The organism is Microbacterium sp. ZXX196 (assembly GCF_009709595.1).
In the GTDB taxonomy this organism is placed as follows: domain Bacteria; phylum Actinomycetota; class Actinomycetes; order Actinomycetales; family Microbacteriaceae; genus Microbacterium; species Microbacterium excoecariae.
This window is the reverse complement of sequence record NZ_WMEE01000003.1, coordinates 279014-336488: the sequence shown is the minus strand read 5'-3', so window position 1 is coordinate 336488 and position 57475 is coordinate 279014. Positions and strand designations below refer to the sequence as shown.

General features: G+C 72.1%; 45 protein-coding genes (2 of these 45 cut by a window edge). 29 read left to right on the top strand and 16 right to left on the bottom strand.

Features of this window, described 5'->3' with window-relative positions; genetic code table 11:
• A protein-coding gene (locus tag GJQ66_RS04990) for a DapH/DapD/GlmU-related protein (RefSeq protein ID WP_166314222.1) crosses the window boundary here: on the bottom strand, positions 1-361 show its 5' portion. It extends 47 nt beyond the left edge of the window; only the first 361 of its 408 coding nucleotides appear in the window; its start codon is at positions 359-361; the stop codon falls past the left edge of the window.
• A 227-nt stretch (positions 362-588) separates the two neighbouring features.
• Here GJQ66_RS04990 and GJQ66_RS04985 point away from each other — a divergent pair, with 227 nt between their 5' ends.
• Complete coding sequence (locus tag GJQ66_RS04985) at positions 589-1863, top strand: winged helix-turn-helix domain-containing protein (protein WP_368732676.1); 1275 nt, start codon at positions 589-591, stop codon at positions 1861-1863.
• 7 nt (positions 1864-1870) lie between these two features.
• Here GJQ66_RS04985 and GJQ66_RS04980 read toward each other — a convergent pair whose 3' ends face one another.
• The 4 genes from GJQ66_RS04980 to GJQ66_RS04965 all read right to left on the bottom strand — a co-directional run bounded on the left by GJQ66_RS04980 (position 1871) and on the right by GJQ66_RS04965 (position 9709).
• Entirely contained in the window at positions 1871-2275 is a 405-nt protein-coding gene (locus GJQ66_RS04980; RefSeq protein ID WP_155048209.1) for a rhodanese-like domain-containing protein, read from the bottom strand.
• Positions 2276-2316: 41 nt separating this feature from the next.
• Complete coding sequence (locus GJQ66_RS04975) at positions 2317-3096, bottom strand: DNA-formamidopyrimidine glycosylase family protein (RefSeq protein ID WP_368732675.1); 780 nt, start codon at positions 3094-3096, stop codon at positions 2317-2319.
• Between the two features lie 2 nt (positions 3097-3098).
• On the bottom strand, positions 3099-7925 hold the full coding sequence (locus tag GJQ66_RS04970; protein WP_155048208.1) for a DEAD/DEAH box helicase: 4827 nt from the start codon (positions 7923-7925) through the stop codon (positions 3099-3101).
• A gap of 206 nt (positions 7926-8131) precedes the next feature.
• Positions 8132-9709, bottom strand: a complete 1578-nt coding sequence (locus GJQ66_RS04965; RefSeq protein ID WP_155048207.1) for an ABC-F family ATP-binding cassette domain-containing protein — start codon at positions 9707-9709, stop codon at positions 8132-8134.
• A 512-nt stretch (positions 9710-10221) separates the two neighbouring features.
• Here GJQ66_RS04965 and GJQ66_RS04960 point away from each other — a divergent pair.
• The gene (locus GJQ66_RS04960; RefSeq protein ID WP_155048206.1) at positions 10222-14898 is read left to right on the top strand and encodes a fibronectin type III domain-containing protein; all 4677 of its coding nucleotides are present in this window, start codon (positions 10222-10224) and stop codon (positions 14896-14898) included.
• 51 nt (positions 14899-14949) lie between these two features.
• Here GJQ66_RS04960 and GJQ66_RS04955 read toward each other — a convergent pair whose 3' ends face one another.
• Positions 14950-15594 carry an alpha/beta hydrolase gene (locus GJQ66_RS04955; protein WP_155048205.1) on the bottom strand — a complete coding sequence of 215 codons (645 nt, stop codon included), beginning with the start codon at positions 15592-15594 and terminating at the stop codon, positions 14950-14952.
• A 68-nt stretch (positions 15595-15662) separates the two neighbouring features.
• On the opposite strand from GJQ66_RS04955, the gene GJQ66_RS04950 reads away from it, so the two are divergent.
• The 4 genes from GJQ66_RS04950 to GJQ66_RS04935 all read left to right on the top strand — a co-directional run bounded on the left by GJQ66_RS04950 (position 15663) and on the right by GJQ66_RS04935 (position 19166).
• Complete coding sequence (locus tag GJQ66_RS04950; RefSeq protein WP_306461796.1) at positions 15663-15992, top strand: metal-sensitive transcriptional regulator; 330 nt, start codon at positions 15663-15665, stop codon at positions 15990-15992.
• 15 nt (positions 15993-16007) lie between these two features.
• On the top strand, positions 16008-16235 hold the full coding sequence (locus GJQ66_RS04945) for a heavy-metal-associated domain-containing protein (protein ID WP_155048204.1): 228 nt from the start codon (positions 16008-16010) through the stop codon (positions 16233-16235).
• A 23-nt stretch (positions 16236-16258) separates the two neighbouring features.
• Complete coding sequence (locus tag GJQ66_RS04940) at positions 16259-18454, top strand: cation-translocating P-type ATPase (RefSeq protein WP_155048203.1); 2196 nt, start codon at positions 16259-16261, stop codon at positions 18452-18454.
• Positions 18455-18542: 88 nt separating this feature from the next.
• On the top strand, positions 18543-19166 hold the full coding sequence (locus GJQ66_RS04935; RefSeq protein WP_155048202.1) for an NUDIX hydrolase family protein: 624 nt from the start codon (positions 18543-18545) through the stop codon (positions 19164-19166).
• A gap of 95 nt (positions 19167-19261) precedes the next feature.
• Here GJQ66_RS04935 and GJQ66_RS04930 read toward each other — a convergent pair whose 3' ends face one another.
• Entirely contained in the window at positions 19262-20194 is a 933-nt protein-coding gene (locus GJQ66_RS04930) for a LysR family transcriptional regulator (protein ID WP_230379264.1), read from the bottom strand.
• A gap of 249 nt (positions 20195-20443) precedes the next feature.
• Between GJQ66_RS04930 and GJQ66_RS04925 the strand changes: the two genes are divergently transcribed.
• The 6 genes from GJQ66_RS04925 to GJQ66_RS04900 all read left to right on the top strand — a co-directional run bounded on the left by GJQ66_RS04925 (position 20444) and on the right by GJQ66_RS04900 (position 28131).
• Positions 20444-23944 (top strand): bifunctional proline dehydrogenase/L-glutamate gamma-semialdehyde dehydrogenase, encoded by a 3501-nt coding sequence (locus tag GJQ66_RS04925; protein ID WP_155048201.1) that lies wholly within the window; start codon positions 20444-20446, stop codon positions 23942-23944.
• An 85-nt stretch (positions 23945-24029) separates the two neighbouring features.
• On the top strand, positions 24030-24998 hold the full coding sequence (locus tag GJQ66_RS04920) for an arsenic resistance protein (protein WP_155048200.1): 969 nt from the start codon (positions 24030-24032) through the stop codon (positions 24996-24998).
• On the top strand, positions 24995-25600 hold the full coding sequence (locus GJQ66_RS04915) for a hypothetical protein (RefSeq protein ID WP_155048199.1): 606 nt from the start codon (positions 24995-24997) through the stop codon (positions 25598-25600). Before GJQ66_RS04920 ends, GJQ66_RS04915 begins: the two co-directional genes overlap by 4 nt.
• A gap of 119 nt (positions 25601-25719) precedes the next feature.
• The gene (locus GJQ66_RS04910) at positions 25720-26322 is read left to right on the top strand and encodes a copper resistance protein CopC (RefSeq protein WP_155048198.1); all 603 of its coding nucleotides are present in this window, start codon (positions 25720-25722) and stop codon (positions 26320-26322) included.
• A 13-nt stretch (positions 26323-26335) separates the two neighbouring features.
• A complete protein-coding gene (locus tag GJQ66_RS04905; RefSeq protein ID WP_155048197.1) occupies positions 26336-26902 on the top strand; it encodes a copper chaperone PCu(A)C in 567 nt (188 codons plus the stop codon).
• On the top strand, positions 26902-28131 hold the full coding sequence (locus tag GJQ66_RS04900; protein ID WP_155048196.1) for a Dyp-type peroxidase: 1230 nt from the start codon (positions 26902-26904) through the stop codon (positions 28129-28131). The genes GJQ66_RS04905 and GJQ66_RS04900 overlap by 1 nt, the downstream gene beginning before the upstream one ends.
• 13 nt (positions 28132-28144) lie before the next feature.
• Here the strand turns inward: GJQ66_RS04900 and GJQ66_RS04895 are convergent, their stop codons facing one another.
• Positions 28145-29206 (bottom strand): low specificity L-threonine aldolase, encoded by a 1062-nt coding sequence (locus tag GJQ66_RS04895; protein WP_368732674.1) that lies wholly within the window; start codon positions 29204-29206, stop codon positions 28145-28147.
• A 53-nt stretch (positions 29207-29259) separates the two neighbouring features.
• Here GJQ66_RS04895 and GJQ66_RS04890 point away from each other — a divergent pair, with 53 nt between their 5' ends.
• Positions 29260-29793, top strand: coding sequence for a 2-phosphosulfolactate phosphatase (locus GJQ66_RS04890; protein ID WP_155048195.1), 534 nt, complete (start codon positions 29260-29262; stop codon positions 29791-29793).
• Between the two features lie 9 nt (positions 29794-29802).
• Here GJQ66_RS04890 and GJQ66_RS04885 read toward each other — a convergent pair whose 3' ends face one another.
• A complete protein-coding gene (locus tag GJQ66_RS04885) occupies positions 29803-31224 on the bottom strand; it encodes a cation:dicarboxylase symporter family transporter (RefSeq protein ID WP_155048194.1) in 1422 nt (473 codons plus the stop codon).
• 125 nt (positions 31225-31349) lie between these two features.
• On the opposite strand from GJQ66_RS04885, the gene GJQ66_RS04880 reads away from it, so the two are divergent.
• Both GJQ66_RS04880 and GJQ66_RS15360 read left to right on the top strand, forming a co-directional pair.
• Positions 31350-32702, top strand: coding sequence for an ATP-binding protein (locus GJQ66_RS04880; RefSeq protein ID WP_196215814.1), 1353 nt, complete (start codon positions 31350-31352; stop codon positions 32700-32702).
• A complete protein-coding gene (locus GJQ66_RS15360) occupies positions 32699-33391 on the top strand; it encodes a response regulator (protein WP_368732673.1) in 693 nt (230 codons plus the stop codon). Before GJQ66_RS04880 ends, GJQ66_RS15360 begins: the two co-directional genes overlap by 4 nt.
• Before the next feature lie 28 nt (positions 33392-33419).
• Here GJQ66_RS15360 and GJQ66_RS04870 read toward each other — a convergent pair whose 3' ends face one another.
• The 3 genes from GJQ66_RS04870 to GJQ66_RS04860 all read right to left on the bottom strand — a co-directional run bounded on the left by GJQ66_RS04870 (position 33420) and on the right by GJQ66_RS04860 (position 35424).
• Entirely contained in the window at positions 33420-33911 is a 492-nt protein-coding gene (locus GJQ66_RS04870) for a SprT-like domain-containing protein (RefSeq protein WP_368732672.1), read from the bottom strand.
• Positions 33912-33949: 38 nt separating this feature from the next.
• On the bottom strand, positions 33950-34483 hold the full coding sequence (locus GJQ66_RS04865; RefSeq protein WP_166314164.1) for a hypothetical protein: 534 nt from the start codon (positions 34481-34483) through the stop codon (positions 33950-33952).
• 83 nt (positions 34484-34566) lie between these two features.
• The gene (locus tag GJQ66_RS04860; protein ID WP_155048192.1) at positions 34567-35424 is read right to left on the bottom strand and encodes a spermidine synthase; all 858 of its coding nucleotides are present in this window, start codon (positions 35422-35424) and stop codon (positions 34567-34569) included.
• 32 nt (positions 35425-35456) lie between these two features.
• Between GJQ66_RS04860 and GJQ66_RS04855 the strand changes: the two genes are divergently transcribed.
• Positions 35457-36617: a benzoate/H(+) symporter BenE family transporter gene (locus GJQ66_RS04855; RefSeq protein WP_155048191.1), complete on the top strand. Its 1161-nt coding sequence runs from the start codon at positions 35457-35459 to the stop codon at positions 36615-36617.
• A gap of 3 nt (positions 36618-36620) precedes the next feature.
• On the opposite strand, the gene GJQ66_RS04850 is transcribed toward GJQ66_RS04855, so the two are convergent.
• On the bottom strand, positions 36621-37511 hold the full coding sequence (locus GJQ66_RS04850; RefSeq protein WP_155048190.1) for a hypothetical protein: 891 nt from the start codon (positions 37509-37511) through the stop codon (positions 36621-36623).
• Between the two features lie 288 nt (positions 37512-37799).
• Between GJQ66_RS04850 and GJQ66_RS04845 the strand changes: the two genes are divergently transcribed.
• The 5 genes from GJQ66_RS04845 (at position 37800) to GJQ66_RS04825 (ending at position 47199) form a co-directional block, all read left to right on the top strand.
• Complete coding sequence (locus GJQ66_RS04845) at positions 37800-41291, top strand: DNA-directed RNA polymerase subunit beta (RefSeq protein ID WP_155048189.1); 3492 nt, start codon at positions 37800-37802, stop codon at positions 41289-41291.
• A gap of 42 nt (positions 41292-41333) precedes the next feature.
• Positions 41334-45209 carry a DNA-directed RNA polymerase subunit beta' gene (locus GJQ66_RS04840; protein WP_155048188.1) on the top strand — a complete coding sequence of 1292 codons (3876 nt, stop codon included), beginning with the start codon at positions 41334-41336 and terminating at the stop codon, positions 45207-45209.
• Between the two features lie 86 nt (positions 45210-45295).
• Positions 45296-45466 (top strand): hypothetical protein, encoded by a 171-nt coding sequence (locus GJQ66_RS04835; protein WP_155048187.1) that lies wholly within the window; start codon positions 45296-45298, stop codon positions 45464-45466.
• 103 nt (positions 45467-45569) lie between these two features.
• A complete protein-coding gene (locus GJQ66_RS04830; RefSeq protein ID WP_155048186.1) occupies positions 45570-46649 on the top strand; it encodes a hypothetical protein in 1080 nt (359 codons plus the stop codon).
• Positions 46650-46731: 82 nt separating this feature from the next.
• Complete coding sequence (locus GJQ66_RS04825; RefSeq protein WP_155048185.1) at positions 46732-47199, top strand: hypothetical protein; 468 nt, start codon at positions 46732-46734, stop codon at positions 47197-47199.
• Positions 47200-47203: 4 nt separating this feature from the next.
• Here the strand turns inward: GJQ66_RS04825 and GJQ66_RS04820 are convergent, their stop codons facing one another.
• On the bottom strand, positions 47204-47857 hold the full coding sequence (locus tag GJQ66_RS04820) for a spermidine/putrescine ABC transporter substrate-binding protein (protein ID WP_155048184.1): 654 nt from the start codon (positions 47855-47857) through the stop codon (positions 47204-47206).
• 232 nt (positions 47858-48089) lie between these two features.
• Here GJQ66_RS04820 and rpsL point away from each other — a divergent pair, with 232 nt between their 5' ends.
• From rpsL to GJQ66_RS04785, 7 genes are all read left to right on the top strand, one after another.
• Positions 48090-48458 carry a 30S ribosomal protein S12 gene (gene rpsL / locus GJQ66_RS04815; protein WP_166314140.1) on the top strand — a complete coding sequence of 123 codons (369 nt, stop codon included), beginning with the start codon at positions 48090-48092 and terminating at the stop codon, positions 48456-48458.
• 5 nt (positions 48459-48463) lie between these two features.
• Entirely contained in the window at positions 48464-48934 is a 471-nt protein-coding gene (rpsG, locus tag GJQ66_RS04810; RefSeq protein ID WP_155048183.1) for a 30S ribosomal protein S7, read from the top strand.
• Positions 48935-49028: 94 nt separating this feature from the next.
• The gene (fusA, locus tag GJQ66_RS04805; protein WP_368732671.1) at positions 49029-51143 is read left to right on the top strand and encodes an elongation factor G; all 2115 of its coding nucleotides are present in this window, start codon (positions 49029-49031) and stop codon (positions 51141-51143) included.
• Positions 51144-51306: 163 nt separating this feature from the next.
• On the top strand, positions 51307-52500 hold the full coding sequence (tuf, locus tag GJQ66_RS04800) for an elongation factor Tu (RefSeq protein ID WP_368732670.1): 1194 nt from the start codon (positions 51307-51309) through the stop codon (positions 52498-52500).
• Between the two features lie 106 nt (positions 52501-52606).
• Complete coding sequence (locus GJQ66_RS04795; RefSeq protein WP_155048181.1) at positions 52607-53164, top strand: VanZ family protein; 558 nt, start codon at positions 52607-52609, stop codon at positions 53162-53164.
• A 42-nt stretch (positions 53165-53206) separates the two neighbouring features.
• Positions 53207-53665, top strand: coding sequence for an Rrf2 family transcriptional regulator (locus tag GJQ66_RS04790; protein WP_155048180.1), 459 nt, complete (start codon positions 53207-53209; stop codon positions 53663-53665).
• An 81-nt stretch (positions 53666-53746) separates the two neighbouring features.
• Positions 53747-54637 carry a sulfite exporter TauE/SafE family protein gene (locus GJQ66_RS04785; protein ID WP_155048179.1) on the top strand — a complete coding sequence of 297 codons (891 nt, stop codon included), beginning with the start codon at positions 53747-53749 and terminating at the stop codon, positions 54635-54637.
• Between the two features lie 5 nt (positions 54638-54642).
• Here the strand turns inward: GJQ66_RS04785 and cysC are convergent, their stop codons facing one another.
• Together cysC and GJQ66_RS04775 are read right to left on the bottom strand one after the other, a co-directional pair.
• Positions 54643-55767: an adenylyl-sulfate kinase gene (cysC, locus tag GJQ66_RS04780; RefSeq protein WP_368732669.1), complete on the bottom strand. Its 1125-nt coding sequence runs from the start codon at positions 55765-55767 to the stop codon at positions 54643-54645.
• Between the two features lie 20 nt (positions 55768-55787).
• Complete coding sequence (locus GJQ66_RS04775; RefSeq protein WP_368732668.1) at positions 55788-56732, bottom strand: sulfite exporter TauE/SafE family protein; 945 nt, start codon at positions 56730-56732, stop codon at positions 55788-55790.
• A gap of 114 nt (positions 56733-56846) precedes the next feature.
• On the opposite strand from GJQ66_RS04775, the gene GJQ66_RS04770 reads away from it, so the two are divergent.
• On the top strand, positions 56847-57475 hold the 5' portion of the coding sequence (locus tag GJQ66_RS04770) for a 3'(2'),5'-bisphosphate nucleotidase CysQ (RefSeq protein WP_368732667.1). The gene runs 139 nt beyond the window's last position; only the first 629 of its 768 coding nucleotides appear in the window; it begins with the start codon at positions 56847-56849; its stop codon lies beyond the right edge, outside the window.

The following is a 57475-nucleotide window of genomic DNA, read 5'->3' as shown; positions in this document are numbered from 1 at the left end:
CATCGCGAATGCTCTCGTCGTCCCCGATGAGGGATCCGCCCGCGATCTGGGCCCCGGACCCGACGTGCACGCGCACGCCGATCTTGGCCTTCGCGCCGATGGCCGCGTCGGGGCCGATGTGCGCGTTCGCGTCGATGACGGCGCCCTGGCCGATCACGGCGCCCGGTTCGATCCAGGCCCCGGCGCCGATGCGCGCGCCGTCGAGCACCCGTGCGCGGGGCTCGATGTACGCCCCCGCCTCGACGCGCGCCGTCGCGGCGACCTTCGCGCCGTGCGCGACGAGCCCGCGGCCGTTCGCGTGCTTGCGGTAACGCAGCACGTCTCCGTCATCGCTTTCAATGTCGACGTAGTTCTTACCCACAGTGCCCTTCCGCGTTGTTCGGTTTCTGGTCGGACATCGGGGACAACCGCGATGTTTCTGCAGTTATTCCCGCGAATGGAATACGGCCATCGTGCGCGCGTCGATGAGGCGCCGGCTGGAGGGAACCTATGCCCCGCCTGTGAGCGGAGGACCCGCGCGCGGCGCGGCGGCGGCGGCGCACGTCGCGGGGGGCCGCGAATGTCGGGGGCCCGCGCTACCGTCGGCGTGTGCCCAGGACATCGCTCTCCGCCCCCGAGGCCCGCCGGATCGCGCTCGCCGCGCAGGGTCTCGGATCCGCGCGCGCGACGGATCCGGGGCCGCGGTCGATCGCCGCGACCATTCGCCGAATGGGCGTGCTCCAGATCGACTCGGTTAACGTGTTCGCCCGCTCGCACTATCTGCCGCTCTACTCGCGTCTCGGCGCGTACGAGCCGGCCGCGCTGGACCGCCTCGTGATGCGGCGCGCGACGCCCGCGCGCCCGGCGCGCTTTGTCGAGTACCTCGCGCACGAGGCCGCGTTCATGCCGGTCGAGGACTGGCCGCTCTGGGGGTTTCGGCGACGCGAGGTGCGCGATCGCGCGGGGCGCTGGGGCGGCTGGGCGGCCGATCCGGGCAACGCGAGCGTCGTCGACCGCGTCCGGGCCGAGCTCGCCGACCGCGGCCCGCTGCGGCCCGCCGAGGTCGAATCGGTCGGCCGCGCGGCGCGTGGCGGTCCGTGGTGGGACTGGGATCACGTCAAGCGCGCGTTGGAGTTCCTCTGGGCATCGGGCGAGGTGGCGATCGCGGGAAGGCAGGGCTTCGAGCGCGTGTACGCGCTCGCCGAGCAGGTGCTACCGAGCGAGGTCATCGGGCGCGACGCACCGTACGACGTGTCCGTGCGCGAGCTGGTGCTCCGCGCGGCCCGGGCCTCGGGCGTCGCGACGATCGCCGACCTGAACGACTACTTCCGCCTTCGCGACCAGCGCGCCGTGAAGGTCGCGGTCGCCGAGCTCGTCGACGCCGGCGAGCTGTCGCCCGTGGCGGTCGAGGGGTGGGCCGATCAGGCGGGGCGGCCGCTTCCGGCATGGATCCACCGCTCGGCGCGCCTGCCCCGGGCGATCGACCGCGCGGTCGTCCTCACTCCCTTCGATCCCGTCGTGTGGTTCCGCGACCGGGCGGAGCGCCTCTTCGACTTCCACTATCGGATCGAGATCTACGTGCCGCAGGCGCAGCGGCGCTTCGGGTATTACTCGCTGCCGGTGCTCGTCGATGACCGGGTGGTGGGGCGCGTCGACCTGAAGGCTGACCGCGCGGCCTCGGCCCTCCGCGTCCAGTCCGCGTGGTGGGAGCCGCACGCGGCGGGCGGCCACGCCGCCGAGCGGATCGCCGACGAGCTCCGCCGCGCGGCCGACTGGCAGGGCCTCGAGCGGGTCACCGTCTCGCGGTGGGGCGACGCGACCGACCACCTCGCGGCCGCGCTCGCCGCCGAGCGCCACGCCCACCCCCGGGAGAGCGGGCGGTGACGCGGGGTCAGCCCGCGACGCCCGTGAGCGGATCCACGGGCCCGGCGCTCACGCCGTGGGCCGTGGCGACCGGGTAGCCCTCGCGCTTCCAGTACTCGAAGCCCCCGATCATGAGCTTGACGGGGTACCCGAGCTCCGCGAACGCGAGCGCGGCTTTGTCGCCGCCGTTGCACCCCGGGCTCCAGCAGTAGACGACGACCGCCGTCCCCGCAGGAATCTCGCTCGTGGCGCGCTCCGCGATCTCGCGCGTCGGAAGGTGGACGGCGCCCTCGGCGTGGCCCTGATCCCAGGCGGCGCGGGAGCGCGTGTCGACGAGGACGAACGCCTCGCCCGCGCGCTGTGCCGCGTAGGTGTCGGCGGGGTCGGTCTCGACCTCGAGCTTGGCGCGGAAGTGGGCGGCGGCATCGATCATGGCGCGAGCATATCGAGACCGTGCCCGTCTGGACGACGGGTTCAGGGGACGGGCTGGCACACGGGGCACCAGAACGCGCGGCGCTCCTCGCCGGGCCGTGCGCCGAGATCCGTGCGCCGGACCAGGGCGCCGCAGCGCCGGCACGGCTGCCCCTCGCGCCCGTACACCCAGTGCCGTTCGCCCTGCCGGTTCGCTCCCGTGAACGTGCGACGCGTGCGGCCGACGTTCGCGCGCAGAGCCCGCGCGCCGAGGTCGACGAGGGCCGCCGCGTCGACGTCGACCATCGGCGTGGTCGGCGAGACGCCGCGGAGAAAGAGAAGCTCGCTCGCGTACACGTTGCCGAAACCCGCGACGTTGCGCTGGTCGAGGAGGGCGACGTGCGCGGCCCGCTCGTCGCGCTCGAGCCGGCGGATGGCCTCCCCGGGATCCCAGGCGGGACCGAGCGGATCCGGCCCGAGGTGGCCGATCGCGTCGTCCTCGCGCGCGGTCTCGAGGAGCTCGACGATGCCGAGCTCGAAGCCGACGGCCTCCTGAGACGCGGTCGCCAGGATCGCCCGCGCCTGGAACGCGGGGCGGCGCCACCGGGACCCTGCGGGGTGCACGTGCCACTCGCCCTCCATCTTCAGGTGCGTGTGCAGGGTGACGTCGCCGAGCGTGTGGAGGAGGTGCTTGCCGACCGCGCGCACGCGCTCGACCGTGCGGCCGGAGAGGTCGGCCGTCGCGGCGCGGGGGACGCGCACCTCGCCGCGCACGAGCACGTCGCCCGCGAGCGCGTCGTGCAGGCGCCGAGCGGCGCGGTGGGCGGTGTCTCCCTCGGGCACGCCTACCTCCGCGTCTCGCGCCGGAGGGACAGCCCCTTGGTCGCCTCCACGAATCCCGCGGCGCGCAGGTGGTGCGCGAGGGGGGAGCCGTAGACGAACTCGCCGTTGACCTTTTCGACGGTCAGGGTCTCGAACGCGTGCCGGCGCGCGGCTTCCGCGAGCCCGGCGGTGGCCGCCTGGCGGGCGTCCTCGTCCGCCGTGAACGCCAGGACGGTGCGCCCGCCGCGCTCGAGGTAGAGCGTGAGAGCGCCGTCGACGAGCACGACGAGGCCGCCGGGCTTGCGCCCGGGCCGGTGGGTGACCTCGTCGAGCGCGGGCCACGGCAGCGCGGCGCCGTAGGGATTGGCGGGGTCGGTCGCGGCGAGGACGCGCGCCGCCCGCGGCGCAGGATCGGGCAGCCCGCCGAAGGTGCGCAGTCGGTCGATCGTGGCGGACGCGGCGAACTGCGCCGCGCCGAGCCCCTCGATGACGTAGCCGCGGCGGCAGTGCCCCGCGTCCTCGAACTGCGCGAGCGTGCGGTACACCTGCGCGAAGCCGCCCGGGGCGCCCTCGTTCTGCACGGATCCGCGCGTGACGACGCCGTAGCGATCGAGCAGGAGCGACGCGCGTGCGGCCGCGCGCACGGTGTCGTCTGCGTCGGGCGAGGCGAGGAGGGACCAGCGCCCGCCGAGCGACGCGGGGCGGGGCGCGGATCCGCCGGGGCGCGAGAAGGACACGCCCCGGAACGTGCGGGTGCGCGGGGCGCGCCGGGCGACCTTGTGGCTCTGGGAACCGCCGGACAGCAACGCGCGGACGGGGGCGAAGGTGTCGTTCGTGACGCGCGACGCCCACACGAGCCGCCAGAGCGCCTCCGTCACGGCGGCCTCCGAGACCCCCGCGGCCTCGGGAGGCGCGACGCCCTCGCGCACCATGTCGGCCACCTGTGCGGCGAAGTAGGCCCCGCCGCGGGCGAGGGCGGCGAGGATTCGCGCGTCGAGACCGTCGGTGCTCGCGAGGTCGGCGGGCGCCTGCAGAGTGACGGGCACGAGGTCGGCGGGGTGGAGGGCGATCCAGCCGTCCCGGCCGGAGATCGCGCCGTGGCCCGACCAGACCACCTCGCCCGTCGCGGTGAGCTCGTCGAGCAGCCCCGGCGCGTAGTCGCGTACGCGGCTTGGGAGCACGAGCGACTCCCAGGCGCTCGCGGGGATCGGCACGCCCGCGAGCTGCTCGACCACCTGGAGCACGCCGTCGATGCCCTCGAGCGGGCGGTCGAGGTGGTGCCACGACGGGAGGAATCGGGCGAAGGCGTCGGGGGGAACGGGCTCGACGGATCCGCGCAGCGCGGCGAGCGAGCGGATCCGGATCCGCCGCAGCGCGCCGCTGTCGCACCACTCCGGTTCGTCGCCGAGCGACGCCCCCGCGCCGTCGGGCAGGAAGAACCCGCTGACGGCGCGGCCCGCGGTCTCCAGACGCTGCAACGCGTGCCGGGCGACCGCCTGACCGACGCCGAGGCGGGTCGCGAGGGCGGCGGCGGGGAAGGGGCCGTGCGTGCGGGCGTAGCGGCTGACGAGGTCGCCGAGCGGGTCGGCCACCGGCTCCGTGAACGCGGTCGGAACGCCCACGGGCAGGGCTGTCCCGAGGGCGTCGCGCAGGCGGCCCGCGTCCTCGATCGCGGCGACGCGCTCCTCGCCGCCCATGTGGACGCGAATCGCGCGCCGCGCGCGAACCAGCTCGTCGAGGTGCGCCGCGGCGACCTCGGGCGAGGCGGCCCCGGGGTCGTCGGGCTGCGTCTCCCCGTCGTCGGCCTCCGCCGAGGCCGGTCTGGGGTCGGCGCGCGCCGCCTCGTCGCCGTCGGTGCCCGCGCGGGGACCGGTCGCGGACGGTTGCCGCGGGGCGTCGAGCCGCTCCGCCACCTCCGACGCGGTCAGTGGGCCGAGCAGGCGCAGCAGGTCGGCGACGCCCTCGATGCCGCGCGCCCGTCGCCCCGGCGCGAGGCGTTGCACCTCGCGCTCGAACTGCGCGATCACGGCCGGGTCGAGCAGCTCGCGCATCTCGACGCGGCCCAGGAGCTCGCCCAGGAGAGCCGGGTCCACGGAGAGCGCGGCGGCCCGGCGTTCGGCAAGGGGCGAGTCGCCCTCGTACATGAACGCGCCGACGTATCCGAAGAGCAGGTCGCGGGCGTAGGGCGACGGCTGGGCGGGCTCGCTCTCGACGAGGCGGATGCCGCGGCCCGCGATGCCGCGCGCGACGCGCAGGAGCGCGGGCAGGTCGTAGACGTCCTGCAGGACCTCGCGCAGCGTCTCGAGGATGACGGGGAACGTCGGGTGGCTGCGGGCCACCTCGAGGAGGGCGGCCGAGCGCTGGCGCTGCTGCCACAGGGGCATGCGCTTGCCGGGGTTGAGGCGCGGCATGAGGAGGGCGCGCGCGGCGCACTCGCGGAATCGGGAGGCGAACAGCGCGGATCCGCCGACCTCGTCTGTGACGATTTGCTCGAGCTCGTCGGGGTCGAAGGCGAACAGCTCGGCGCCCGGCGGGTCGGTCTCGGCGTCCGGGATCCGTGCGACGATGCCGTCGTCGCTCGCCACGGCGGATCCGTCCACGCCGAGGCGCTCGCGGATGCGCGCGTTCACGGCGAGCGCCCACGGCGCGTGCACGTGCATGCCGTAGGGGGAATGGAGGATGATCCGCCAGTCGCCCACCTCGTCGCGGCCCCGCTCGACCGTCAGGGTCGTGTCGGTGGGGAGGGATCCGGTGGCCTCGCGCTGCTCGGCGAGGAGGGCGAGGAGATTCGCGCGCGCGTTCTCGTCGAGGCCCGCGCTCGCGAGGCGGGCATGCGCCTCGGCGGCCGGCGCGGCCGCGACCTCGCGGACCATGCGCCCGAGCGCCTCGCCCAGCTCGGCGGGCCGCCCGAGACCGTCGCCGGTCCAGAACGGCACGCGCCCGGGCTGGCCGAAGGCGGGAGCGACATTGACGCGATCGTGGGTGATCTCGACGATCCGCCAGCTCGTCGTGCCGAGCGTGAACACGTCGCCCACGCGCGATTCGTAGACCATCTCCTCGTCGAGCTCGCCGACGCGCGCGTTCTGCGTCTCGCCCGCGACGAAGACGCCGAACAGCCCTCGATCGGGGATTGTGCCCCCGCTGGTGACCGCCAGTCGCTGCGTCCCCGGGCGCCCCTCGAAGACGCCGCGGTCGCGGTCCCACACGATCCGGGGGCGCAGCTCCGCGAATTCGTCGGACGGGTACCGCCCGGCCAGGAGATCGAGGGTCGCCTCGAAGGCGCTGCGGGGGAGGGCGCGAAACGGCGCGCTCCGCCGGACTAACGCGAACCAGTCCTCGACGTCGACCGCGTCGAGGGCGGACGCCGCGACGGTCTGCTGGGCGAGGATGTCGAGGGGGTTTTGCGGGACGGCGATCGCCTCGATCTGGCCCGCGAGCATGCGCTCGGTCACGATGGCCGTGTGGAGCACGTCGCCGCGATGCTTGGGGAAGAGGTCGGCGCGGCTGATCTCGCCGACCTGGTGGCCCGCGCGCCCGACGCGCTGGAGCCCGCTCGCGGCGCTCGGCGGCGCCTCGACCTGGATGACGAGGTCGACGGCGCCCATGTCGATGCCGAGCTCGAGGCTGCTCGTCGCGACGACGCAGCGCAGCGCGCCCGACTTCAGTTCCTCCTCGACGATGGCCCGCTGATCCTTCGACACGGATCCGTGGTGCGCCTTGGCGAGCACGGGCGCGACGCCGGAGGCCTGGCCCGACTGCGCGATCATCTGCGCGGGCATCGTGGGCTCGGGGGTGGCGAGCCCGAGCCGCTCGGCGTGGATTTCGTTCAGGCGCCCCGTGAGGCGCTCGGCGAGGCGGCGAGAGTTCGCGAACACGATGGTCGATCGGTGCGCGAGCACGCGGTCGACGATCGCCTCCTCGACGTGCGGCCACACGGATCCCGTGACCTCGACGTTCTCGGCGGGAGGCATGTCGTCCGCTCCCGGCGTGCCCTCCCAGAAGCGGTCGTCGGCGGGGGAGACGGGATCGTCGGAGGGGCCCGGTGCGTTCGACGTGCGCGCCTCGGGCGCGGGCGGGTTTTGCATGTCCTCGATCGGGACGCGCACGCGGAGGTCGAAGGTCTTCGCGGCGGGCGGCGCGACGATGTCGACCGGCGCGGATCCGCCGAGGAACCGCGCGACCTCGTCGATCGGGCGCACGGTCGCGGACAGGCCGATGCGCTGCGCGGGGCGCTCCAGCAGGGCGTCGAGGCGCTCGAGGGAGACCGCGAGGTGCGCGCCCCGCTTGGACGCGGCGACCGCGTGCACCTCGTCCACGATGACGGTGTGCACCTCGCGCAGAGTCTCGCGGGCGTTCGAGGTGAGCATGAGGTAGAGCGACTCGGGCGTGGTGATGAGCACGTCGGGCGGCTGTCGCACGAGACGCTGGCGGGCCGACGAGGGGGTGTCGCCCGATCGCACGCCGACCTGCACGGCGGGCGGCTCGACGCCGAGCCGGCGCGCGGCCTGCGAGATCCCCACGAGGGGCGACTGTAGGTTGCGCTCGACATCGACCCCGAGCGCCTTCAGCGGCGAGACGTAGAGGATCTTCGTCCGGGTCTTCGCCGAACGCGGGCGCTCCCGCGCTTCGAGCCCCGGGAGGGGCCCGCCCGACGTGCCCTCGCGGAACAGGCGGTCGATCGCCCAGAGGAAGGCGGACAGCGTCTTGCCGGACCCCGTGGGCGCCACGACGAGCGCGTGCCGCCCCTGCGAGATGGCGTTCCACGCGCCCTCCTGCGCGGGCGTCGGGGCGCGGAAGGCAGCCCGGAACCACTCGCGCGTCGGGGCGCTGAAGCGGTCGAGGACGTCCATGGATCCATCCTGCCCGTCCCCACCGACATCGGGCCCGCCCCGGCCCGGCTCCCGACACAACGCAGTCAATCCGACGCCGGCGTCCCGAGCGCGGCCCTTTCTCGCCCCGCTCCCGACACAACGCAGTCAATCCTTCGGTCGTGGGAGCCCGTCATGCGGATCCGCCCGCCTCGCCCTGAATTTTGACTGCGTTGTGTTGGGGGTCGTCATTCGAGCGTCGTCTCCGTGAGGGATCCGTGAGAGACCGCGAGCACGAGGTCGGGCGCGAGGCGACGGAGAAACACGTCGTCGTGGCTGACGATCACGAGCGCGCCGCCGTACGCCTCGAGTGCGCCGACGAGCTGGTCGACGGTCTCGACGTCGAGGTCGTTGGTCGGCTCGTCGAGGAGCAGGACGTCGGGGGCGGGATCCGCGAGCAGGAGCACGGCGAGCTGGGCGCGGAAGCGCTCCCCGCCGGAGAGCGAACGGACGGGCCGGTCGGCCGCGGCTCCCCGCAGGAGAAACTGCGCGAGCCGGTTGCGAAGATCTCGTTCGGGGAGATTCGGGGCGACCGCGCGCACGGCTTCCGCCGCGGAGGCGTCGCCGTTCATGCCGTCGCGACGCTGCGGCAGGTAGCCGACGCGATCGGAGTGCAAGGATCCACGAGGGCTTGCGCCTTCCCCGCCGCGGCGCATCGTCTCCAGCAGCGTCGATTTTCCCGCGCCGTTCGCGCCGACGAGCGCGACGCGCTCCGGGCCTTCGACGACCCACGACCGTTGCGCGTCGGCGAGTGTCGCGATCCGACGCCCGCGGGGAAGCTGGGGGTCGGGGAGGTCGAACACGGCGACGGCATCGTCGCGCACGCGACGTCCGGCGACGTCGGCGGCTTCCCGCGCGGCGTCCTCCGCCGCCCGGGCCTCGGTGCGCTGGCGTCCCGCTGTGACTTCCGCCGCCCGGCGGCGCGCGCCGGCGAGGATCTTCGGCATCGAGTCGGCGGCTGCGCGCCCGGATCGCGCGCGCCGAGCGATCCGCGTCTCCGCCTCGCGCCGTTCCCGCTTCTCGCGTGCCAGCTCCTTGCGCGCGTGGGTCTCGGCCTTCACGGCCGCGCGCTGGTGCTCCGCGAGGTGAGACAGCCACGCCGAGTAAGGGCCACCGAAGACGGTGAGGACGCCGTCGCGCAGCTCGGCGGTGTGGTCCATGATCTCGAGCAGCTCGAGGTCGTGCGACACGACGAGGAGCGTGCCCGGCCACGTGCGCACGAGCGCGTGCACGCGCTGCCGCGCCGAGCGGTCGAGGTTATTCGTGGGCTCGTCGAGAAGCGTCACGGCGGGGCGCTGGATCCGGACGCCCGCGAGCGCCGCGAGGACCGCCTCGCCCCCCGAGAGCTCCCCGACGGTGCGATCGAGCGTCGAGGCATCGAGCCCCGCCTCCGCGAGCGCGGCGCGCGCCCGGGCCTCGATGTCCCAGTCCTCGCCCACCTGGTCGAATCGCTCGGTCGCGACATCGCCGCGTTCGATGGCGCGGACCGCGTCCAGGGCTCGGGCGACGCCCAGAACGTCGGCGACGCGGCGTTGCGTATCGAGGCCAATCCCCTGTGGCAGGCCCGCGACCGCGCCGTCGGCGACGATCCGACCCGATGTGGGGGAGAGCTCGCCGGACGCGAGGCGCAGCAGCGTCGTCTTGCCGGTCCCGTTGCGGCCGACGAGACCGGTTCGCCCGTCGCCGAACGCCCCGGAGATGTTCGAGAGCGCGACGGATCCGTCCGGCCAGGAGTACGAAAGATGCTCGAAAACGAGCGAGGACATGGGGACTCCGATGATCAAGGCACGAGTGCGCTGATCACCGGGACCGTTGTCCCCGGGACGCTCGATGTGCGGCGAGCATCGACGAATCAGCGCGGGAAGGCGCTGCGCGATGCACGAAAGGCGTCGGTTCAGCGCGTTAGGCGTTGCCGAGGGTCCGCACGGTTTCGTTCCGATCGTCGGGGACAGGACCCGGCCATTGTACGCGGGGCCCGCCCGGCTCCCGACACAACGCAGTCAATCCGACGCCCGCCGTCGTCGTTTCCGCGGATCCGCCCGCTTCGCGCTGAATTTTGACTGCATTGTGTTCCGCAGGCGCCGCCGAATGATACGAATGCCGGTATATCTGAACGCGGTCTGTGTGGATCCCTTGACGCGCCTGAAACGTCTTACTACCGTCCCGGATAGCGCTTTCCATCGCGTGCGGGCCGCCGGCCCGCGCGGCGATTGAGCGCGCCCCGAGCGGGGCTCCGCGCCGGCGACGACGCCGGTGCGACGCGATCAGAGAGGATCGAATGTCCAGCGCATTTTGGCGCGCCGACGGCTCCCCCGGGGGCAGGCGCCGCACGATACGCACGATCAGCCAGGTGACCGCCGTCGCCCTCGTGGCCTCGGGGTCGGTCGCCATGGCGCCCGCCGCCGTGGCCGCCGTCCCGGCGGCCGAGGCCGCGGATCTCACGCCCGTCCGATTCGATTTCGGGCCCGGCGCCGTCCAGGCGGGCTATGAGCAGGTCACCGCCGACACGGCCTACTCGCCAGAGCGAGGCTACGGCTTCGTCGAGGGCGGATCCGTGACCGACGCGGACCGCGGCGGCGACGACGCGCTGCGCGGCGACTTCGTGACGCCCGCGGGGGCGACGTTCGTCGTCGACCTCGACAACGTCGACTACACCGTCTCGCTGATCGCGGGCGACGCCGAGGGCGCGACCGATATCGCGATCACGAGCGAGTTCATGCAGAAGGTGCAACCGACAAGCCGCGCGACGGGCGAGTACCTCGAGATGAGCTACGACATCGCGCTGGTCGATGGGCAGCTGTCGTTCACCTTCTCCGGCGAGACGCCAAACATCGCCGCTCTCGAGATCACCCCGCACCCGGCGCGCGAGGCGGCCGCGGTGCCGACCGCGTATCTGACCGGCGACTCGACGATGCAGACCTACGACCCCTACTGGGAGCCGCAGGCCGGCTGGGGCCAGATGTTCGAGCGCTTCCTGTCGGACGACGTCGCCGTCGACAACCAGTCGATCGGCGGCCGCAGCTCCCGGTCGTTCCTCGAGCAGGGGCGCCTCGACACGGTGCTCCGCAGCGTCCGGCCGGGCGACTACGTCTTCACGCAGTTCGGCCACAACGACGCCACGGAGTCCGTCCCCGAGCGCTACACGAGCCCCGAGGACTTCCGCGAGTACCTGAAGATCTACGTCGAGGGCACGCGCCAGCGGGGCGGGATCCCCGTGCTCGTGACCCCCGTGAACCGCCTCGACGTGAACACCGAGACGGGGCTGTTCAACGAGAGCTTTCCCGAGTACGTTCAGGCCGTGAAGGACGTCTCGGCCGAGCTCGACGTCGACATGGTCGACCTCTCCGCCTCAAGTCGCGCCTACCTCGACGCGATCGGGGTCGAGAACGCGAAATCCGTGTTCCTCCACGTCCCCGCCGGGGTGTATCCGAACCGCCCGGACGGCACGACCGACAACACGCACTTCCAGGAGTACGGCGCGATCCAGATGGCGCGGCTCGTCGCCACCGACGTCGCCGAGCTGGGGCTGCCGATCTCGGACGCCGTCGAGGTAACGACGCCGGACGCCGTGCCGGCCGCACCCGCCGGCGTGAGCGTGACGGGCACGACGGGCGCCTCCGTGTCCCTCGCCTGGGACGAGACGGAGGGCGCCGACATCTACCGGATCTACCGCGCGCCGTCCGGGTCCGACGACTTCGCCCTCGCGGGCACGTCGACGATCCCGCAGGCGTCGATCTCGGGCCTCGAGGAGGGCGCGGCGTACGACTTCCGCGTCGCCGCCGCGAACGGCCTGGGCGAGGGCGAGCGCAGCGCGGTCGTCTCCGCCACCACGCGGGTCGCCGAGTATCGATACGACTTCGGCCCGGTCGGATCCGTCGTCGCCGAAGGCTTCGACGAGGTCACGCGCGACACGATCTACGACGAGGAGACGGGCTTCGGGCTCGTGGACGCGAGCGGCATGATCGATCGCGACCGCGGATCCGACCTCGACGATGTCGCCCGCGACTTCGTCGCGGAGTTCGGTGGCGAGTACGAGTTCGTGACCGACGTGCCGAACGGCGAGTACTCCGCCGCCGTGACGGTCGGCGACCTGCTCGGAACCGTGCGCACCAACGTTGAGATGGAGGGGCGCGACCTCGGCGGCGTCTCCGCCAGCCGCGGCGCGAGCGAGAAGGTCTTCGAGGACATCGTGGTCCGCGACGGACAGCTGTCCGTGACGATCACGGGGCAGACGGGGCACCTCAACGGGCTGGAGATCACGCCGATCCTCGTCGCGCCGACGGGCCTGGCGCTCGACGGCGTCGAGATCTCGGGGCAGACGGGCACGGTCGCCCTGAGCTGGCAGGCCGCGCCGGAGGCCGAGTCGTACCGCGTGTATCGCACCGCGCCCGACGGCGCGGCCGAGCTCGTCGCCGAGACCGAGGGCACGAGCGCGACCGACGACACGGCGGCCGCCGGAAGCTCCTACAGCTACGCGGTCGCGGCCGTGACGCCGGGCGGCGAGTCCGTGCCGTCCGAAGAGGTCGCCGTCGACGTCATCGACCCCGACGTGGCGGCCCCCGCCGCACCCACGGGCCTCGCGGCGGTCGACGTTCAGGCGCGCGAGATCTCGCTCTCCTGGGACGAGACCGACACCGCGCTGTTCTACCTCGTGAGCCGCGCGGAGTCGGCGGACGGCGACTTCGAGGTCGTCGGCCGCACCGACGAGGCCGCGTTCACCGACACGGACGTCCTCACGACCGTGCCGTTCTTCTACCGGGTCCAGGCGGTGAACGCCGGCGGCGCGGGCGCGGCGTCCGACGTCCTCGAGACCCCGGCCGAGACGGTCCTGGCGCGCGACGCCGAGCGGATCGGGCGGCAGCCCGTCGCCGTCGCGCAGGACGGGGGCGTGTACCTCGGGTGGCGCATGAACGGTGACGACGCGGTCGACGTGGCGTTCCACGTCTATCGCGACGGCGAGCGGATCACCGCGGAGCCGGTCACGGGATCCACGAACCTCCTCGATGCCGACGGATCCGCCGACGCGACCTACCGCGTCTCGGAGGTGACGGACGACGGCGAGGTCTGGGCGACCGACGAGTTCGGCGTCTGGGGCGACCAGTTCCTTGACGTGCCGCTCGACAAGCCCGAGGGCGGGTACACGCCCGACGGGCAGCCCTACGAGTACACGGCGAACGACGCGACGGTCGGCGATGTCGACGGCGACGGGCAGTACGAGGTCGTGCTCCTGTGGAACCCGACCAACGCGAAGGACAACTCGCAGTCGGGGTACACCGGGAACGTGTTCCTCGACGCCTACGAGCTCGACGGCCAGAAGCTCTGGCGCATCGACCTCGGGCGCAACATCCGGGCGGGCGCGCACTACTCGCAGCCGATGCTCGCCGACGTCGACGGGAACGGATCCGCGGAGCTGTTCGTGAAGACGGCCGACGGCACGGTCGACGGCGAGGGGACTGTGATCGGCGACGCCGACGCGGACTGGCGGAACTCGTCCGGCTACGTGCTGCAGGGGCCGGAGTTCCTCACGGTCTTCGAGGGGGCGACGGGGCGCGCGGTCGACACGATCGACTTCATCCCGGAGCGCGGCGACGTCTCCTCGTGGGGCGATGGCTACGGCAACCGCGTCGACCGCTTCCTCGCCTCGGTGGCCTACCTCGACGGCGAGCATCCCAGCGTCGTCCTCAGCCGCGGCTACTACACCCGTGCGGTCATCTCGGCGTTCGACTTCGACGGCGAGAAGATCTCCACGCGGTGGACGTTCGACTCCTCCGAGCCGGGCAACGGTGACTACTACGGCCAGGGCAACCACAACATGAACGTGGCGGACATCGACGGCGACCAGAAGGACGAGATCGTCTACGGATCCGCCGCGATCGACGACGACGGCGAGGGGCTCTACTCGACGGGCCTGGGCCACGGCGACGCGCTCCACGTCAGCGACTTCGACCCGTCGCGCCCCGGCCTCGAGGTCTTCGCGGCGCAGGAGGACATGGGCCGCTCGGGCAACCGCGGCGCGACCTTCCGAGACGCGGCCACGGGTGAGATCCTCTGGGACATCCCGGCGGAGCGCGACACGGGGCGTGCGGCGATGGCCGACATCGATCCGCGCTACGAGGGCGCCGAGGGTTGGGCCGTCGGCGGCGACGCCGCGTGGAACTCGCGCGTCGGGCAGATGAAGAGCGCATCGGGAGAGCTCGTCTCGGAGACGATCCCGGCCGCGAACTTCGTGGGCCTGTGGGACGGCGACCTCCTCAGCGAGATCGTCGACCACGACTACAACGCGGAGACGGGATCCGGATCGCCCGTGATCTCGAAGTGGGACTACGAGGCGGGCGAGCAGGTCGCGATCTTCTCGCCCGAGGGCGTTCTCACGAACAACAGCACGAAGGGCAACCCGGCGCTCCAGGCGGACGTCTTCGGCGACTGGCGCGAGGAGGTCATGTATCGCACGACCGACTCGAGCGCGCTGCGCATCTTCACGACGGTCGACGTGACCGAGCACAAGCTGCGCACCCTGATGTCGGATCCCGCGTATCGCGTGGCCGTGCAGACGCAGCTGTCCGCCTACAACCAGCCCCCGCACACGAGCTACTTCCTCGGTGAGGGCATGGCGACACCGGCGGCACCGTCGCTGCACTACACGACGCCGGCGCCCGAGGCGGAGCCTGTCGCCGCCTCGCCCGTGTCCGTCGACGTATCGGCGCGCACGGTGGGCAAGAGCGTGATGCTCGAGGTCTCGGCGACGAACACCGGCGAGGGCGCCGTCCGCGTCGAGGTCTCCTCGGCCTTCGGCGACCGGAAGATCCCGCGCCTCGGCGCGGGGGCGGAGCGCACCGTGCGGATCCACACCCACGAGCGGGACGTCGCGGCCGGCACGATCGAGGTCACCGTCACGGACGCCGCGGGGGAGGTGACGACGACGACCGTCGCGTACGACGCGCAGGCCGCCCGATAGGGGCGACCACACACGGGGCGGGCGGTGCTGACGGGCACCGCCCGCCCTCGTTCATGCGCGGGGCGCGAGGCGGCCGCGGAGGAAGACGGCGAGGTCGTCGAGCTCCGCGGCGGAGACCGCGTGTGCGAGCCCCGGGTAGATCCGCCCCACCAGCTCGCTGTGGCCGGGCAGCCAGTCGGTCGTGTGCGCGATCGCGGCCGCGGGGATTACCTCGTCGGCGGATCCGCGCCCCCAGAACACGGGCGGCCTCCGCTCGGCGAGCGCCGCGTCGCCCGGCAGGTCGCCGCCCGCGGCGTACCCGGAGAGGTTCACGACGGCGTCGAACCGCTCGGGCGCGAGCCGCATCGCCTGGAGCGCGACCGCCCCGCCCTGCGAGAACCCGACGAGCACGACCGCGGGCGCGCTCGCCGCGGCGTCGTCGAGCCACTCGATCAGGCGGACGGCGGCGGCCGTGACGAGCTCCGGGTCGCGCGACTTAAGGCCCTCGATCGGGTACCAGGAATACCCGTCGAGAGGGAACGGCGGCGCGAGTGGAGCGCGCACGGAGGCGATCGCGTACGGATCCGGCATCCGCTCGCGGAGCGCGAAGAGGTCGCGCTCGTCGGATCCGTAACCGTGCAGCATCACGATCAGCGGGCGCGCTTCGGGGTCGGCGGACCAGAGGACGGCGTCGGAATCGAGGGGCGGCGTCTGCATGGATCCATTCTGGCCCGCACCCCCGACAGGGAAGATTCGCGGCGTGCGGGAATACCCTAGGGGGGTATATGGTTGTGATCCGTGACGAGAGGAACACCATGACCGACGCGCCGCACACACACGGCTATATCGAGGGCAAGGACCGCGTGCTCGCGCGGCTGCGCCGCATTGAGGGGCAGGTGCGCGGGATCCATCGCATGGTCGACGAGGAGAAGTACTGCATCGACATCCTGACGCAGGTCTCCGCGACGACGAAGGCGCTGGAGTCCGTGGCGCTGGGCCTGCTCGACGACCACCTCTCCCACTGCGTCGCCGACGCCGTTCGCGAGGGCGGACAGGTCGCCGACGAGAAGCTCACGGAGGCGTCCGATGCCATCGCGCGCCTCGTTCGTTCCTAGCCCCAGGAGGAAACCATGAACAAGACCTACACCGTCCAGGGCATGACCTGCCAGCACTGCGTCATGAGCGTCACCGAGGAGGTCTCGGACATCGCGGGCGTCGAGAAGGTCGACGTCGATCTCGCGACCGGACGCCTCAACGTCACGGCGTCCGAGATCGACGACGCGGCCGTCGCCGCCGCCGTCTCCGAGGCCGGGTACGCGCTCGCCGCGCCCGGTGACCTGGGGATCCGCCCCGCCTGACCGCGGGATCGCGAGGAGGAGAGATGAGCACCACCGAGCTGGATCTCGAGATCCAGGGAATGACCTGTGCCTCGTGCGCGGGTCGGATCGAGCGCAGACTGAACAAGCTCGACGGCGTGACGGCCGAGGTCAACTACGCCACCGAGAAGGCGCACGTGTCGTGGGAGGGGGATCTCACCCCCGACGACCTCGTGGGCGCCGTCGAGGCGGCCGGCTATGCCGCGACCCTGCCACGGCCCGACGAGGCCGACGCGCGGGGGCGTCACGTCCGCGCCCTCGGGCTGCGGCTCGCGGTGGTCGTCGCGCTGACGGTTCCCGTCGTCCTCCTCGCGATGGTCCCGCCGCTGCAGTTCCCCGGGTGGCAATGGGTCTCGCTGGCCCTCGCCCTGCCCGTCGTGCTCTGGGGCGGATCCGGGTTCCACCGCGCCGCGTGGACGAACCTGCGCCACGGCGCCGCCACGATGGACACGCTCGTGTCCGTCGGCACGCTCGCGGCGCTTGGCTGGAGCCTGTATGCGCTCGTCTTCGGCACCGCGGGAGAGATCGGGATGAGCCACGGCTGGTCCCTCCTCGCGACGCACGCGGACGGATCCGGCTCCATCTATCTCGAGGCGGCCGCGGGCGTGACCGCGTTCATCCTCGCCGGCCGGTACATCGAGGCCCGTTCCAAGCTCCGCGCGGGCGATGCGCTGCGCGCCCTGCTCGACCTCGGGGCCAAGGACGTCGCGGTGCGGCAGGCCGGCGGAACCGAGGTGCGCATTCCCGCCGACCGGCTCGCCGTGGGCGACGTGTTCGTCGTGCGCCCGGGCGAGAAGGTCGCGACCGACGGAGAAATTCTCGAGGGAGCGAGCGCCATCGACGCCTCGATGGTGACGGGCGAACCCGTTCCCGTCGAGGTGGGCCTCGGCGACCGCGTCGTCGGCGGCACGATCAACGCGAGCGGCGTGCTCGCGGTGCGGGCGACGCGGGTTGGATCCGACACCCAGCTCGCGCAGATGGCGCACCTCGTCGAACAGGCGCAGGCGTCGAAGGCCGACGCGCAGCGCATCGCCGACAAGATCGCGGGCGTCTTCGTCCCCATCGTCATCGTCGTCGCGCTCGGCACGCTCGCGGCGTGGCTCGTCCTCGGGCAGCCGGTCGCGGCGGCGTTCACGGCGGCCGTCGCGGTGCTCATCATCGCGTGCCCGTGCGCGCTCGGTCTCGCCACGCCGCTGGCCCTCATGATCGGCACCGGCACGGGCGCGCAGCACGGGATCCTCATCCGCGACGCGCAGGCGCTGGAACGCGCCCGCGCGATCGACACGATCGTGCTCGACAAGACGGGCACCGTCACGGCGGGCGCGATGAGCGTGCGCGGCGTGGAGGCCGCGGCGGGGGAGGACGCGGACGAGGTGTTGCGCATCGCCGCCGCCGTCGAGTCCGGTTCCGAGCACCCCATCGCCCGCGCGATCGTCGCGGCCGCGGAGGGCGCGCCCGCCGTGTCCGACTTCCGCGCGCTCGCGGGGCTCGGCGCCCAGGGCGTCGTCGAGGGCCGCGGCGCGGTCGTGGGCCGTCCCGCGCTGCTCGAGCAGTGGGCCGCGGAGCTCGACGCGGACCTGGCGCGGCGGTTCGCGGAGGCCGAGGCGTCGGGCGCGACGGTGGTCGCGGTCGCGTGGGACGGGCGCGCGCGCGGCGTCATCGCGATCGCCGACGCCGTCAAGCCCACGAGCCGCCAGGCGGTCGCGGAGCTGCGGGCGCTGGGCCTCGAGCCGGTGCTCGTCACGGGGGACGCCGAGGCGCCCGCGCGCGCCGTCGCGGACGAGGTCGGCATCGAGCGCGTCATCGCGGGGGTCCTCCCCGCCGAGAAGGTCGAGGTCGTCCGGCGCCTGCAGGCCGAGGGGCGCCAGGTGGCGATGGTCGGTGACGGCGTCAACGACGCCGCGGCCCTCGCGCAGGCGGATCTCGGCATGGCGATGGGCACGGGCACGGACGTGGCGATCGAGGCGAGCGACCTCACGCTCGTGCGCGGCGACCTGCGCGTCGCGGCCCAGGCCGTGCGGCTCTCGCGCCGCACGATCGCCATCATCCGCGGCAACCTGTTCTGGGCGTTCGCCTACAACGTCGCCGCGATCCCCGTCGCCGCGCTCGGCCTGCTCGCGCCCATGCTGGCGGGAGCCGCGATGGCGTTCAGCTCGGTGTTCGTCGTCCTGAACAGCCTCCGCCTGCGCCGCCTCCCCTAAGTCCACATTTCTCCGGTACGTCTCCGCGGAATCCGCGGAGACGTACCGGAGAAATGTGGATCTGGGCGGGGCGCGGTACCGTGTCCGCATGGCCGTGCGCACCCCCGATCCGGATCCCGAAGACCTCCCCGAGGACCCCCGCTTCTCGAGCGATCTCGGCATGAGCGGACTCGGCGCTGTGCCGGGCGGATCCGCCAATCCCGCCTGGCTCAGCGACGTCGAACTCGCCGAGATCCGCCGGCGCCTGCCGATCCTGTACGTCGAGGCGGTGCCGGTGCGCACCGACGGCACGGGGCAGGTGACCGAGGTTGGCATCCTGCTGCGCTCGACGAGCGTCGGATCGCTCACCCGCACGATCGTGTCGGGGCGCGTCCGCCACGGCGAGACCGTGCGCGACGCGCTGTTCCGCCACCTCGAGAACGACCTCGGCCCGATGGCGTTCCCGCAGGTGCCGCCGTCGCCCGCGCCCTTCACGGTGGCCGAGTACTTCCCGCTCCCGGGGGTGTCCGCGTTCCACGACGACCGCCAGCACGCGGTGTCGCTCGCGTACGTCGTGCCGGTCACGGGCACGTGCGAGCCGCGCCAGGACGCGCTCGAGGTGACCTGGATGTCGCCGGAGGAGGCGGCATCCGACGCGCTCGCGGCCGAGATGGAGGGCGGCCGCGGCACCCTGATCCGCCAGGCGCTCGCGAGCGTCGGCGCGCTGCGTTAGGCCCCCACAAGTCCACATTTCTCCGGCAAGTCTCCGCGGAATCCGCGGAGACTTGCCGGAGAAATGTGGACATAGGGCCGAAGCGCCTACGGGCCTCAGCCGATGTGGGGCATGGCGTGCGGATCCTCGAACACGGCGGTCGCATCGCCGAACGCCTGGCGGAGCGCCTGGCGCACCGCGACGATGCCCGGTGACTCGCGCGAGGACTCCCGCGCCGCGGTGAAGAGCTCGCGGTGCGGGTTCCCCGGGAGGTCGATGAGCCGCACCGGGCTCTCGTCGCCCGCGAGCAGCTGCTCGGGGAGAAGCCCCACGGCGTGCCCCGCGGAGATGAGGCGGACCTGGGCGAGGAGGTCCGCGGCGCTGTAGCGCACGTCCGGCTCGAAGCCGGCGGCGCGGCACTGCTGCACCGACCACGTCCGCACGGCCGTGCCCACCGGCTCCATGATCCACGGCGCCTCGGCCGCCTCCTCGAGCGAGCGGATCGGCGAATCGGGGCTGACGGCGAGGCGGATGGGGTCGCGCCCGAGCGTGACTCGGTCGAGGCCCGGCCGCCGCTCGCGGGTGTGGCCGGGGTACTGCTCGGCGATCACGAGGTCGAAACCGCGCGCCTCGACCTCGAACAATCCCTCCTCGGGCGGCACCACCCACGCCTCGATCCGCAGGCCGGGGTGGCTCACCCCCAGCATGTCGAGCATGCGCGGCAGCAGCGCGCGCGCCGAGGTCTGCAGCGCGGAAATGCGCACGGGCGCCGGGATCGGGTTGTCGAGATCGAGGTCCTCGCGCACGCGTTCCTCGAGCGCGAGGACGCGCGCCGCGTGTTCCGCGACCGCCTCGCCCTGCGCTGTCAGCCGCACGCGCCGCCCGTCGGCCTGGAGCAGGGAGACCCCCACCTCCTGCTCGAGCTGCGCGAGCTGCTGCGAGACCGTCGACGGCGAATAGTTCAGCGCGGCCGCGACCGCCGTGATCGTGCCGCGCAGCTGCAGCTCGCGCAGGAGCAGCAGGCGGTGCGTGCTCCATCCCATACTCATCGTTCGACAGTACCGAACGGATCCGTTCGGGCACCCGGGGTGGATCGGGGCGGATCCGGGGCGCACCATGGGGGAACGCGGTCGCGAGGAGGCGGCCGCGGACCGGGCGTGGGGTAGGCCGCGCGCCCGGGAGGGCGCCGCCGCAAATTGCTCGAAGAAATCGAATAAAGATCTTCGAAACTGTGAGCTTTACCTGACGGTTTTTCCCGCGCACGATGGGGTGACCGTTCTTGGAAAGAGGTGAACTTCATGACCATCGAGCCGCGCAACCACGCGCCGTTCCAGGCCCCAGACACGACAGGAGCCGCCGTGCATGCGACCATCGACGCCGCGCTCGCCGACGAGGCGATCGCGCAGGTGCGCGCGTGGCTCGTCGCCGCGCGCGAGGAGAAGGTCGACGCGGCCGCGAAGAACCTCGCGGGCGTGCTCAGCGACCCGAAGGGCCTCGACTTCGCCGTCGGGTTCGTCGACGGCGTCGTGCGGCCCGAGGACCTCCGCGTCGCCGCCCGGAACTTCCAGCTCGTCTCGCGCGGCGTGCCCGCCTTCCTCCCCGCGCCGCTGCGCGGCCTCGTGCGCCTGGGCGGCGCCGTCGCGCCGGCGTTTCCCGCCATCGTCGTGCCGATCGCGCGCAAGGTGCTGCGCGAGATGGTCCGCCACCTCATCGTCGACGCGACCGAGTCGAAGCTCGGCCCCGCGCTGCGAAAGATCGGCGGCGAGGGGATCCGCCTGAACGTCAACCTCCTCGGCGAGGCGATCCTCGGCCAGCGCGAGGCCGACCGGCGCGTCGCCGGCACGATGCGCCTGATCGAGCGCCCCGATGTCGACTACGTCTCGATCAAGGTCTCCTCGACCGTAGCCCCGCACAGCCTGTGGGCGCACGACCAGGCCGTGGCGCACGCCGTCGAGGCCCTCGCCCCCGTGTACCGCGCCGCGCTCGCGCACGATACGTTCCTCAACCTCGACATGGAGGAGTACAAGGACCTCGACCTCACCCTCGACGTCTTCCAGACCCTCCTCGACCGCGACGAGTTCCAGGCGAGCCGCGCGGGCATCGTCCTCCAGGCGTACCTGCCCGACGCGCTGTCGGCCATGATCCGCCTCCAGGAGTGGGCGTCGCGGCGCGTGGCCGCCGGCGGCGCGCCCATCAAGGTGCGCGTCGTGAAGGGCGCGAACCTCCCCATGGAGCAGGTCGACGCCGAGACGCACGAGTGGCCGCTCGCGACCTGGCCGTCCAAGCAGCACACGGACGCGGGATACAAGCAGGTTCTCGACTACGCCCTCACGCCCGAGCGCGTCGCGAACGTCGGCCTCGGCATCGCGGGGCACAACCTGTTCGACGTCGCTCTCGCGAAGCTCCTCGCCGAGCGCCGCGGGATCCGCATCGAGCCCGGCTCGCCCGTCGAGTTCGAGATGCTGCTCGGCATGGCGACCCAGCAGGCGGCGGTCGTGCGCCGCGACGTCGGCGAGCTGCTGCTCTACACGCCCGTCGTCCAGCCCGCCGAGTTCGACGTCGCGATCGCCTACCTCATCCGCCGCCTCGAGGAGGGCGCGAGCCCCGACAACTTCATGTCGGCCGTGTTCGACCTCGACCGCAACGAGGTCCTGTTCGCGCGGGAGAGGGATCGCTTCCTCACCTCGATCGACATGATGCCGACCGAGGTGCCCGCCCCGAACCGCGTGATGGACCGCCGCGAGGAGCAGCCCGCCGGTCCACGCGGCGCCTTCCGCGGCACCCCGGACACGGATCCGGCCGTCGCGGCCAACCGGGAGTGGGCGGCGGGGATTCGCTCCCGCATGCAGGACTCGCAGCTCGGCGTCGCCGCGCTCGAGGCGAACACGATCCGCGAGGCCGCGGATCTCGACGCCCTCGTGGCGGGCGCGCTGACGGCCGCCGAAGAGTGGGCCGCGCGTCCGCTCGCGGAGCGCGTGGAGATCCTGCACCGCGCCGGCGACGCGCTCGAGGCGCGCCGGGCCGACCTCCTCGAGGTCATGGGATCCGAGTGCGGCAAGGTCGTCGAGCAGGGCGACCCCGAGGTGAGCGAGGCGATCGACTTCGCCCACTTCTACGCCGCGAGCGCCGAGAAGGTCGCCGCCGTCGACGGGGCGACCTACGCGCCCGCGAAGGTCACGGCCGTGATCCCGCCGTGGAACTTCCCCGCCGCGATCCCCGCGGGCGGCGTCCTGGCGGCGCTTGCCGCCGGATCCGCCGTCGTGTTCAAGCCCGCGCGACAGGCGGCGCGCACGGGCGCCGTCGTGGCCGAGGCGCTCTGGGAGGCCGGCGTGCCGCGCGAGGTGCTGCGCCTCGTGCGCCTCGAGGGCCGCGAGCTCGGATCCCGTCTCCTCGCCCACGAGAGCGTCGACCAGGCGATCCTCACGGGCGCATACGAGACGGCCGAGCTGTTCCGCTCCTTCCGCGCCGACCTGCCGCTGCTCGCCGAGACGAGCGGCAAGAACGCCATCATCGTGACCCCGAGCGCCGATCTCGACCTCGCGGCGAAGGACATCGCGTACTCGGCGTTCGGCCACGCGGGCCAGAAGTGCTCGGCGGCGTCGCTCGTCGTGCTCGTCGGATCCGTCGCCACGAGCGAGCGCTTCCGCCGCCAGCTTCTCGACGCCGTCGACGGCTACGAGGTCGGTCTGCCGTGGACGGAGGGCGCCCGCATCGGACCGGTCATCGCGCCCGCCGAGGGCAAGCTCCTGCGCGGCCTCACGACGCTCGAGCCCGGCCAGTCGTGGCTGCGCCAGCCGAAGCAGCTCGACGAGGAGGGCGCGCTCTGGACGCCCGGGATCCGCGCCGGCGTGAAGCCGGGCTCCGAGTTCCACCTGACGGAGTACTTCGGTCCCGTCACGGGGATCATCGAGGCGGCGACGCTGGAGGAGGCGATCGAGATCGTCAACGCGGTCGACTACGGGCTCACCTCGGGCCTGCACTCCCTCGACGTCGACGAGATCCAGACGTGGCTCGGATCCATCCAGGCGGGCAACGCGTACATCAACCGGGTCATCACGGGCGCGATCGTTGAGCGTCAGCCGTTCGGCGGCTGGAAGAAGTCGGCGGTCGGTCCGGGCACGAAGGCCGGCGGGCCGAGCTACCTGTTCGGGCTCGGGGCGTGGGCGGACGCGCCGGTCCGGGGCGAGGGGCGACAGGATGCCGCCACGCGCCGCGCGCTCAAGGCCGTCCCCGCCGAGGAGCGGGCCTGGCTGGCCGCGGCCCTCTCGACGGACATCGCCGCGTGGGAGGACGAGTTCGGGCTCGCGCGCGACGTGCAGGGCCTCGAGCTCGAGCAGAACGTCCTGCGCTACGTCCCGACCGCCGTGACGGTGCGGTTCGAGGGCGGCCGCGAGGCGGAGCTCGTGCGGGTCGTCGCCGCCGGCGCCCGCATCGGCGCCCCTGTCGCCGTGTCGGCCGCGGCGCGCCCCACGCGCGCCGTCCGGGACTACCTCGCGGAGGTCGGCGCGCCGCTCCACGTCGACGACGGCGCGGCCTGGGCCGAACGCGCCGCGCGGTTTGCGGACCAGGGGGCCCGGATCCGGCTCATCGGCGGATCCGCGGATCCGATCGTGCGCGCCACGTCCGGCGAGCCGAACGTCGCGATCTACGCGGGCGAGGTCACGTCGGCCGGACGCGTCGAGATGCTGCCGTTCGTGCGCGAGCAGGCCGTGTCGATCACGGCGCACCGGTTCGGGAACCCCCGCCGGTACGAGGTGCCGGTGGTCGCCGGCGGCGGATCGGACCTCGTCGCGCGCTGATCCGCGCATCGCGGCGCCGCCCTCCCCGCACGCGGAGGGCGGCGCCGCTGATAGCGTTCGCACGGTCGGCGAAAGGGGCGGGCGCATGGGCGTCGTGGGATGGGCCGAGCGGCACCAGGTCGCGCTGTATCTGGGCGCGCTCGCGGCCGGCGCGGCCGGCGGGCTCCTCGTCCCGGCGGCGGGCCGCGCGCTCGCGCCCGCCATCGAGCCCGTCCTCGGCACGCTCCTGTTCGCGACCTTCCTGCAGGTCCCGCTCGCGCGGCTCGGCCGGGCGTGGCGGGACGGGCGCTTCCTCGCGGCGCTCGGCGTCGCAAACTTCGTCGTCGTGCCCCTCCTCGCGGGGGCCCTGTCGCGCCTCGTCGCCGACGACCGCGGGCTCCTCCTCGGTCTCCTCCTCGTCCTGCTCACGCCGTGCGTCGACTACGTCGTCGTCTTCACGGGCGCCGCGGGCGGCGATCGCGCGCGGCTGATCGCCGCCACGCCGCTGCTCATGCTCGCGCAGATAGCGCTCCTGCCCGCCTACCTCGCGCTGTTCGCGGGCGGCGAGCTCGTCGTGGATCCGGCGCCCTTCGCGCGCGCATTCCTCCTTCTCATCGCGCTCCCCCTCGCGCTCGCGGCCGCTGTCCAAGCCCTCGCCCGACGCCTCCCCGCCGTCCGCCGCGTTCCGCGCGCCGGCGAGGCCGCCATGGTGCCGCTCATGATGGTCACGCTCGTCGTCGTCGTCGCCTCGCAGATCGGGGAGGTCGGCCAGGCCGCCGCCGCCCTCGCGCGCCTCGTCCCGATCTACGCGGTGTTCGCGCTCGCGGCGGCCGCCCTCGGCGCGCTCGTCGCGCGCGCGTTCCGGCTGGATCCGCCCGCCTCCCGCGCCGTCGCCTTCTCGAGCGCGACCCGGAACTCGCTCGTCGTCCTTCCCCTCGCGCTCGCGACGCCCGACGCCCTCGCGCCGCTCGCCGTGGTCACGCAGACGCTGGTCGAGCTCGTCGCTCTCGTCGCGCTCGTGCGCGTCGTCCCGTGGGCGATTCCCGGCCGCCGGGTGGCACAATCGGAATCATGACCCGGTCCCGCAGCGCGCACGTGATGCGTGGCGCCGCGGCCTCCGCGGTCGCGACCTTCACGGCGCTCCTGTCGCACGTGACCGCCGGCGGCTTCCTGCCGACCCCCGTCGGGATCGCCGTCCCGCTGCTGCTCTCGCTCCCCGTGTGCGTCCTGCTCGCGGGGCGACGGCTGTCGCTCGCGCGGCTCGCGATCTCCGTCGTCGCCAGCCAGCTGCTGTTCCACGCGCTGTTCGTGCTGGGCGCGGACGGCGGATCCGTGGCCAGTGGCCACCACCATCACGCGGCCCCCGCGCTCGCTGCCGCCTCGCCGGAGGTCGCGGCCGCGCTCGCGGGCAACGCCGGCATGTGGCTGGGGCACGCCGCGGCCGCCCTCGCGACGATCGTGCTGCTGCACCGCGGCGAGCGCGAGATCCAGCGCGCGTTCGCCGTCCTCGCCGACGCCCTGGCGGCGCTCGCCCGGCGCCTGGCGGATCCCGCGCCCCTCGTCCCCGCCGAGCGCCCCCGCGCGCCGCGGATCGACGGCGCACCGGACGCGCGCCCCGGCGTGCTCCTCGCCTCCTGCCTGCTGCGCCGCGGGCCGCCCGCGCTCCTCGTTCGCTGACACCGCCGCCCGGCCCGCGCTCGCGCGCCGCGGGCGGCTTCATCGCGCGCCCCGACCGGAGCGCGACGCGAACGTGCGGGGCGCGAGGCGCCCCGCTGTAAGAGAGGCAGACCACCCCTATGCGATGGCGCACCCCATCGTTCGTGGGCGTGGCCGCGGCCGCCCTCGCCGTCCTCGTGACGGCGGCGCCCGCGCACGCGCACGATCAACTCATCGACAGCACCCCCGCCGCGGGCGACGCCCTCGCGGCGGCCCCCACCGAGATCGAGCTCGCCTACTCGGGCGACCTGCTCACCCTCGGCGACGGCACGAGCGGCGCCGACGTCCTCGTCGTCGACGAATCCGGCCACGACTGGGCCGACGGCGCCGTCGAGATCGACGGCAACACCGCGACCGTCCCCCTCGAGGAGGGGATGCCCGACGCCGGCTACCAGATCCGCTGGCAGGTCGTGTCCGAGGACGGCCACCCCATCACGGGCGTCGTCCCGTTCACCGTCGGGGACGCGGACCCCTACGAGGCGCCCGCGGCGGACGACGAGGAATCCGCGGACGCGGCGACGGCACCGGACGCCGCGGAGGCGGAGGAGTCCTCCGCGCCGCGCGTCGTGGTGGTCGCGCTCGCCGGGGCACTCGTCGCCGCCGGCGCGTTCGCCGTCATCACTTTTCTGCGCCGCCGGGCGGCGCGCGCCGCGTCGGACGACGCGCACGAGAACACGAATTGAGAAGGACATTCCCATGCACACGACCACGACAGCACACCGCCTCGGCCGCACGGCCTTCGGCCTCCTCCTGCTGACGGGCGCGTCCGCGCTCGCGGGCTGCGCCGCCGGCGGATCCGCCGATCAGACCGCCGACGAGACGGCCGCCGAGGCCGTCACGATCGAGGACGCTTGGGTCAAGGCCGCGGACTCCGGGATGTCGGCGGCCTTCGGCGTTCTGACCAACGACTCCTCCGCCGACGTCACGGTCGTCTCGGCCGAGACCGAGGCCAGCGCGATGATCGAGCTGCACGAAACCGTCGAGTCCGAGACGGGCGAGACGATCATGCGCGAGATCGACGGCGGGTTCGTCGTCCCCGCCGACGGTACGTACGGGCTCGAGCCCGGCGGCAGCCACCTCATGCTCATGGAGCTGACGGATCCGCTCGAGGCGGGCGAGGAGGTCGAGTTCACGCTCACCTTCGGCGACGGATCCACGGCGACGTTCGAGGCCCCGGTCAAGGACTACTCGGGCGCGAACGAGAACTACGGCGGCGCGTCGGACATGGACATGGACGAGTCTGACATGGACATGGACCACTGATGGCGGCGCCCGATTCGGGCGCGCAGGGTCGGCGGGGCGGGCCGAGCCGGCGGCAGTTCCTCCTCGGGGGAGCGGTCGCCGGCCTCGGCGCGACCCTGGCGGTCGGCCTCGATGCCGCGCTGCGCCCCGGCGACGAGCCCGCGTCCGCGCCCGCGGATCCGCCCCATGGGGAGGACACGATCCCGTTTCACGGCGCCCACCAGGCGGGCATCGCGGCGGGCGACCAGGCCCACGGCGTGTTCGTGGCGCTCGACCTCGCGGGAGGCGCGGGGCGCGACGACCTCCGCCGCCTCATGCGGATCCTCACCGACGACGCCGCCCGGCTCACGCGCGGCGAGGCCGCCCTGGCGGACTCGGAGCCAGAGCTCGCCGCGAGCCCCGCGCGCCTGACCGTCACGTTCGCGTTCGGCCCGGGCTTCGTGGCCGCCGCGGGCGGGACGGCACCGGCCTGGCTCGCGCCGCTCCCTGCCTTCTCGGTGGACCGCCTGCGCCCCGAGTTCACGGGCGGCGACCTCCTGATCCACGTCGCGAGCGACGACCCGATCACCCTCGCGCACGCCGCGCGCATGCTCCTGAAGGACGCCCGGTCGTTCGCGTCGGTGCGCTGGACGCAGCGCGGCTTCCGCCGGGCCCACGGATCCGTCCCCGACGGCACCACGCAGCGAAACCTCTTCGGGCAGGTCGACGGCACCGTCAACCCGCGCCCCGGGACGGAGGACTTCGACGCGGTCGTGTGGAGCACAGGCGGCTGGATGGCCGGCGGCACCGGCATGGTGGTGCGTCGCATCGCGATGAACCTGGACACGTGGGACGAGCTCGACCGGCCCGGCCGCGAGTCCGCCGTGGGCCGCCGCCTCGACACGGGCGCCCCGCTCACGGGCACGGACGAGTTCGACGAGCCGGACTTCGCGGCCACGAGCGCGATCGGCTTCCCCGTCATCCCGACGTTCTCGCACATGGCGCGGGCCCGAGGGGACGGATCCGAGCGGATCTTCCGCAAGGCGTACAACTACGACGAGCGGCCCTCGGGCACGGACGTGTCGAACGCGGGGCTGGTCTTCGTCTCGTACCAGGCCGACGTGGCGGCGCAGTTCGTCCCGATCCAGCGCCGCCTGGACGAGGTGGACCTGCTCAACGAGTGGACGACGCCCATCGGATCCGCCGTCTTCGCCGTGCCGCCCGGGTGCGCCGAGGGCGGATACATCGGCGAGACGCTGCTGGGGGAGTGAGGCGCCCCGCGCCTCAGCCGCAGACGCGGGCGACGAGGCCGACGAACCGGTCGACGTCGCCCGCCTCGGTGTCCCAGCTCGTCAGCCACCGCACCTCGCGCGTGACCGCGTTCCAGTCGTAGAACGCGGCCTGCTGCCGCAGCGCGTCGGCGGCGCCCTCGGGCAGCGTCGCGAAGACGCCGTTGACCTCGGTCGGCTGGGTGAACGCCACGCCGGAGACGGATCCGTCCGCGATCCGCTCCTCGATGCCGCGGCGCAGGCGCTGGGCCATGGCGTTGGCCTGCGCGCCCGCGCGGATCCAAAGGTCGTCGGTGAGGAGGGCGAGCAGCTGGGCGGAGACGAAGCGCATCTTGCTCGCGAGCTGCATGGTGTTCTTGCGGAGGAACTCGATCCCCGTGACGGCCGCCGGGTTCAGCACGACGACGGCCTCGGCGCCCATCGCGCCGATTTTCGTGCCGCCGAAGCTCAGCACGTCCACCCCCGCGTCGCGGGTGAACGCGCCCAGCGGGGCGCCGAGCGCGGCCGCCGCGTTCGCGATGCGCGCGCCGTCCATGTGCACCGCGAGCCCGAGGGAGTGGGCCGCCTCCGCGACCGCCGCCACCTCGTCCGGCGTGTAGAGCGTGCCCAGCTCGGTCGACTGGGTGAGGGAGACCGCCTGCGGCACGATCGTGTGCACGCCGCGGGAGCCCGCGTGCGCGCGGACGGCCTCCGGGGTCAGCTTCGCGTCGGGCGTCGGCACCGGGAGAATCTTGAAGGCTCCCACCTTCTCCGGCGCCCCGCCCTCGTCGGTGTTGATGTGCGCGATCGCGGGCGCGACGACCCCGCCCCACCGCGTGAGGAGGCTCTGCAGGCCCACGACGTTCGCGCCCGTGCCGTTGAAGACGGGGAAGACCTCCGTCTCGGGTCCGAGCAGGTCGCGAAAGCGCGCGCGGAGCGCGGCCGTGTAGGGGTCCTCCCCGTAGGCCGGGGCGTGCCCGCCGTTCGCCGCGGCGACCGCCGCGATCACCTCGGGATGCGCGCCCGCGTAGTTGTCGGAGGCGAAGCCACGGATCCCGGTGTCGTGCAGTCGTTCCACCCGATCAGGCTACGCCGCGCGGGTCAGCCGGGCGGATTCCGTAGGCTGGACGCATGACGGATCCGCGCTCACAGTCCACGTATCAGGTGCGCCTCGGATGGGGCGAGCGGGGGCTCGACGAGCTCGCGCCGGCCGGCGTCGTCATCGTTGTCGACGTGCTCGGCTCGGCGGATCCGCTCGCCGCGCGGGCCATCGCCATGGGGCACGGGCCGACGGTCCTGATCGGGACGCTCCGCAACGCGACGGCGACCGCGCAGGCCGCCTACGACGAGCAGCTCGCGCGCGGCGGCCGGACCGCGATCGCGCTCGTGCTCGCGGGCGACGACGGCGCGTTCGCGGTCGAGGACTACCTCGCGGCCGGCGCGATCGGCGACGCGCTGACCGCGCGGGGCATCGACCACTCGGCCCCCGACGTCGCCGTCGCGACCGAGGGCTTCCGCGCGCTGGGCCGCGCCGTGAAGCACCTCGTGTCCGCGAGCGCATCGGGGCTCGCGCTCGCCGCGGAGGGGCGCCGCGACGAGGTCCGCGCCGCCGCGGAGGTCGACGCCGACGCCGAGTCCACGCTCGTCGTCGGCCCCGGCGCGTAGCGCCGCGCGTCAGCGGCGCGCGGCCTCCGTGCGCACGGTCGTGGACAGGGGCGCAGGGCCCTGCCCGTCGGCGGGCAGCTCGGGGAGGTCCCGCGGCATCTCGTCCTCGTACTCGTCGAGCCCGCCGCCGTGGCCGTCGTCGACCATGGAGCGCTCGTCGAACGGCACCTTTCCCGAGAGGACGTCGAGCGCGCGCTCGCGGTCAAACTCGCGGGTCCACGTGCCGATGATGATGGACGCGACCGCGTTGCCCGTGAAGTTCGTCAGAGCGCGCGCCTCCGACATGAAGCGGTCGATGCCCGTGATCATGCCGACGCCGTCGACCATGTCGGGGCGGTAGGTCTGCAGGCCGCCCGCGAGGGTCGCGAGCCCGGCCCCGGAGACGCCCGCGGCGCCCTTCGAGGCGATGATCATGAACGCGAGCAGGCCGATCTGCTCGGGGATCGACAGCGGGGTACCCATGGCGCTCGCGATGAACAGCGAGGCCATCGTGAGGTAGATCGCGGTGCCGTCGAGGTTGAACGAGTAGCCCGTCGGGATCGTGATGCCCGCGACGGGCTTCGAGACGCCGACGTGCTCCATCTTCGCGATCAGGCGCGGCAGCGCCGACTCGCTCGAGGAGGTCGAGACGATGAGCAGGTACTCGCGCCCGAGGTACTTCATGAGGCGGAAGATGTTGATGCGCGCGACGAACCACAGCACCGCCGCGAGGACGACGCCGATGAAGATCACGCAGGTCGCGTAGAAGGCCACCATGAGGACGGCGAGCGCGCCGACGGCCTCCCAGCCCGTCTGCCCGACGACGCCCGCGATCGCGCCGAACGCACCGATGGGCGCGACCCACAGCACCATCGTCAGGACGCGGAACACGACCGCCTGGACGTTCCGGATCGCCTCGAGGATCGGTTCGCCCCGCGCGCCCATCTGCTGAATCGCGAATCCGACGAGCAGAGCGACGAACAGCACCTGCAGGACCGACTCGCCCGTGAGCGGGGAGAACAGCGTGGTGGGGATGATGCCGAGGAGGAAGTGCTCGGTGCTCGAGTCCTCGCCCGTGGCCTCGTAGGAGGAGCCGGAGATGTCGAGGCCCGCGCCGGGGTGGATGAAGTTGCCCACGACGAGGCCGAGGAACAGTGCGAAGGTCGACATCACGAGGAAGTACGCCAGCGCGAGGCCGCCGACCTTGCCGACCGTTGCGGCCTTCGCGATCGACCCGATCCCCAGCACGATCGTGCAGAAGATGACCGGGGCGATCATCATCTTGATGAGCGCGACGAAGCCGGATCCGATCCACGCGAGCGAGGCTCCGAAGTCGGGCGCCAGGAGGCCGACGGCGACGCCCGAGACGACGGCGACGATGACGGCGATGTAGAGCCAGTGCTCCTTGCCGACGCCCTTCTTGCGGGCGGTGGGTGACGGCGTCTTTGCCATGGGTGTTCCTCTCGACGGGCACAGTCGTTGTGCGCGATGTTGTGCTCTCAATCTGGGGCGGACCCCGGGCCTCGCCGGACTTGCGTGCATATTGGTCGCGGGCCGGGGACGGCACAATGGAGCGCATGCCCTGCCCCTCCCGGCGCCGCGCGATGAGCGTGGCGCGTGCCTATCTCGTCGTGCACACGGCGGTGATTCTCGTGGCGGGCCTCGTCGTCTTCGGCCTGCTCGCGGTGGACGCGCGGCTCACGGCCCGCCACGAGGGGGAGGAGACGAGCCGCGTGCTGGCCGAGGCCCTGGCCAGCGACCCGTTCGTCGCGGACGTGGTGAGCGAGGCATACGCGGCTCGCGCCACGGGCGTGGAGGAGGAGGCGGTCGTAGCGAGCGCGTCCGACGCCCTCCAGCCCTACGCGTCGGACATCATGAGCGAGACGGGCGTCGACTACGTCACGATCATGCACCCGGACCGGACCCGCTATACGCACCCGGATCCGGAGCGCGTCGGCGGCGAATTCGTCGGGACGATCGGGCCCGCGCTCGCCGGGGACACCCTCACGGAGGTGTACGACGGGACACTCGGCCCCTCCGTGCGCGCCACCGCGGCGATCGAGGTCGACGGGGACGTCGTGGGCCTCGTCTCCGTCGGGGTGCTCCTGCGCGACATCTCCGCCGCGGAGCTGTCGCGGCTCGCGGCCGTGGGCGGGATCGCGGCGGCGTTCGTCGTGTTGGGATCCCTCGCCACGCTCGTGATGTTTCGCCGGATCGACCGGGCCACGGACAGCCGGGGTCCGGTCGAGCTCCGGCTCGCCTTCGACGCGCAGCGCGAGCTGTCGGACGTGCGGACGATCGCGGACGCGCTGCGCGCCCAGGTGCACGAGTTCGACAATCGGCTCCACACGATCGCGTCGCTCATCGAGCTGGGGCGCGCCGACGAGGCGCTCGACCTGGCGACGGGGCGCGCGGGGGACGGCCAGCGCCTCACGGATCGCGTCGTCGGGGCGCCGGACCAGCCCGTCATCGCCGCGCTGATGCTGGGAAAGGCCGCCCAGGCGCACGAGCTGGGGGTCGAGCTCCACGTCGAGACGCACCTGGAGCCGGGCACCCAGGGGCTCGACGCGGGCGACGTCGTCACCATCCTCGGGAACCTCCTCGACAACGCGATCGAGGCCGCCGTGGCGCGCCGCGTGCGATCCGGGGAGGCGGACGCGTGGGTCGAGGCCTACCTCGCGAGCGACGAGTCGGGATCCCTCACCTTCCAGATCTCCGACAGCGGGGACGGCGTGCCCGTCGCCGACCGCGCCCGGATCTTCCGGCGCGGGGTGACGACGAAGGCGGACGGCGAGAGGCGGCACGGCTACGGCCTCGCCCTCGTGGCCCGGACGGTCGCGCGCCTCGGCGGCCAGATCGAGGTGGGCGAGGCGGCGACGGGCGGCGCGGAGGTCACCGTGACGCTGCCGCGGCCGGGGGAGGCATCGTGAGCGACATTCGCGTGCTCGTCGTCGAGGACGACCCGCGCACCGCCCAGGCGCACGGCGCCTACGTCGGGCGGCTGGACGGCTTCGTGCTCGCCGGCGTCGCGGGCACGGCCGCCGAGGCGCGCCGGCGCCTGCGGGAGGCGGCCCGCGCGGGGGAGCGGATCCACCTGGTTCTGATGGACTTCTCCCTCCCGGACGGTGACGGCCTCAGCCTGTGCGGCGAGCTGCGCGCGTCCGGGCTCGTCGTCGACGTCATCGCCGTGACGGCCGAGCGCGGGCTCGACGCCGTGCGCCGGGCGGTCGCGGTGGGCGTCGTCCAGTACCTCATCAAGCCGTTCGGATTCCCCGCCTTCGCGGACAAGCTCGAGGCCTACGCCGCCTACGTCGAGCGCATGAGCCGGCCCGTGTCCGCGCTCAGCCAGGCCGAGGTCGACACGGCGTTCTCGGCCCTGCGCACCTCGAACGCTGCGGGGCTGCCGAAGGGGCTCGCGCCGCAGACCCTCGCGGCCGTGGAGGCGCTCCTCGCGGCGGCGCCCGCGGCCCTGTCCGCGTCGGAGGTCGCGGCCGAGATCGGGCTCTCGCGGGTCACGGCCCGGCGCTACCTGGAGTTTCTCGCGGAGGGCGGGGTCGCCCGGCGCGGTCAGCGCCACGGCGGCAAGGGGCGGCCCGAGACGGAGTACGCGCGCGAATAAGGCCCGGCGGCGCGGGCCGGCGCTGTCGTCAGTTTCGCGGCGCCTGCGCGGCGAGCCGCTCGGCTCGGGTGATCTCGCGGTGGCGCCACGCGAAGGCGAACCGCGGGTCGAAGCCCCGCGCGCAGCGCACGCACGAGGACGGGCGCGAGGGGCGGCGGTGGCGGAACACGACGTGTCCGCGCGGGCACGTCCCGATCCACGGGGCGAGCTCGGTCGCCGTCTCGCCCGTGTGCGTCGTGCCGCCGACGTAGCCGAGCTCGCGCGCGATCCTCTTCCACTCGCTCCCGTGCCCGGCGGCGGGGCCGGCGAGGGCGTGGGCGACCTCGTGGAGGAGCGTCTGGTGATTCTCATCGTCGGAGAACCGCGCGGCGAGGTAGCGCGAGACCGAGATGCGGCGGGCCGTGAAGTTGCAGAGCCCGGCGCGCCGCTTGGCGTTGTCGAAGCCGAACGACCAGCTGTCGTCGAGGTGCAGGCGGATCAGGGCGTTCGCCCACACCGTGACTCGCTTCAGATCCGACACGGATCCAGGCTAATCCGGGCCACCGACATCGGCGCGGATCAGCTCGCGAACAGGCCCCGGCTCTGGCTACGCCGGCGTTCCGCCGTCTCGACGAAGGTCAGGGTCGTCTCGAGCTCGTCGTCGTCCGCCCCGAGCTCCTGGCGCAGGAACAGCTCGCGCTTGAAGTCCGCGCGCGCGCCGTCGTAGTCGCCGGCGTCGAGGCGCACCTTGCCGCGGTGCGTGTGCGCGAGCGCGCCGATCCGCGCCCAGCGCTGCCCCTCGGCCTCCTCGATGCAGGCGGTCAGCTCCGCCTCGGCGCGCGTGAACGCGCCGCGCATCTGGTTGACGGTCGCGTGCAGGATCCGCGCGTGGAGCAAATCCTTGCGGGTGCCCGACATCCGCGCGAGGCGCACGGCGTGCTCGGCGACCTGCAGCGCCTCGTCCAGCTCCCCGAGGACCTTGAGGAGCCACACCTGTTCGAGCTGCGCGGGGAAGCTGCGCTGGCGGCGCACTTCGATGAGCCGCTCGTAGACGGCGGACCGGTCGACGATCTCCTGGAGGGTGTCCGCGTCGTATCCCTGGATGAAGCCCACGCCGAATCCCTTCCTTCTGGCCGCTCGTGCGGACTCCTATCCTGCCCGGTCACATCCTGGTAACGAACCCGGCGCGCGGGGTGTCACTCAAACAGGCGCTCGGACGGCTTCGGTGAGGCCGTCGCGTCCGCGTCCGTCGCCGGCGCCGCATCGCCCGCGAACGCGCGCACCTCGGCCCCTTCGGCCACCTTCGCGGGGTGGGGGCCGGCGGCCATGAGCCGCGGTAGCCACTCCGTCGGGAGCTCGCGCGCCGAGGCCGCGAGCACGAGGTTGCCGAAGCGCCGGCCCTTGAGCACCTGCACCTCGGCGAGGATCGCGACGTGCGGGAGGACGTCCCGGACCGTCGCGACCTGGCGCCTCGCGAACGCGAGCCCCGCCCCGTCGGCGACGTTGACGAGCAGGACGCCGCCCGGCGCGAGGAGCGCGGCCGCCTCGCGGTAGAACTCGACCGTCGTCAGGTGCGCCGGGGTCTGCGCGCCCGAATACACGTCGCTCACCACGAGGTCGACGGATCCGCGCATCGCGGGCGGCACGCGGCCGAGGCCGGCGCGTGCGTCCCCGACGCGGATCCGCACCTGCGCGTCGCGGGGCAGCGGCAGCTCCGCCCGCACGAGATCCACGAGCGGCTGTTCGAGCTCGACGACCTGCTGCCGGGAGCCGGGGCGCGTGTGCGCCACGTAGCGGGGGAGCGTGAGCCCGCCCGCGCCGAGGTGCACCGCCGAGATCGGCCCCGCGGGGAGCTGATCGATCACGGCCCCCATGCGCGCGACGTATTCGAACGCGAGGTGGGTCGGATCCGCCGGGTCCACGTGGGACTGGGGCGTGCCGTCGACGATCACCTCGTAGCCGGATCCGAACTCGCTCGGCCGCACCTCGGCGATCGCGCCGGAGCCCAGCCGCGCGCGAGGGAAGTCGGTGTCCTTGCGGCGCTGTCGTCCCATGCGACCATTCTCTCGCCCCTACGCTGGCGAGCATGCTCGCGCACTCGACGACCCTGGCGGGCCTCACGGCCGCGCTCGCGGGATTCGCGAGCACCTCCGCCGTCGTCCTGGCGGGGCTGACCGCCGTGGGCGCGACGCCCGCGCAGGCCGCGTCCGGCCTCGTGGCGGTGTGCATCGGCCAGGCGCTCGCGATGCTGTGGCTCGCGCCGCGCACGCGGATCCCCGTCCTCGTGGCGTGGTCGACGCCGGGCGCCGCCCTGCTCGCGTCGGGGGCCGAGCCCGCTGGCGGTTTCGCCGTCGCCGTCGGCGCGTTCCTCCTCGTGGCCGCGCTCATCGTGCTCACGGGCGTCTGGCCGCTCCTCGCGCGCGCCGTCGCCGCGATTCCCGCGACGATCGCGCAGGCGATGCTCGCGGGCGTGCTGGTCGGGCTCTGCCTGGAACCCGTCCGCGGCGTGCTCGAGGACCCCTGGCGCGTCGTGCCGATCGTCGCGGTCTGGCTCGTCCTCTCGCGCGTCGCGCCCACGTGGGCGGCTCCCGCCGCGTTCGCCGTGGCCGTCGCGATCCTCGGGGTCCAGGCGGCGATGGACGGCGGGGTGTCGGGCCCCGTCCTGCCCGCGCTCGAGCTGGTCGCGCCCCGGCTGAGCGCGGAGGCCGTCGTCGGCATCGCCCTCCCGGTCTACATCGTGACGATGGCCTCGCAGAACGTTCCCGGATCCGCCATCCTCGCGTCCTACGGCTACCGCGTGCCGTGGCGCGAGGCGATGACGGTGACGGGCATCGGCACCGCGCTCGTGGCGCCCCTCGGCGGCGTCGCCCTGAACCTCGGCGCGATCACGGCGGCGATCACGGCGTCGCCCGACGCGCACCCGGACCCCGCCGAGCGCTGGAAGGGCGTGCGCACGACGGGGTTCGCCTACCTCGTGCTCGCCCTCGGCGCGACGGCCCTGACGGCCCTCGCGCACGTGGCGCCCACCGTGCTCGGCGCCGTCGCCGGCCTCGCGCTCATCCCGACCCTCGCGTCATCCCTCGCGGGCGCGATGGGATCCGGGGCGCCGGGCCACCGCACGGCCGCGGGCGTGACGTTCGTCGTCGGCGCGAGCGGCGTCACGATCGCGGGGATCGGGGCCGCGTTCTGGGCGCTCGCCGCGGGGCTCGTGGTGTACGCGGCGCTCGCGTGGCGCCGCGACGCGTAGCCCCTATCGCGAGGCGAGCTCGCCCGAGACCGCGATCCGCTCGTCGCCCGCGTCGATGCGCAGGTTCGTCACGGCGATCGCGTCGGTGCCGAGCGGCACCCGTCGCCCCGCGACGCCGCGCAGCTGCGGGCGGAGCGGCAGCAGCGCGAGCTTCGACAGGAGGCTCCGGCTCGCGGCCGTGGCGCGGTGGATCGTCACGGATCCGTCGTCGTGCGCCTCGAGATCCACGCCGAATCGCGCCGAGAACGGCACGAAGAACAGCCGCACGGCAATCCCGGCGGTCGCGGTGATGCGGCCCGGCGCGGCCTCGCGCGCGGCGAAGCGCAGCTTCGTGAGCGACATCCGCCAGCCACCGGCCCGCGAGACCGCCGGGCCGATGATCGACGCGGCGAGGTCCGCGACGTCCTCCTGCTCCATGGAGACGCGGAAGTCTCCCCGGGCGGATCCGCCCGCGCGTTCCCGAATCGTGCCGACGAGCCCGTCGTCCGTGCGCAGGACGACCCAGTCGACCGGGGCGTCGCGGAGGGTCGCGGAGGCGCGCACCTCGATGTCGTTGACGGTCGCCGGATCCGCCCGCAGCGCGAACTCGCGGATCGTTCCGGGGGTGCTCTGCACGGTCTCGCCGTCGGTGGCGGGAGGCCACGCGTCCTCGGCCGCCGCCGCGGCGCCGTCGACGGCGATCGTCGCTCCGCTCAGGTCGAGGGCGAGGGCCTCGACGTCGGCGCGCCCCGTGAACGGCGACGAGTGCACGGTGACGCCCGGCGCGTGACGGGTGTCGATCGTCACGCCCGCGTCCGCGGCACGCGCGATCCACCGCGTGATTCCGGTCTTGATGGTCGTGCCGGACGCGGGCCAGGCCTTCGCGCTCGACAGGGGCCAGGGATGGCGCTTCATGGCCCCAGGGTAGGCGACGCGGCGGGGGCGGCGCGCGGGGAGCTCGCGTGGTTATACCTGAGAGGAAAATCCGAGTCAACTACCGGGGTGGACAGCGCGTGTCTTACTGGGGTAGCGTGGGGATTTGCGCTCGCCTTCGTCTTCCGTGCCTTCATATGGTGGTCGGCTGGATATGCGCGCGATCCCCGCAGATAGCGGCGCGGGTCGCGCGAGTGGACGTTCGAGTGCGCCTCACACCCTGTCGGCAAGGAATCTAGGGCCCTTCTCGGGTCCACGGAGGTCATCCCCTTGGCTGCTTCGCGCAACGCATCCAACCCCACCACCAAGAACGGACGCGACGCACAGCGTCTGTCGTTCGCAAAAGTCACCGACGCCCTGACGGTCCCGGACCTTCTGGCGCTGCAGACCGAATCCTTCGACTGGCTCGTCGGAAACGACGCGTGGAAGGCACGCGTCGCGGAGCGTACGGCCTCCGGTCAGCACGCCTCCGACCAGAGCGGCCTGGAGGAGATCTTCGAGGAGATCTCGCCGATCGAGGACCTCGCGGAGACGATGCAGCTGTCGTTCGCGAACCCCTACCTCGAGCCCGAGAAGTACTCGATCGAAGAGTGCAAGGACCGCGGCAAGACGTACGCGGCCCCGCTCTACGTCGAGGCCGAGTTCATGAACCACCAGACCGGTGAGATCAAGACGCAGACGGTCTTCATGGGCGACTTCCCGCTGCAGACGCGCGAGGGCACGTTCATCATCAACGGCACCGAGCGCGTCGTCGTCTCGCAGCTCGTGCGTTCGCCCGGCGTGTACTTCGACAAGACGCCCGACAAGACGTCCGACAAGGACATCGTCTCGGCGCGCGTGATCCCGAGCCGCGGTGCGTGGCTCGAGTTCGAGATCGATAAGCGCGACCAGGTCGGCGTCCGCATTGACCGCAAGCGCAAGCAGCCCGTCACGGTCTTCCTCAAGGCGCTCGGTCTCACGAGCGAGCAGATCCTCGAGGAGTTCGCCGGCATCGCGTCGATCGAGGACACACTCGCGAAGGACACGATCCTCACGCAGGAGGATGCGCTCCGCGACATCTACCGCAAGCTGCGCCCGGGCGAGCAGGTGGCCGCCGAGGCCGCGCGCTCGCTGCTCGACAACTTCTACTTCAACCCGAAGCGCTACGACCTCGCGAAGGTCGGCCGCTACAAGCTGAACCAGAAGCTCGGCATCGACCAGCCGCTGTCGGCCTCGGTCCTCACGGTCGAGGACATCGTCGCGGCCATCAAGTACATGGTCCGCCTGCACCGCGGCGACACGTCCTTCGAGGGCGTCGCTAAGGGCGGTGAGATCGTCGAGAAGCGCATCGTCGTCGACGACATCGACAACTTCGGCAACCGCCGTATCCGCGCGGTCGGCGAGCTCATCCAGAACCAGGTCCGCACGGGCCTGTCGCGCATGGAGCGCGTCGTGCGCGAGCGCATGACGACGCAGGACATCGAGGCGATCACGCCGCAGACCCTGATCAACGTCCGCCCCGTCGTGGCCGCGATCAAGGAGTTCTTCGGAACGAGCCAGCTGTCGCAGTTCATGGACCAGAACAACCCGCTCGCGGGTATCACCCACAAGCGGACGCTGTCGGCGCTCGGCCCGGGTGGTCTGTCGCGTGAGCGCGCGGGCGTCGAGGTCCGCGACGTGCACCCGTCGCACTACGGCCGCATGTGCCCCATCGAGACGCCGGAAGGCCCGAACATCGGCCTCATCGGCCGTCTCGCGACCTACGGCCGGATCAACTCGTTCGGCTTCATCGAGACCCCGTACCGCCGCGTCGTTGACGGCAAGGTCACGACGCAGATCGACTACCTCTCGGCCGCCGAGGAGCAGTCCTTCAACGTCGCGCCGGCCAACACCGTGCTCAACGACGACGGATCCTTCGCGCAGGACCGCGTCCTCGCCCGCCAGCACGGCGACGAGGTCGACCTCATCCCCTCGGAGGAGGTCGGCTACATGGACGTCTCGCCGCGCCAGATGGTGTCGGTGGGTACGGCGCTGATCCCGTTCCTCGAGCACGACGACGCGAACCGCGCGCTCATGGGCGCGAACATGCAGCGTCAGGCGGTGCCGCTGCTCGAGTCGGAGGCCCCGCTCGTCGGAACCGGCATGGAGAAGTTCGCCGCCATCGACTCGGGCGACTCGATCATCACCGACGTCGCGGGCGTCGTGACCGACGTCACGGCAGACTACGTCTCGCTGCAGCTCGATGAGGGCGGCACGCGCGACTACTTCCTCCGGAAGTTCGACCGTTCGAACCAGGGCAACACCTACAACCAGAAGGCCGTCGTGCGCGTGGGCGACCGCGTCGAGGTCGGCGAGGTTATCGCCGACGGTCCCTCGACGGACAACGGCGAGCTGGCGCTCGGCAAAAACCTCCTCATCGGCTTCATGTCGTGGGAGGGCTACAACTTCGAGGACGCGATCATCCTCAGCCAGCGTCTCGTGAAGGACGACACCCTCACCTCGATCCACATCGAGGAGTACGAGGTCGACGCGCGCGACACGAAGCTCGGCAAGGAGGAGATCACCCGCGATCTCCCGAACGTGAGCCCGGAGCTGCTGAAGGACCTCGACGAGCGCGGCATCATCCGCATCGGCGCCGAGGTGCGCCCCGGCGACATCCTCGTTGGCAAGGTCACGCCGAAGGGCGAGACCGAGCTCAGCGCCGAGGAGCGCCTGCTCCGCGCGATCTTCAACGAGAAGAGCCGCGAGGTCCGCGACACGTCGCTGAAGGTGCCCCACGGTGAGCAGGGAACCGTCATCGCGGTCAAGGAGTTCGACGCCGAGGAGGGCGACGACGAGCTCGGCTCGGGCGTCAACCGCCGCGTCGTGGTCTACATCGCCCAGAAGCGCAAGATCACGGAGGGCGACAAGCTCGCCGGCCGTCACGGCAACAAGGGCGTCATCGCGCGCATCATGCCGGAGGAGGACATGCCGTTCCTCCCCGACGGCACGCCGCTCGACGTGCTCCTCAACCCGATGGGTATCCCGGGCCGCATGAACTTCGGCCAGGTCCTCGAGGTGCACCTCGGCTGGATCGCGCAGCAGGGCTGGAAGATCGAGGGCACCCCGGAGTGGGCCGTGAGCCTGCCCGAGGAGTTCCGCGAGGTGGCCCCCGGCACCCCCGTCGCCACGCCCGTCTTCGACGGCGCGCACGAGGCGGAGGTCCGCGGCCTGCTCGAGTCCACGACGCCGACGCGCGATGGCGACCGTCTCGTCGACGGCACGGGCAAGGCCCGGCTGTTCGACGGCCGCACGGGCGAGCCGTACCCGTACCCGATCTCGGTCGGCTACATGTACATCCTCAAGCTCCACCACCTCGTCGACGACAAGATCCACGCGCGCTCGACGGGCCCGTACTCGATGATCACTCAGCAGCCGCTCGGTGGTAAGGCGCAGTTCGGTGGTCAGCGCTTCGGTGAGATGGAGGTGTGGGCCCTCGAGGCCTACGGCGCCGCGTACGCCCTCCAGGAGCTGCTCACGGTCAAGTCGGACGACATCCTGGGCCGCGTGAAGGTCTACGAGTCGATCGTCAAGGGCGAGAACATCCCGGAGCCCGGCATCCCCGAGTCCTTCAAGGTGCTCATGAAGGAGATGCAGTCGCTCTGCCTGAACGTCGAGGTGCTCGGCGCTGACGGCCGGGCCGTTAGCCTCCGCGACACCGACGACGAGGCCTTCCGCGCAGCGGAGGAGCTCGGCATCAACATCTCCAGTCGCTTCGAGTCCGCCTCGATCGACGAGATCTGATCCGCCCGGCCGATTTAGAGATTTCCCACACAGGAGAGTCAATTGCTCGACGCAACAACTTTCGATGAGCTTCGCATCGGTCTGGCCACCGCCGACGACATCCGTCGCTGGTCCCACGGCGAGGTCAAGAAGCCCGAGACGATCAACTACCGCACGCTGAAGCCCGAGAAGGACGGGCTCTTCGGCGAGCAGATCTTCGGACCCAGCCGCGACTGGGAGTGTGCCTGCGGCAAGTACAAGCGCGTCCGCTTCAAGGGCATCATCTGCGAGCGCTGCGGTGTCGAGGTCACGAAGAGCTCGGTCCGTCGCGAGCGCATGGGCCACATCGAGCTCGCCGCGCCCGTCACGCACATCTGGTACTTCAAGGGCGTCCCCTCGCGCCTCGGGTACCTGCTCGACATGGCGCCGAAGGACCTCGAGAAGGTCATCTACTTCGCCGCATACATGGTGATCTCGGTCGACGAGGAGGCACGTCACCGTGACATGCCCACGCACGAGAACAACCTGCGCCTCGAGATTAAGAACGTCTCGGACCGCCGCGACGCCCGCGTCGCCGCGCGCCTCCAGAAGCTGGAGGAGGAGCTCGCCGCGCTCGAGGCCGAGGGCGCCAAGGCCGACCAGAAGCGCAAGGTGAAGGACGCCGCCGAGAAGGAGATGGCGACGATCCGCAAGCGCGCAGACGAGCAGGTCGCCAAGCTCGACCGCATGTGGGAGGAGTTCCGCTCCCTCGAGGTCGGGCAGCTCAAGCCGGAGGACGACGTCTTCCAGGAGCTCCAGGACCGCTTCGGTCAGTACTTCGACGCCCGCATGGGCGCCGAGGCGCTGCAGGTGCGCCTGGCGAACTTCGACCTGGCCGCCGAGGCCGAGGCGCTGCGCCTGCAGATCGCCGAGGGCAAGGGCCAGCGCAAGATCCGCGCGATCAAGCGCCTCAAGGTTGTCAACTCGTTCCTCTCGACCGGCATGTCGCCGGCCGCGATGGTCCTCGAGGTCGTGCCCGTGATCCCGCCGGAGCTGCGCCCCATGGTGCAGCTCGACGGTGGCCGGTTCGCGACTAGCGACCTGAACGACCTGTACCGCCGCGTGATCAACCGCAACAACCGCCTGCGCCGTCTGATCGACCTCGGTGCGCCCGAGATCATCGTGAACAACGAAAAGCGCATGCTGCAGGAGGCCGTCGACGCGCTGTTCGACAACGGCCGCCGCGGTCGCCCGGTCACGGGCACGGGTAACCGCGCGCTGAAGTCCCTCAGCGACATGCTGAAGGGTAAGCAGGGCCGGTTCCGCCAGAACCTGCTCGGCAAGCGCGTCGACTACTCGGGTCGTTCGGTCATCGTCGTCGGCCCGCAGCTCAAGCTGCACCAGTGCGGTCTGCCGAAGCAGATGGCGCTCGAGCTGTTCAAGCCGTTCGTCATCAAGCGCCTGATCGACCTCGGTCACTCGCAGAACATCAAGGCCGCCAAGCGCGCCGTCGAGCGCACGCGCCCCGAGGTCTGGGACGTGCTGGACGAGGTCATCCGCGAGCGCCCGGTTCTCCTGAACCGCGCGCCCACGCTGCACCGTCTCGGCATCCAGGCGTTCGAGCCGCAGCTCGTCGAGGGCAAGGCGATCCAGCTGCACCCGCTCGTGTGCGCGGCGTTCAACGCCGACTTCGACGGCGACCAGATGGCCGTCCACCTTCCGCTGTCGGTCGAGGCTCAGGCCGAGGCGCGCGTGCTCATGCTCGCCTCGAACAACATCCTCAAGCCGTCGGACGGCCGTCCCGTGACGCTCCCGTCGCAGGACATGATCATCGGTCTGCACCACCTGTCGACCGTGATCGAGGGCGCCGCCGGCGAGGGTCGCGTGTTCGGCTCGGTCGACGAGGCGCAGATGGCGTTCGAGGAGGGCACGCTGCACCTTCAGGCGAAGGCGCGGATCCGCCAGCCCGGCCTAACGTTCCTCGAGGGCGACGCCCCCGAGGGCTACGACACGCACGGTCTCGTGGACGCCTCGCTCGGTCAGATGATCTTCAACGGTCAGCTGCCCAAGGGCTACCCGTTCGTGCGCGAGCAGGCCGACAAGGGCAAGCTCTCGCAGATCGTGAACAAGCTCGCGGAGGAGTACCCGAAGGTCGTCACGGCGGAGACGCTCGACAAGATCAAGGACGCGGGTTACTACTGGGCCACGCGCTCGGGCGTCACGGTCGCGATGAGCGACGTCGTCACGCCGGAGAACAAGGGCGAGATCATCGCGGGCTACGAGAAGAAGGCCGCGAAGATCACCGCGCAGTACGAGAAGGGTCTCACCACCGACGACGAGCGTCGTCAGGAGCTCACGGCTCTGTGGACCGAGGCGACGGACGTCCTGCAGAAGGAGATGAAGGACGCCTTCCCGGCCGACAACACCATCTTCCGCATGGTCTCGTCGGGCGCCCGCGGTAACTGGCTGCAGATCCGGAACATCGCGGCCATCCGTGGTCTCGTGAACAACCCCAAGGGCGAGATCATCCCCCGCCCGATCCTGTCCTCGTTCCGCGAGGGCCTGACGGTCGCCGAGTACTTCATCGCCACCCACGGTGCGCGTAAGGGCCTCGCCGACACGGCCCTCCGTACGGCCGACTCGGGGTACCTGACGCGTCGTCTCGTCGACGTCTCGCAGGACGTCATCATCCGCGAGGAGGACTGCGGCACGGCCAAGGGCCTGTCGTACCCGATCGCGGAGGTCGGTCCCGACGGCGTGCTCGTCAAGGACTCCAACGTCGAGAACTCGGTCTTCGCGCGCAGCCTCGCGGTGGACGTGGTGGCCGAGGACGGCACGGTGCTCGCGCAGGCCGGCCAGGACGTCGGCGACCCGCTGATCGACAAGCTCGTCGCGGGCGGCATCACGGAGATCAAGGTCCGCTCGGTCCTGACGTGCGACTCGGCCGTGGGCGTCTGCGCCCGCTGCTACGGTCGCTCGCTCGCCACGGGCAACCTCGTAGACATCGGCGAGGCCGTCGGCATCATCGCGGCCCAGTCGATCGGTGAGCCCGGCACGCAGCTTACGATGCGTACGTTCCACACGGGTGGTTCGGCCTCGGCCGACGACATCACGCAGGGTCTTCCCCGCGTGCAGGAGCTCTTCGAGGCGCGTACCCCCAAGGGCGCGTCGCCGATCTCCGAGTCGGCCGGTCGCGTCACGATCGAGGAGACGGACAAGGGCAAGAAGGTCATCGTCACGCCGGACAGCGGCGACGAGCCCCACGTCTACCCGGTCCTGAAGCGCGCGACCCTCCTCGTCGAGGACGGCCAGCACGTCGAGGTGGGCCAGGCCCTCCAGGTCGGCACGCTCGACCCGAAGGAGATCATGCGCGTGCAGGGCGCCCGCGAGGTGCAGAAGTACCTCGTGGACGGCGTGCAGGGCGTGTACCGCTCGCAGGGTGTGCCGATCCACGACAAGCACATCGAGGTCATCGTGCGCCAGATGCTGCGGAAGGTCACGGTCGTCGACCACGGCGAGACGGACCTCCTCCCCGGCGAGATGGTGGACATGCGCCACTACCAGGACGTCAACCGCCAGGCGGTCGGCGAGGGCAAGCGCCCCGCGTCGGGACGCCCGGAGCTGATGGGTATCACGAAGGCGTCGCTCGCGACGGAGTCGTGGCTGTCGGCCGCGTCGTTCCAGGAGACGACCCGCGTCCTCACGGAGGCGGCTCTCCAGGGCAAGAGCGACCCGCTGATCGGTCTCAAGGAGAACGTCATCATCGGAAAGCTGATCCCGGCCGGTACGGGCCTCGCCAAGTACCGCGACGTGGTCGTGGAGGCGACGGAGGAGGCGAAGAGCGAGCGGTACCCCAACCGCATCTTCGCGTCCGACGGGGCCTTCGCCGACGGCGACTACAGCTACGTCGACTTCGACGCGTTCTCGACGGACGACTTCACGCCGGGCACCTACAACTAAGCCCGCGTGAGCTCTCGAACGGCCCCGGATCCCTCGCGGATCCGGGGCCGTTCCTCGTGGGGTCACGGGCGCCGTATCCTGGGCGCATGGCCATCGGGGGACGCAACAACGTGGCGACGATCATCGTGACCGTCGTCGTGATCGGGATCGTCGGCGCCCTCCTGTGGGCCGCGTGGCCGCTGCTGCCCATGGTGGGCAACTGGCTGAGCGGAATCTTCTTTGGATTCTTCGACTGGCTGCGCGCGACGACCGCGTAGCGGGCGGGGCGACGCGCCCGCGGCGAGGCGCCGGGGCGAGCGGGATCGCGCGGGTTATCCTGCCGCAGGAGGGGAGAGGCCCCGCCCGTGAGGAGTGCGTGCGATGAGTGACGCCCAGGGTTCGAGGAACGACCACGACGGCGACCCCATCGAGGACCAGAGCGCCTCGACGGAGCCCGCGGAGAACGCGCCGGCCGAGACTCCGGCCGCAGACGAGGTGACCACGGCGGAGCCCGCCACCGCGGATCCGGGCGCGGAAGAGACCACCGCCGAGCCGGAGCCGACGACGGGGCAGACCCGCGCCGACCTCGCGGCCCAGCGCCGCGCCGAGACGGCCGAGCCCGCCGCCGAGACCCCGGAGGAGGAGCCCGACTACGAGGCCCTCGCTGCCGAGCTCGACCGTCTCGAGGCCGAGACCGCCGCCGCCGCGCCGGTCGCGCCGTCGCGCCCCGAGCCGGAGCCCGAGACGCGCCGCGTCGACGAGGCGGGGGAGTCTCCCGCGGCGCAGAGCCCGTGGTTCGAGCCCGCTGAGACGCGCACCTTCCGCACGGACGACCCCGCCGAGGAGCCCGCCTCCGTCGCGCCCAGCGAGCCGACCCACGCGGCGCCCGCGCCGATCTTCGTGCAGGCCCCGGAGGCGCCCCGCAAGCGCGGCAACCGCGGCGCGTCGGGGCTTATCGGCCTCGTCGCCGCCCTCGCGTTCGCCGTCCTATTCGCCGCCGCGACCTTCGGTTGGCAGGCGGTGATGAGCGTCGCGAACGGCGAGGGGATCCCGGATCCCGTCGACTTCGTGACGCTCGACCTGCTTGCCCCGACGTTCTGGGTCACGGTCATCGCGTTCTGGCTGGCCTTCTGGCTCCTCGGGGCGATCGTGAACCGCGCGCGCTGGTGGTCCTGGGTCATCTTCGGCCTGCTCGTCGCCGTGCTCACGTACGTGGGGTTCCTCGCGGGCGTCTTCGTCGACGCGCCGTTCTGGGCGATCACGGCGCGCGAGGGCGTCGACCTGCTCGTCGCCAACGTTCTGCACCCCGTCGCCCTGCTCGCGCTGATCCTCGCCCGCGAGGTGACGATCTGGTTCGGCGCGTGGGTCTCCAAGCGCGGCGGCAAGATCGCGGAGCTCAACCGCGAGGAGCGCGAGGAGTACGACCGCCTGATCGCGGACGGACCGCAGGCGCGTTCCTAAGGCGCCCCGACGTCTCCGGCGGGCCCGCGCGATGCGCGGGCCCGCCGGAGACGTTTCGGGCGTTCGGCGCGACAATGGAGCCATGACCTCGCGCGACCGACTCTCCGACGGCGTGCTCACGGCGTTCGCGACCGCGGGCTACCTCGCCCTCCTCGTCGCGGGCCTGGGCGTGGCGAGCCTCGCCCTGGACGAGGACGTCATTCGCACGCGCGGCGTGGGCCTCGTCCCCGCCTATGTCGCGGCGGGGGCCGCCCTCGCGGTCTTCGCGCTCCTCGTGCGCCAGGCGGTCGCGCGCGAGCGCCCCACGTACGTCGCGGCCGCCGGTGTGGCGCTCGCGTCGGCGGCGACCCACGCGCTGGTCCTCGGCGCCGGCGCGCTCCTCGATTCCGGCGACCTGGGTGTCGCGCTGGGAGCCGTGAGTGAGGTGCTCGTCGGCTGGGTCGAGCCCGTGGTGGCGCTCACGGCCGCCGTCGCCGCCTGGGCGGCGATTGCGGTGCGCCGCACGGGCGCGGAACGCCCGCGCTGGCCCTGGGAGGACTCGCCGCGCTGAGCCCTCAGCCGTCGAGGTCCCGCGGGTCGAATGGCGCGTCGAGCGATGCGCCGAGCTCCGCCAGCAGGCGATCGACCTGCGGATCCACGAACTCGACGATCGCGGCGCGGATCCGGCGGCGGTGCGGGCCGAGGAGGTGGCAGATCTCGCGCCCGACGGCGTCGGCGTGTTCGTCCGCGAGCGCGACCTCGCGGCGGAGGGCCTGTTTTGCGGCCGCCGTGAGCGGCGGGAGCGGCGGCGCCTCGCGGGCTGCCTCCTCCTCGAACCCCGCGATCGTGAAGAGGAAGGGCTGCGACGGGTCCGGATCCGGGTCCAGCGGCAACCCGTCGAACTCGGGGTCGAGGCCGTCGCGCGGGCGGTAGCTCCGCGCCCGATTGCGCGCAGCCTGCTGGTCGAGCTCGGCCTGGAGGAGCGGGAGGTTCGCCGCCGTGTAGCCGGCCACACGCTGGTCGACGAGGGTGGTCAGCCGCGTGGTGAGCCCGTGCTGTACGCCGTGTGGCGTGTCGCTGTCGATGCCGGCCGCCGCCAGGAGGGGGGATCCGAGGCACCGCCGGCAGGGCGAGCGCCGCCCGCGGTGGGTCGCGGGCTCCCAGCGGGGGAGCCAGCGGAGCCAGGCGTCGACTGCCTGGCTGACCCGCGTTTCGAGCGACCGCTCCATACGCCAAGAGTAGTGATCCCGGGGCGTTTGCGGGGCGCGTGTCGCGCACGTATGATGGTTCAGTGTGCGTGTACGCGCTTGTCGCGTGCGCTCGCGCAGGGAAAGGGCCTGCGAACAGGCCCACCCCCACGGCATATCCATCGACAACACCCGGGCGTTCGCGCGGGTGGATGGGTCCGACGTGAAACATCACGCCCCGCTGTCACCGTGCAGCATGTGAACAAGGAGAATCGTGCCAACTATTCAGCAGTTGGTTCGCAAGGGTCGCAAGCCCAAGGTCTCGAAGACCAAGGCGCCCGCCCTGAAGGCGAACCCGCAGCAGGCCGGTGTCTGCACCCGTGTGTACACCACCACGCCCAAGAAGCCGAACTCGGCGATGCGCAAGGTCGCTCGTGTGAAGCTCCGCAACGGCACCGAGGTCACGGCCTACATCCCCGGTGAGGGCCACAACCTCCAGGAGCACTCGCTGGTGCTCGTCCGTGGCGGTCGTGTGAAGGACCTCCCCGGTGTGCGCTACCGCATCGTGCGCGGTGCGCTCGACACCCAGGCCGTCAAGAACCGTCAGCAGGCGCGCAGCCGCTACGGCGCGAAGAAGGGTTGAGTTAGATGCCTCGTAAGGGTCCGGCTCCCAAGCGCCCCGTCGTCAACGACCCGGTATACGGCGCCCCGATCGTCACGCAGCTCGTCAACAAGATCCTCGTCGATGGCAAGAAGTCCATCGCCGAGCGCATCGTGTACGGCGCCCTCGCGGGTGTCGACGCGAAGGCTGAGGCCGACGCGGTGACGACGCTCAAGAAGGCGCTCGACAACGTGCGTCCGACGCTCGAGGTCCGCAGCCGCCGCGTCGGTGGTTCGACCTACCAGGTGCCGGTCGAGGTCAAGCCTCACCGCGCCAACACGCTCGCCCTCCGCTGGCTCGTGAGCTACGCGAAGGGTCGTCGCGAGAAGACGATGACCGAGCGTCTCATGAACGAGATCCTCGACGCGTCGAACGGCCTCGGCGCCGCGGTCAAGCGCCGCGAGGACACGCACAAGATGGCCGAGTCGAACCGCGCCTTCGCGCACTACCGCTGGTAAGACACAGCGAGTCATGTCGGCCCCGGACCTCGTTCCGGGTGCTCCGGGGCCGACACTCCTGCTTCATCCCTCTCTTCACGTAAGGAAACTCGAAGTGGCACAAGACGTGCTCACCGACCTCAAGAAGGTCCGCAACATCGGCATCATGGCCCACATTGATGCCGGTAAGACCACCACGACCGAGCGCATCCTGTTCTACACGGGCGTCAACCACAAGATCGGTGAGACGCACGACGGTGGAGCCACCACCGACTGGATGGAGCAGGAGCAGGAGCGTGGCATCACGATCACCTCCGCTGCTGTGACGTGCTTCTGGGAGGGATCCCAGATCAACATCATCGACACCCCGGGTCACGTCGACTTCACGGTCGAGGTCGAGCGCTCGCTTCGCGTGCTCGACGGCGCGGTTGCCGTCTTCGACGGCAAGGAGGGTGTGGAGCCGCAGTCCGAGACGGTGTGGCGCCAGGCCGACAAGTACAACGTCCCCCGCATCTGCTTCGTCAACAAGATGGACAAGCTCGGCGCGGACTTCTACTTCACGGTCGACACGATCATCAACCGCCTGAAGGCGAAGCCGCTCGTGATGCAGCTTCCCATCGGATCCGAGAACGACTTCGTCGGCGTCGTGGACCTGCTCCACATGAAGGCCCTCGTGTGGCCGGGCGACGCGAAGGGTGACGTCACGATGGGCGCCTCCTACGAGACGCGCGAGATCCCCGCCGACCTCCAGGAGCGCGCTGAGCAGTACCGCGAGGCGCTCGTCGAGGCCGTCGCCGAGAGCGACGAGGCCCTCCTCGAGAAGTTCTTCGGTGGCGAGGAGCTGTCGATCGACGAGCTGAAGGCGGGCATCCGCAAGCTCACGATCGCGGGCGACATCTACCCCGTGTTCTGTGGTTCGGCCTTTAAGAACCGCGGCGTGCAGCCCATGCTCGACGCGGTCGTCGACTACCTGCCGGCCCCCATCGACGTGCCCGCCATCGAGGCGCACGACCCGAAGGACGAGTCGGTCGTCATCGAGCGTCACGCCGACGCGGAGGAGCCCTTCTCGGCCCTCGCGTTCAAGGTCGTCTCGCACCCCTTCTTCGGTCGCCTGACCTACATCCGCGTGTACTCGGGTCACCTCGACTCGGGCGCGCAGGTCATCAACTCGACCAAGGGCAAGAAGGAGCGCATCGGGAAGATCTTCCAGATGCACGCCAATAAGGAGAACCCGGTCGAGTCGATCACGGCCGGCCACATCTACGCGGTCATCGGCCTCAAGGACACGACGACGGGCGACACGCTGTGCGACCCGGCGTCGCAGGTCGTGCTCGAGTCGATGACGTTCCCCGAGCCCGTCATCGAGGTCGCGATCGAGCCGAAGACGAAGGCCGACCAGGAGAAGCTGGGTCTCGCGATCCAGAAGCTCGCTGAGGAGGACCCGACCTTCCGCGTCGAGAACAACCCCGAGACCGGTCAGACGACCGTCAAGGGCATGGGTGAGCTCCACCTCGACATCCTCGTGGACCGCATGAAGCGCGAGTTCAAGGTCGAGGCGAACGTCGGTAAGCCCCAGGTGGCCTACCGCGAGACGATTCGTCGCGCCGTCGAGCGTCACGACTACACCCACAAGAAGCAGACGGGTGGATCCGGTCAGTTCGCGAAGATCCAGTTCCGCCTCGAGCCGATGGACGTCGAGGGCGACAAGATCTACGAGTTCGCCAACGAGGTCACGGGTGGCCGCGTTCCGCGCGAGTACGTCCCGTCGGTGGACGCCGGTTTCCAGGACGCCATGAACGTCGGCATCCTGGCCGGCTACCCGATGGTCGGCGTGAAGGCCGTCCTGACGGATGGCGCGTCGCACGACGTCGACTCCTCGGAGATGGCGTTCAAGATCGCCGGGTCGATGGGCTTCAAGGAGGCCGTCCAGAAGGCGAGCCCCGTGCTGCTCGAGCCGCTCATGTCTGTCGAGGTCCGCACGCCCGAGGAGTACATGGGCGACGTCATCGGCGACCTGAACTCGCGCCGCGGTCAGGTGCAGTCGATGGAGGACGCGCAGGGTGTCAAGGTCATCCGCGCGCTCGTGCCGCTCTCGAGCATGTTCGGCTACATTGGCGACCTGCGGTCGAAGACCTCGGGGCGTGCGGTGTACTCGATGGAGTTCGACAGCTACGCCGAGGTTCCCAAGGCCGTCGCCGACGAGATCATCCAGAAGGGCAAGGGCGAGTAACACTCCCCGGCCCCTCTGGGGGCGGGTGTGGCCAAGGTTGGCCCCACCCGCCACCGCACAACTTCACACAGACTGTCTCTACTAGACTGAAACAAACCCCGGAAGAGAGCCGGTCGCAATCCAGCGCCCGGTACTTCTCCATGAGCGTCCTGAGGAGGACACAGTGGCTAAGGCCAAGTTCGAGCGCACCAAGCCGCATCTCAACATCGGAACGATCGGTCACGTCGACCACGGCAAGACGACGCTGACCGCGGCGATTTCGAAGGTGCTGGCGGACAAGTACCCGTCGGACGTGAACGTCATTCGCGACTTCAGCTCGATCGACTCGGCTCCCGAGGAGCGCGACCGCGGTATCACGATCAACATCTCGCACGTCGAGTACGAGACGCCCACGCGTCACTACGCTCACGTCGACGCCCCCGGCCACGCCGACTACGTCAAGAACATGATCACCGGTGCCGCCCAGATGGACGGCGCGATCCTCGTGGTCGCCGCGACCGACGGTCCCATGGCGCAGACGCGTGAGCACGTGCTGCTCGCCAAGCAGGTCGGCGTTCCCTACCTGCTCGTCGCGCTGAACAAGAGCGACATGGTCGACGACGAGGAGATCCTGGAGCTCGTCGAGCTCGAGGTGCGTGAGCTCCTCTCCTCGCAGGGCTTCGACGGCGACAACGCTCCCGTCGTGCAGGTCTCGGGCCTCAAGGCTCTTGAGGGCGACGAGAAGTGGACGCAGGCGATCGTCGACCTCATGGAGGCCGTCGACAACTCGATCCCCGAGCCCGAGCGTGACCGCGACAAGCCGTTCCTCATGCCGATCGAGGACGTCTTCACGATCACCGGTCGTGGCACGGTCGTCACGGGTCGCGCGGAGCGCGGCATCCTCGGCATCAACTCTGAGGTCGAGATCGTCGGCATCCGCCCGACGCAGAAGACCACGGTCACGGGTATCGAGATGTTCCACAAGCAGCTCGACGAGGCGTGGGCCGGCGAGAACTGTGGTCTGCTGCTTCGCGGTCTGAAGCGCGAGGACGTCGAGCGCGGCCAGGTCGTCGTGAAGCCGGGTTCGGTCACGCCGCACACCAACTTCGAGGGCACGGCGTACATCCTGTCCAAGGACGAGGGTGGGCGTCACAACCCCTTCTACACGAACTACCGCCCGCAGTTCTACTTCCGCACCACCGACGTCACGGGCGTCATCACGCTGCCCGAGGGCACCGAGATGGTCATGCCCGGTGACACCACCGACATGACGGTCGAGCTGATCCAGCCGATCGCCATGGAGGAGGGCCTCGGCTTCGCCATCCGCGAGGGTGGCCGCACGGTCGGCGCCGGTACGGTCACGAAGATCGTCAAGTAAGACCTCCGGTCTCAGGGCGGGGCGGATCCTTCGGGATCCGCCCCGCTTTCGTGTTTCCTGAGGGCGCGTGGAGGACGCGCCACGCCGGACGGTCTACCGTGCGGGTATGGCGAATTCCTCGCACGACCCCCGACCCCCGCGCAGCCGCGCGCGCGTCGCGATCGCGACGACGCTGTTCGCGGCCTATCTCGCGATCGTGCTCTGGGTCACGATGACGCCGTCTCTCGACGGCGTCGGGGTGGACACGGTCGCCGAGCGCGTCCTCGCCGTGCTCCACCGGCTCGGCATGCCCGACGCCTTCGGCTACATGGAGCTGGAGTTCGTCGCGAACGTCGGGATGTTCGTCCCGCTCGGGTTCCTCCTGGCGCTCGCGCTCCCGGGGTGGGGATGGTGGCTCGCGCTGATCGCCCTGCCGCTGCTGTCGGCCGGGATCGAGTGGACGCAAGGCGAGTTCCTCGCCGGCCGCGTCAGCGACGTGCGCGACATCGTGTCGAATTCGGTCGGTGCGTGGCTCGGCGCGCTCTGCGCGGCCGGTTTGCGCGCGATCGTGCACGCGCGCGACCGGCGTGTCGTGGCGCGCGCTCTCTGGGAGCGTGATCGCGCGCCGCGCCCGCGGCGCGACCCCGACCAGACTCAGGTGCTCGACACCCTCGGCCTGCGCTGACGCCGGCTCGCCCGCGGCGCGCGGATCCGGGAGAATCAACCCATGCGCATATCGGCCAGGGCGGACTACGCGATCCGGGCGTCGGCGGAGCTCGCCGCGCGGGCGGGCGGCGACCCGGTGCGGGCCGAGGAGCTCGCGGAGCGCCAGGAGATCCCGCAGCGATTCCTCGAGGGAATCCTCTCCGACCTCCGGCGCGCGGGCGTCGTGACGAGCGTGCGGGGCGCGCGCGGCGGCCATCGCCTTGCGCGGGCGGGGGAGGACATCACCCTCGCGGACGTGATCCGCGCCGTCGACGGTCCGCTCGTGTACGTGCGTGACGAGCGCCCGTCCGACCTGGAGTTTTCGGGCGCGGCGGAGCCCCTCCTCGAGGTGTGGGTCGCGCTGCGGGCCAACGTCCGCGCCGTTCTCGAGGCCGTGACGCTCGCCGACCTCGCGAGCGGGCGGCTGCCGGAGTCGGTGCGCGCCCTGGCGGCGGACGACGCGGCGTGGTCGCAGGGCTGAGGCCCGCGGATCCGCGCGGGTGAGACGTCGCATGCCGTAACTATGTAAATCCGACCGGATTAGTGGAGTATGCTCCTCGGCATGCAGACCCTCATCCTCCTCGCGCTCGTCGGGCTCGGCGCGCAGCTCGTCGACGGCAGCCTTGGCATGGCGTATGGCGTGACATCGACGACCCTGCTCCTCGCGATCGGCACGAACCCCGCGGCCGCCTCGGCGACCGTGCACCTCGCGGAGATCGGCACGACGCTCGCGTCCGGTGCGGCGCACTGGCGGTTCGGCAACGTCGACTGGCGGGTGGTCGTGCGCATCGGGATCCCAGGCGCGATCGGCGCGTTCGCGGGGGCGACGTTCCTCTCGTGGCTCTCCACCGAGGTCGCGGGCCCGCTCATGGCGATCGTCCTGCTCGCGCTCGGGATCTACGTGCTCTCGCGGTTCACGATCGTGGGCCTGCCCGCGCGGAGCGCGCGCCCCCTGCGCACGCGTTTCCTCGCGCCGCTCGGCCTCGTCGGCGGCTTCATGGACGCGACGGGCGGCGGAGGCTGGGGGCCGGTCGGCACGCCGGCGATCCTCGCGACGGGGCGCATGGAACCGCGCAAGGTCATCGGCACGATCGACACGAGCGAGTTCTTCGTCGCGATCGCCGCGAGCATCGGATTCTTCGTCGGCCTCTCGGGCGAGGGCATCACGTGGTCGTGGGCGATCGCGCTCCTCGTGGGCGGGCTGGTCGCCGCCCCGATCGCGGCCTGGCTCGTGCGCCACGTCCCGCCGCGCGTGCTCGGATCCCTCGTGGGCGGCGTCATCGTGCTCACGAACAGCCGCACGCTCCTGAACAGCGACGGGATCCAGGCGCCCGCCGCCGTGGCCTGGGCCGTCTACGCGGCGATCGTCGCCGTCTGGGCGGCGGCCGTCGTCTGGAGCTTCCGCGCCCACCGCCAGGAGGTACGCGCGGCGAGCGAACCCGTCGCGGTCTGAGGCGCCTACGCGTCGAGCTCGGCGAGCCGGGCGAGGATCGCGTCGACGGCCTTGTCCGGCGCCACGACCGACGCGTCGATCGTGAGGTCGGCGTCGGTGGGGACCTGGTACGGGTCCGAGATGCCCGTGAACTCGGGGATCTGGCCCGCGCGCGCCTTCGCGTACAGCCCCTTGCGGTCGCGGGCCTCGCAGACCTCCACCGGCGTGGAGATGTGCACGAGGAGGAACCTGCCGACCTCCTCGACGCGCTCGCGCATCTCCCGGCGCATGGCCTCGTACGGCGCGATCGGGGCGCACACCGCGATGCCGCCGTGCGCGGCGACGAGAGCGGCCACCCAGCCGATCCGCCGCACGTTGAGCATGCGGTCGTCGCGGGAGAAGCCGAGGCCCGCCGACAGGATGAGGCGCACCTCGTCGCCGTCCAGGAGGCTCACGGTGCGCGGATCCGCCGCGGCCAGGCGCTCGACGAGCAGCTTCGAGATAGTGGACTTGCCGGATCCGGACAGGCCGGTCAGCAGGATTGCGCGGCCCGCGGGCGCGGGAATCGGCGTCTCCCAGACGTCGACGTCGTCGGCGACCACGGCCCGCGCGGCGTCGAGGGTGGCGGCGAGGCCGTCGCCCGCGTCCGGCAGCACGACCGCGCGCCGGCCGCCCGCCTCGATCTTCGCGATCGCGGTCGCGAGCGCGCGCGCATCGCCCGTGTCGCGGACGATGACGGGGGAGGTCCTGCCGGCCCAGCCGGCGTCGTCGGCGTCGGGGACCGTGCCGGTGACGAGGGTCGCCCGGGGCACCCGCGCCGTCTCCGGGCCCACTCGCAGCGCGCCGCCATCGCGGTGCCCGAGCGGTCGGCGCGGCGATACGGGGCCCGTGACGCGGGCGATGCCCGGCAGCGGCGGGGCCTCGCCCGCGCCGATCTGCGGCGTCTCGGCGGCGTGCGGCGGCACGATCTCGACCGATTCGGCCGCCAGGGCGGCGACGTCGGTTCCCTCGGCGTCGTGCAGCACGAGCGTGTCGCCGGCCGCCGCCGCAACACCTTCGAGCGCGAGCGTCAGGGGGCGCTCGGGCGCCGCGAGGGCGAGCTCGACGCGGCGCAACTGGCGCGAGGACAGGGTGACGGGAACGTCGGGCACGAAGGATCCTTCGGGAGGGGTCAGGGGGAGGGTGGAAGGGGCTCGCGCGCGTCGTCGCGCGGTTCGTACATGGAGCGCAGCCAGCTCCACCCGAGCGTCGCCGCGACGAACGCGGCGGCCACGGCGGCGATCGTCCAGGTGAGGTCGACGTTCAGCATGCGCAGGCCGGCGGCCAGGAGCACGAGTGCGAGCGCGCGGCGCACGATCCCGCTGGGGAGCGTCGACGACAGGCGCGCGCCGATGATCGCGCCCGGCACGCTCCCGATGATGAGGGGGATCACGACGTCCCAGTGCACGTCGCCGAACAGCAGGTGGCCGATGGCGGCCGCGATCACCAGGGGGACGGCCTGCACGAGGTCCGTGCCGACGAGGCGGTTCATCGAGAGCAGCGGATACATGAGCATGAGCGCGATGATGATGAAGGACCCGGATCCCACGGAGGTCAGCCCCACCATGAGGCCGCCGACGACGCCCACGATGATCGTCGCGACGACCTTCGGGCGCACCTCCGAGGATTCGCTGCGCGCCGTCGTCGTGCCGTCGCGCCGCTCGCGGGCGCGGTTGCGCATGCCGATGAAGGCGCGCAGGCCGAGGAGGAGCGCGGCGAGGAGGAGCACGACGCCGAGCGTGGTCTTGACGAACGTCTGCACGCCCGTGAGCTCGCCCACGGCGGAGATGATGAGAGCGCCGCAGAAGGCCGCCGGCACGGATCCGACCATCAACCACAGCACGAGCTTCCAGTGCACCGTGCCCTTGCGGGCGTGCACGAGCGATCCCGCGGGCTTCATGACGGCGGAGGTGATGAGGTCGCTGGAGACGGCCGTGAGCGGGCTCACCCCGAAGCCGAGCACGAGCACGGGCGTCATGAGCGCGCCCCCGCCCATGCCGGTCAGTCCGACGACGACGCCCACGCCCAGGGCCGCGATCACGAGAGCCCAGTCCATGACGTGAAACGCTATCAGCACGCGGACGCGCGTATGTCCGCGCATGACACCTGATCACAGGGGCGTGCGATAAAGTCGCGTCGTTGCCCCCTCACGCCCTCGTGAGCGACGCAAGAAGAGTGGAGCCCTCGATCCGTGACTGACTCGACCCCGCGCGCCGACGCCGACATCGCGCGCCTCATCGCCACCGAGGCGGCGCGCCGCCTCCTCGAGATCCGCGCGGAGAATCCGGGCGTCCCCGGCCGCGAGCTGAAGGACTTGGGGGACCAGGGCGCGCAGGCCCTGATCGCCGCGCGGCTGGCGGAGCTGGCGCCGGGAGACGCGGTGCTCAGCGAGGAGGCCGCCGACAGTGCGGCCCGCCTCGGCGCGCCGCGCGTCTGGATCATCGACCCGCTCGACGGCACGCGCGAGTTCAGCGAGGGCCGCGACGACTGGGCCGTGCACGTGGCCCTCGTCGAGGACGGCGAGCTGACCCTGGGGGCGGTCGCGCTCGGCGGCCCCGAGGTCGTCCTCGTCTCGACCGACGTCGCGGCGGAGGCGCCCCTCGCGGATCCGATCCGGATCGCCGTGAGCCGGAGCCGCGCGCCGAAGATCGTCGAGGCCGTCGCCGAGGCGACCGGCGCCGACCTCGTGCCCATGGGATCCGCCGGCGTCAAGATCTGCGCCGTCGTCCGCGGCGAGGCCGACGCCTACGTGCACGGCGGCGGCCAGTACGAGTGGGACAGCGCCGCCCCCATCGCCATCGCCCGCGCCGCGGGCCTGTA

Excerpts from the sequence above, each read along its gene's own strand:
- GJQ66_RS04885 (WP_155048194.1), bottom strand. The coding sequence starts at position 31,224 with ATGGCAAAGACGCCGTCACCCACCGCCCGCAAGAAGGGCGTCGGCAAG.
- GJQ66_RS04850 (WP_155048190.1), bottom strand. The coding sequence starts at position 37,511 with ATGAAGCGCCATCCCTGGCCCCTGTCGAGCGCGAAGGCCTGGCCCGCG.
- GJQ66_RS04905 (WP_155048197.1), top strand. The coding sequence starts at position 26,336 with ATGCACACGACCACGACAGCACACCGCCTCGGCCGCACGGCCTTCGGC.
- GJQ66_RS04795 (WP_155048181.1), top strand. The coding sequence starts at position 52,607 with ATGGCGAATTCCTCGCACGACCCCCGACCCCCGCGCAGCCGCGCGCGC.
- GJQ66_RS04785 (WP_155048179.1), top strand. The coding sequence starts at position 53,747 with ATGCAGACCCTCATCCTCCTCGCGCTCGTCGGGCTCGGCGCGCAGCTC.
- GJQ66_RS04945 (WP_155048204.1), top strand. The coding sequence starts at position 16,008 with ATGAACAAGACCTACACCGTCCAGGGCATGACCTGCCAGCACTGCGTC.
- GJQ66_RS04960 (WP_155048206.1), top strand. The coding sequence starts at position 10,222 with ATGTCCAGCGCATTTTGGCGCGCCGACGGCTCCCCCGGGGGCAGGCGC.
- GJQ66_RS04920 (WP_155048200.1), top strand. The coding sequence starts at position 24,030 with ATGGGCGTCGTGGGATGGGCCGAGCGGCACCAGGTCGCGCTGTATCTG.
- GJQ66_RS04900 (WP_155048196.1), top strand. The coding sequence starts at position 26,902 with ATGGCGGCGCCCGATTCGGGCGCGCAGGGTCGGCGGGGCGGGCCGAGC.
- GJQ66_RS04790 (WP_155048180.1), top strand. The coding sequence starts at position 53,207 with ATGCGCATATCGGCCAGGGCGGACTACGCGATCCGGGCGTCGGCGGAG.
- GJQ66_RS04955 (WP_155048205.1), bottom strand. The coding sequence starts at position 15,594 with ATGCAGACGCCGCCCCTCGATTCCGACGCCGTCCTCTGGTCCGCCGAC.
- rpsG (WP_155048183.1), top strand. The coding sequence starts at position 48,464 with ATGCCTCGTAAGGGTCCGGCTCCCAAGCGCCCCGTCGTCAACGACCCG.
- GJQ66_RS04825 (WP_155048185.1), top strand. The coding sequence starts at position 46,732 with ATGACCTCGCGCGACCGACTCTCCGACGGCGTGCTCACGGCGTTCGCG.
- GJQ66_RS04880 (WP_196215814.1), top strand. The coding sequence starts at position 31,350 with ATGCCCTGCCCCTCCCGGCGCCGCGCGATGAGCGTGGCGCGTGCCTAT.
- GJQ66_RS04915 (WP_155048199.1), top strand. The coding sequence starts at position 24,995 with ATGACCCGGTCCCGCAGCGCGCACGTGATGCGTGGCGCCGCGGCCTCC.
- GJQ66_RS04820 (WP_155048184.1), bottom strand. The coding sequence starts at position 47,857 with ATGGAGCGGTCGCTCGAAACGCGGGTCAGCCAGGCAGTCGACGCCTGG.
- GJQ66_RS04830 (WP_155048186.1), top strand. The coding sequence starts at position 45,570 with ATGAGTGACGCCCAGGGTTCGAGGAACGACCACGACGGCGACCCCATC.
- GJQ66_RS04860 (WP_155048192.1), bottom strand. The coding sequence starts at position 35,424 with ATGGGACGACAGCGCCGCAAGGACACCGACTTCCCTCGCGCGCGGCTG.
- GJQ66_RS04950 (WP_306461796.1), top strand. The coding sequence starts at position 15,663 with ATGGTTGTGATCCGTGACGAGAGGAACACCATGACCGACGCGCCGCAC.
- GJQ66_RS04910 (WP_155048198.1), top strand. The coding sequence starts at position 25,720 with ATGCGATGGCGCACCCCATCGTTCGTGGGCGTGGCCGCGGCCGCCCTC.
- GJQ66_RS04890 (WP_155048195.1), top strand. The coding sequence starts at position 29,260 with ATGACGGATCCGCGCTCACAGTCCACGTATCAGGTGCGCCTCGGATGG.
- GJQ66_RS04935 (WP_155048202.1), top strand. The coding sequence starts at position 18,543 with ATGGCCGTGCGCACCCCCGATCCGGATCCCGAAGACCTCCCCGAGGAC.
- GJQ66_RS04835 (WP_155048187.1), top strand. The coding sequence starts at position 45,296 with ATGGCCATCGGGGGACGCAACAACGTGGCGACGATCATCGTGACCGTC.
- GJQ66_RS04965 (WP_155048207.1), bottom strand. The coding sequence starts at position 9,709 with ATGTCCTCGCTCGTTTTCGAGCATCTTTCGTACTCCTGGCCGGACGGA.
- GJQ66_RS04925 (WP_155048201.1), top strand. The coding sequence starts at position 20,444 with ATGACCATCGAGCCGCGCAACCACGCGCCGTTCCAGGCCCCAGACACG.
- GJQ66_RS04970 (WP_155048208.1), bottom strand. The coding sequence starts at position 7,925 with ATGGACGTCCTCGACCGCTTCAGCGCCCCGACGCGCGAGTGGTTCCGG.
- GJQ66_RS04940 (WP_155048203.1), top strand. The coding sequence starts at position 16,259 with ATGAGCACCACCGAGCTGGATCTCGAGATCCAGGGAATGACCTGTGCC.
- GJQ66_RS04980 (WP_155048209.1), bottom strand. The coding sequence starts at position 2,275 with ATGATCGATGCCGCCGCCCACTTCCGCGCCAAGCTCGAGGTCGAGACC.
- GJQ66_RS04855 (WP_155048191.1), top strand. The coding sequence starts at position 35,457 with ATGCTCGCGCACTCGACGACCCTGGCGGGCCTCACGGCCGCGCTCGCG.
- GJQ66_RS04930 (WP_230379264.1), bottom strand. The coding sequence starts at position 20,194 with ATGAGTATGGGATGGAGCACGCACCGCCTGCTGCTCCTGCGCGAGCTG.